The 56,377-nt window shown below is 59.4% G+C and carries 55 protein-coding genes and 3 tRNA genes (1 of these 58 cut by a window edge); 37 read left to right on the top strand and 21 right to left on the bottom strand.

The features are described from left to right. The 3 genes from mscM to rsgA form a co-directional block, all read right to left on the bottom strand. On the bottom strand, positions 1-3,028 hold the 5' portion of the coding sequence (mscM, locus tag N6G83_RS44080; RefSeq protein ID WP_049205242.1) for a miniconductance mechanosensitive channel MscM. 320 nt of this gene lie to the left of the window's left edge; only the first 3,028 of its 3,348 coding nucleotides appear in the window; the start codon lies at positions 3,026-3,028; its stop codon lies beyond the left edge, outside the window. A gap of 13 nt (positions 3,029-3,041) precedes the next feature. Beyond that, positions 3,042-3,935 (bottom strand): archaetidylserine decarboxylase, encoded by an 894-nt coding sequence (gene asd / locus N6G83_RS44075; protein ID WP_025305014.1) that lies wholly within the window; start codon positions 3,933-3,935, stop codon positions 3,042-3,044. 76 nt (positions 3,936-4,011) lie between these two features. After that, entirely contained in the window at positions 4,012-5,061 is a 1,050-nt protein-coding gene (rsgA, locus tag N6G83_RS44070; RefSeq protein ID WP_004929686.1) for a small ribosomal subunit biogenesis GTPase RsgA, read from the bottom strand. 245 nt (positions 5,062-5,306) lie between these two features. Between rsgA and orn the strand changes: the two genes are divergently transcribed. The 4 genes from orn (at position 5,307) to N6G83_RS44050 (ending at position 6,392) form a co-directional block, all read left to right on the top strand. Then, entirely contained in the window at positions 5,307-5,852 is a 546-nt protein-coding gene (gene orn / locus N6G83_RS44065; protein WP_033641618.1) for an oligoribonuclease, read from the top strand. A gap of 192 nt (positions 5,853-6,044) precedes the next feature. Further along, a tRNA-Gly gene (locus N6G83_RS44060) sits at positions 6,045-6,120 on the top strand. A 66-nt stretch (positions 6,121-6,186) separates the two neighbouring features. Then, positions 6,187-6,262: transfer RNA gene (locus N6G83_RS44055), tRNA-Gly, on the top strand. 54 nt (positions 6,263-6,316) lie between these two features. Further along, positions 6,317-6,392: transfer RNA gene (locus N6G83_RS44050), tRNA-Gly, on the top strand. A gap of 311 nt (positions 6,393-6,703) precedes the next feature. Here the strand turns inward: N6G83_RS44050 and queG are convergent. Further along, the gene (gene queG / locus N6G83_RS44045; protein WP_025305015.1) at positions 6,704-7,843 is read right to left on the bottom strand and encodes a tRNA epoxyqueuosine(34) reductase QueG; all 1,140 of its coding nucleotides are present in this window, start codon (positions 7,841-7,843) and stop codon (positions 6,704-6,706) included. Between queG and nnr the strand changes: the two genes are divergently transcribed. From nnr to N6G83_RS43965, 16 genes are all read left to right on the top strand, one after another. Further along, positions 7,842-9,356 carry a bifunctional ADP-dependent NAD(P)H-hydrate dehydratase/NAD(P)H-hydrate epimerase gene (nnr, locus tag N6G83_RS44040; protein ID WP_025305016.1) on the top strand — a complete coding sequence of 505 codons (1,515 nt, stop codon included), beginning with the start codon at positions 7,842-7,844 and terminating at the stop codon, positions 9,354-9,356. The two genes, queG and nnr, sit on opposite strands and share 2 nt — an antisense overlap. A 10-nt stretch (positions 9,357-9,366) precedes the next feature. Continuing rightward, positions 9,367-9,837, top strand: a complete 471-nt coding sequence (tsaE, locus tag N6G83_RS44035) for a tRNA (adenosine(37)-N6)-threonylcarbamoyltransferase complex ATPase subunit type 1 TsaE (RefSeq protein WP_025305017.1) — start codon at positions 9,367-9,369, stop codon at positions 9,835-9,837. Positions 9,838-9,844: 7 nt separating this feature from the next. Further along, the gene (gene amiB / locus N6G83_RS44030) at positions 9,845-11,656 is read left to right on the top strand and encodes an N-acetylmuramoyl-L-alanine amidase AmiB (protein ID WP_025305018.1); all 1,812 of its coding nucleotides are present in this window, start codon (positions 9,845-9,847) and stop codon (positions 11,654-11,656) included. A 22-nt stretch (positions 11,657-11,678) separates the two neighbouring features. Then, the gene (gene mutL / locus N6G83_RS44025) at positions 11,679-13,550 is read left to right on the top strand and encodes a DNA mismatch repair endonuclease MutL (protein ID WP_260516187.1); all 1,872 of its coding nucleotides are present in this window, start codon (positions 11,679-11,681) and stop codon (positions 13,548-13,550) included. Then, positions 13,543-14,484 carry a tRNA (adenosine(37)-N6)-dimethylallyltransferase MiaA gene (gene miaA, locus N6G83_RS44020; RefSeq protein WP_025305020.1) on the top strand — a complete coding sequence of 314 codons (942 nt, stop codon included), beginning with the start codon at positions 13,543-13,545 and terminating at the stop codon, positions 14,482-14,484. Before mutL ends, miaA begins: the two co-directional genes overlap by 8 nt. Positions 14,485-14,598: 114 nt before the next feature. Next, the gene (hfq, locus tag N6G83_RS44015; RefSeq protein ID WP_004933678.1) at positions 14,599-14,907 is read left to right on the top strand and encodes an RNA chaperone Hfq; all 309 of its coding nucleotides are present in this window, start codon (positions 14,599-14,601) and stop codon (positions 14,905-14,907) included. A gap of 98 nt (positions 14,908-15,005) precedes the next feature. Then, positions 15,006-16,286 carry a ribosome rescue GTPase HflX gene (gene hflX, locus N6G83_RS44010; RefSeq protein WP_004933675.1) on the top strand — a complete coding sequence of 427 codons (1,281 nt, stop codon included), beginning with the start codon at positions 15,006-15,008 and terminating at the stop codon, positions 16,284-16,286. A gap of 68 nt (positions 16,287-16,354) precedes the next feature. Then, positions 16,355-17,605, top strand: a complete 1,251-nt coding sequence (gene hflK, locus N6G83_RS44005; RefSeq protein WP_025305021.1) for an FtsH protease activity modulator HflK — start codon at positions 16,355-16,357, stop codon at positions 17,603-17,605. 3 nt (positions 17,606-17,608) lie between these two features. After that, positions 17,609-18,613, top strand: a complete 1,005-nt coding sequence (hflC, locus tag N6G83_RS44000) for a protease modulator HflC (protein ID WP_004933669.1) — start codon at positions 17,609-17,611, stop codon at positions 18,611-18,613. A gap of 61 nt (positions 18,614-18,674) precedes the next feature. After that, positions 18,675-18,875, top strand: coding sequence for a DUF2065 domain-containing protein (locus N6G83_RS43995; protein WP_004933666.1), 201 nt, complete (start codon positions 18,675-18,677; stop codon positions 18,873-18,875). A 98-nt stretch (positions 18,876-18,973) separates the two neighbouring features. Further along, positions 18,974-20,272: an adenylosuccinate synthase gene (locus tag N6G83_RS43990; protein WP_025305022.1), complete on the top strand. Its 1,299-nt coding sequence runs from the start codon at positions 18,974-18,976 to the stop codon at positions 20,270-20,272. Positions 20,273-20,505: 233 nt separating this feature from the next. Continuing rightward, a complete protein-coding gene (gene nsrR / locus N6G83_RS43985; protein WP_025305023.1) occupies positions 20,506-20,931 on the top strand; it encodes a nitric oxide-sensing transcriptional repressor NsrR in 426 nt (141 codons plus the stop codon). 59 nt (positions 20,932-20,990) lie between these two features. Then, a complete protein-coding gene (gene rnr / locus N6G83_RS43980; RefSeq protein ID WP_260516186.1) occupies positions 20,991-23,465 on the top strand; it encodes a ribonuclease R in 2,475 nt (824 codons plus the stop codon). A gap of 61 nt (positions 23,466-23,526) precedes the next feature. Further along, positions 23,527-24,258 (top strand): 23S rRNA (guanosine(2251)-2'-O)-methyltransferase RlmB, encoded by a 732-nt coding sequence (gene rlmB / locus N6G83_RS43975; protein ID WP_025305025.1) that lies wholly within the window; start codon positions 23,527-23,529, stop codon positions 24,256-24,258. A 116-nt stretch (positions 24,259-24,374) separates the two neighbouring features. After that, positions 24,375-26,003 carry an isovaleryl-CoA dehydrogenase gene (locus N6G83_RS43970; RefSeq protein WP_260516185.1) on the top strand — a complete coding sequence of 543 codons (1,629 nt, stop codon included), beginning with the start codon at positions 24,375-24,377 and terminating at the stop codon, positions 26,001-26,003. Positions 26,004-26,069: 66 nt separating this feature from the next. Further along, positions 26,070-26,468 carry a DUF350 domain-containing protein gene (locus N6G83_RS43965; protein WP_016929354.1) on the top strand — a complete coding sequence of 133 codons (399 nt, stop codon included), beginning with the start codon at positions 26,070-26,072 and terminating at the stop codon, positions 26,466-26,468. On the opposite strand, the gene N6G83_RS43960 is transcribed toward N6G83_RS43965, so the two are convergent. Continuing rightward, positions 26,465-26,740, bottom strand: a complete 276-nt coding sequence (locus tag N6G83_RS43960) for a DUF1471 domain-containing protein (RefSeq protein WP_260516184.1) — start codon at positions 26,738-26,740, stop codon at positions 26,465-26,467. The two genes, N6G83_RS43965 and N6G83_RS43960, sit on opposite strands and share 4 nt — an antisense overlap. A gap of 123 nt (positions 26,741-26,863) precedes the next feature. Beyond that, positions 26,864-27,172, bottom strand: a complete 309-nt coding sequence (bsmA, locus tag N6G83_RS43955) for a biofilm peroxide resistance protein BsmA (protein WP_025305028.1) — start codon at positions 27,170-27,172, stop codon at positions 26,864-26,866. A 127-nt stretch (positions 27,173-27,299) separates the two neighbouring features. Here bsmA and yjfP point away from each other — a divergent pair, with 127 nt between their 5' ends. Next, positions 27,300-28,052 (top strand): esterase, encoded by a 753-nt coding sequence (yjfP, locus tag N6G83_RS43950; RefSeq protein ID WP_141997085.1) that lies wholly within the window; start codon positions 27,300-27,302, stop codon positions 28,050-28,052. A 123-nt stretch (positions 28,053-28,175) separates the two neighbouring features. Continuing rightward, the gene (locus N6G83_RS43945; RefSeq protein ID WP_025305030.1) at positions 28,176-28,550 is read left to right on the top strand and encodes a hypothetical protein; all 375 of its coding nucleotides are present in this window, start codon (positions 28,176-28,178) and stop codon (positions 28,548-28,550) included. 99 nt (positions 28,551-28,649) lie between these two features. Here the strand turns inward: N6G83_RS43945 and N6G83_RS43940 are convergent, their stop codons facing one another. Beyond that, a complete protein-coding gene (locus N6G83_RS43940; RefSeq protein ID WP_043139300.1) occupies positions 28,650-28,916 on the bottom strand; it encodes a DUF1471 domain-containing protein in 267 nt (88 codons plus the stop codon). A gap of 454 nt (positions 28,917-29,370) precedes the next feature. On the opposite strand from N6G83_RS43940, the gene rpsF reads away from it, so the two are divergent. The 5 genes from rpsF (at position 29,371) to N6G83_RS43915 (ending at position 31,284) form a co-directional block, all read left to right on the top strand. After that, positions 29,371-29,769 (top strand): 30S ribosomal protein S6, encoded by a 399-nt coding sequence (rpsF, locus tag N6G83_RS43935; RefSeq protein WP_004933634.1) that lies wholly within the window; start codon positions 29,371-29,373, stop codon positions 29,767-29,769. Positions 29,770-29,777: 8 nt separating this feature from the next. Beyond that, a complete protein-coding gene (gene priB / locus N6G83_RS43930; protein WP_049233092.1) occupies positions 29,778-30,095 on the top strand; it encodes a primosomal replication protein N in 318 nt (105 codons plus the stop codon). Between the two features lie 4 nt (positions 30,096-30,099). After that, a complete protein-coding gene (gene rpsR / locus N6G83_RS43925) occupies positions 30,100-30,327 on the top strand; it encodes a 30S ribosomal protein S18 (RefSeq protein WP_000135199.1) in 228 nt (75 codons plus the stop codon). A 39-nt stretch (positions 30,328-30,366) separates the two neighbouring features. Then, positions 30,367-30,819 carry a 50S ribosomal protein L9 gene (rplI, locus tag N6G83_RS43920; protein WP_004933629.1) on the top strand — a complete coding sequence of 151 codons (453 nt, stop codon included), beginning with the start codon at positions 30,367-30,369 and terminating at the stop codon, positions 30,817-30,819. Between the two features lie 111 nt (positions 30,820-30,930). Beyond that, entirely contained in the window at positions 30,931-31,284 is a 354-nt protein-coding gene (locus N6G83_RS43915) for a DUF488 domain-containing protein (RefSeq protein WP_025305032.1), read from the top strand. A 3-nt stretch (positions 31,285-31,287) separates the two neighbouring features. On the opposite strand, the gene N6G83_RS43910 is transcribed toward N6G83_RS43915, so the two are convergent. Continuing rightward, a complete protein-coding gene (locus N6G83_RS43910) occupies positions 31,288-31,959 on the bottom strand; it encodes an OapA family protein (RefSeq protein WP_049208601.1) in 672 nt (223 codons plus the stop codon). A gap of 267 nt (positions 31,960-32,226) precedes the next feature. Between N6G83_RS43910 and fklB the strand changes: the two genes are divergently transcribed. After that, positions 32,227-32,847 carry an FKBP-type peptidyl-prolyl cis-trans isomerase gene (gene fklB, locus N6G83_RS43905; protein WP_004933618.1) on the top strand — a complete coding sequence of 207 codons (621 nt, stop codon included), beginning with the start codon at positions 32,227-32,229 and terminating at the stop codon, positions 32,845-32,847. 43 nt (positions 32,848-32,890) lie between these two features. Here the strand turns inward: fklB and ytfE are convergent, their stop codons facing one another. Then, positions 32,891-33,556 (bottom strand): iron-sulfur cluster repair protein YtfE, encoded by a 666-nt coding sequence (gene ytfE, locus N6G83_RS43900; RefSeq protein WP_025305034.1) that lies wholly within the window; start codon positions 33,554-33,556, stop codon positions 32,891-32,893. Between the two features lie 113 nt (positions 33,557-33,669). Then, the gene (locus N6G83_RS43895; protein ID WP_043139292.1) at positions 33,670-35,622 is read right to left on the bottom strand and encodes a bifunctional 2',3'-cyclic-nucleotide 2'-phosphodiesterase/3'-nucleotidase; all 1,953 of its coding nucleotides are present in this window, start codon (positions 35,620-35,622) and stop codon (positions 33,670-33,672) included. 255 nt (positions 35,623-35,877) lie between these two features. Here N6G83_RS43895 and cysQ point away from each other — a divergent pair, with 255 nt between their 5' ends. Beyond that, positions 35,878-36,618, top strand: coding sequence for a 3'(2'),5'-bisphosphate nucleotidase CysQ (gene cysQ / locus N6G83_RS43890; RefSeq protein ID WP_004933611.1), 741 nt, complete (start codon positions 35,878-35,880; stop codon positions 36,616-36,618). A gap of 1 nt (position 36,619) precedes the next feature. Here the strand turns inward: cysQ and N6G83_RS43885 are convergent, their stop codons facing one another. Beyond that, positions 36,620-37,177, bottom strand: coding sequence for a YtfJ family protein (locus N6G83_RS43885; RefSeq protein WP_025305036.1), 558 nt, complete (start codon positions 37,175-37,177; stop codon positions 36,620-36,622). A 330-nt stretch (positions 37,178-37,507) separates the two neighbouring features. Between N6G83_RS43885 and N6G83_RS43880 the strand changes: the two genes are divergently transcribed. Then, positions 37,508-37,714, top strand: coding sequence for a DUF1107 domain-containing protein (locus N6G83_RS43880; RefSeq protein WP_004933604.1), 207 nt, complete (start codon positions 37,508-37,510; stop codon positions 37,712-37,714). Positions 37,715-37,783: 69 nt separating this feature from the next. Here the strand turns inward: N6G83_RS43880 and N6G83_RS43875 are convergent, their stop codons facing one another. Next, complete coding sequence (locus N6G83_RS43875; protein WP_004933603.1) at positions 37,784-39,115, bottom strand: hemolysin family protein; 1,332 nt, start codon at positions 39,113-39,115, stop codon at positions 37,784-37,786. Positions 39,116-39,295: 180 nt separating this feature from the next. Next, a complete protein-coding gene (gene msrA / locus N6G83_RS43870) occupies positions 39,296-39,937 on the bottom strand; it encodes a peptide-methionine (S)-S-oxide reductase MsrA (RefSeq protein WP_043139288.1) in 642 nt (213 codons plus the stop codon). Between the two features lie 304 nt (positions 39,938-40,241). Here msrA and N6G83_RS43865 point away from each other — a divergent pair, with 304 nt between their 5' ends. From N6G83_RS43865 to N6G83_RS43855, 3 genes are read left to right on the top strand one after another with little or no spacing between them, the layout of a single operon-like run. After that, the gene (locus N6G83_RS43865; protein WP_169540592.1) at positions 40,242-41,960 is read left to right on the top strand and encodes an autotransporter assembly complex protein TamA; all 1,719 of its coding nucleotides are present in this window, start codon (positions 40,242-40,244) and stop codon (positions 41,958-41,960) included. After that, a complete protein-coding gene (locus tag N6G83_RS43860; RefSeq protein WP_060433988.1) occupies positions 41,957-45,775 on the top strand; it encodes a translocation/assembly module TamB domain-containing protein in 3,819 nt (1,272 codons plus the stop codon). Before N6G83_RS43865 ends, N6G83_RS43860 begins: the two co-directional genes overlap by 4 nt. 2 nt (positions 45,776-45,777) lie before the next feature. Continuing rightward, the gene (locus tag N6G83_RS43855; RefSeq protein ID WP_025159589.1) at positions 45,778-46,125 is read left to right on the top strand and encodes a gamma-glutamylcyclotransferase; all 348 of its coding nucleotides are present in this window, start codon (positions 45,778-45,780) and stop codon (positions 46,123-46,125) included. A 53-nt stretch (positions 46,126-46,178) separates the two neighbouring features. Here N6G83_RS43855 and ppa read toward each other — a convergent pair whose 3' ends face one another. Next, positions 46,179-46,709: an inorganic diphosphatase gene (ppa, locus tag N6G83_RS43850; RefSeq protein ID WP_004933594.1), complete on the bottom strand. Its 531-nt coding sequence runs from the start codon at positions 46,707-46,709 to the stop codon at positions 46,179-46,181. A gap of 261 nt (positions 46,710-46,970) precedes the next feature. On the opposite strand from ppa, the gene N6G83_RS43845 reads away from it, so the two are divergent. Then, positions 46,971-48,524 carry a methyl-accepting chemotaxis protein gene (locus N6G83_RS43845; RefSeq protein WP_025305040.1) on the top strand — a complete coding sequence of 518 codons (1,554 nt, stop codon included), beginning with the start codon at positions 46,971-46,973 and terminating at the stop codon, positions 48,522-48,524. A 45-nt stretch (positions 48,525-48,569) separates the two neighbouring features. Here the strand turns inward: N6G83_RS43845 and fbp are convergent, their stop codons facing one another. Beyond that, positions 48,570-49,574, bottom strand: coding sequence for a class 1 fructose-bisphosphatase (gene fbp / locus N6G83_RS43840; RefSeq protein WP_004933587.1), 1,005 nt, complete (start codon positions 49,572-49,574; stop codon positions 48,570-48,572). Between the two features lie 169 nt (positions 49,575-49,743). Here fbp and mpl point away from each other — a divergent pair, with 169 nt between their 5' ends. Then, positions 49,744-51,123 carry a UDP-N-acetylmuramate:L-alanyl-gamma-D-glutamyl-meso-diaminopimelate ligase gene (gene mpl / locus N6G83_RS43835; protein WP_033651482.1) on the top strand — a complete coding sequence of 460 codons (1,380 nt, stop codon included), beginning with the start codon at positions 49,744-49,746 and terminating at the stop codon, positions 51,121-51,123. A gap of 197 nt (positions 51,124-51,320) precedes the next feature. Here the strand turns inward: mpl and yhcN (N6G83_RS43830) are convergent, their stop codons facing one another. From yhcN (N6G83_RS43830) to argR, 3 genes are all read right to left on the bottom strand, one after another. Continuing rightward, the gene (gene yhcN / locus N6G83_RS43830; RefSeq protein WP_260516183.1) at positions 51,321-51,584 is read right to left on the bottom strand and encodes a peroxide/acid stress response protein YhcN; all 264 of its coding nucleotides are present in this window, start codon (positions 51,582-51,584) and stop codon (positions 51,321-51,323) included. Positions 51,585-51,704: 120 nt separating this feature from the next. Next, positions 51,705-51,968 (bottom strand): peroxide/acid stress response protein YhcN, encoded by a 264-nt coding sequence (gene yhcN / locus N6G83_RS43825; RefSeq protein ID WP_025305043.1) that lies wholly within the window; start codon positions 51,966-51,968, stop codon positions 51,705-51,707. 403 nt (positions 51,969-52,371) lie between these two features. Next, the gene (gene argR / locus N6G83_RS43820; protein ID WP_016929335.1) at positions 52,372-52,842 is read right to left on the bottom strand and encodes a transcriptional regulator ArgR; all 471 of its coding nucleotides are present in this window, start codon (positions 52,840-52,842) and stop codon (positions 52,372-52,374) included. A 464-nt stretch (positions 52,843-53,306) separates the two neighbouring features. Here argR and mdh point away from each other — a divergent pair, with 464 nt between their 5' ends. Further along, a complete protein-coding gene (mdh, locus tag N6G83_RS43815) occupies positions 53,307-54,245 on the top strand; it encodes a malate dehydrogenase (protein ID WP_004933569.1) in 939 nt (312 codons plus the stop codon). Positions 54,246-54,312: 67 nt separating this feature from the next. On the opposite strand, the gene N6G83_RS43810 is transcribed toward mdh, so the two are convergent. Further along, a complete protein-coding gene (locus N6G83_RS43810) occupies positions 54,313-54,573 on the bottom strand; it encodes a helix-turn-helix domain-containing protein (protein ID WP_004933567.1) in 261 nt (86 codons plus the stop codon). A gap of 180 nt (positions 54,574-54,753) precedes the next feature. On the opposite strand from N6G83_RS43810, the gene N6G83_RS43805 reads away from it, so the two are divergent. After that, positions 54,754-55,110: a DNA-binding protein gene (locus N6G83_RS43805; RefSeq protein ID WP_025305044.1), complete on the top strand. Its 357-nt coding sequence runs from the start codon at positions 54,754-54,756 to the stop codon at positions 55,108-55,110. A gap of 50 nt (positions 55,111-55,160) precedes the next feature. Here the strand turns inward: N6G83_RS43805 and ispB are convergent, their stop codons facing one another. Together ispB and N6G83_RS43795 are read right to left on the bottom strand one after the other, a co-directional pair. After that, complete coding sequence (ispB, locus tag N6G83_RS43800; RefSeq protein ID WP_025305045.1) at positions 55,161-56,132, bottom strand: octaprenyl diphosphate synthase; 972 nt, start codon at positions 56,130-56,132, stop codon at positions 55,161-55,163. 47 nt (positions 56,133-56,179) lie between these two features. After that, positions 56,180-56,377 (bottom strand): hypothetical protein (locus N6G83_RS43795; RefSeq protein ID WP_260524176.1); only part of this gene is annotated, 198 nt, incomplete at its 5' end.

The raw sequence follows: 56,377 nt of genomic DNA, 5'->3' as shown, positions 1-56,377 counted from the left end.
CTTCTTCGCTGTTGGCTTCGCCCGGCGCCGGTACGGTCAGCACCACACGGGTCAGGGTGTCGGACAGCGACCAGTTGACGAACTGTTCGGTGATGAAGGCTTTGTTCGGCACGATGATCTCTTTGCGGTCCCAGTCCGAGATGGTGGTGGCGCGGGTGTTGATCTTGGTGACGGTACCGGTCAGGTTGCGGATCGTCACGGTGTCGCCGATGCGGATCGGTTTCTCGAACAGGATGATCAGGCCGGAGATGAAGTTGGAGAAGATCTCCTGCATGCCGAAGCCCAACCCCAGACTGAGCGCGGTAACCACCCACTGCAGTTTCGACCATTCGATGCCGATCCAGGCGAAGCTGAGCACCGCGCCGAACACCAGCAACAGGTACTTGGTGATGGTGGTAATGGCGTAGCCGGTGCCCGGCGTCAGATCCAGGTGCTGCAGCACTGCCAACTCCAGCAGCGCCGGCAGGTTGCGCACCAGCTGCATGGTGATGATCAACACCAGAATGGCGATCAGAACCGCGCCGAGAGTGATTGGATGGGCGGTTTCCACGCCGTTCACCGTCGAGGTCACGTCCCACAGCGAGATGTTTTCCAGGAAGGCGAACGCGGAGTGGATCTCCGACCACAGCACGATCACCGACACCAGCGCGATCAGCGTCAGGATCGAGCGCACCAGCCGCAGCGACTGGGCGCTGATGGTGTCCAGATCGAAGTCCGAATCGTCCGGATCGATGGCGCCTTCAGTGCTGTTCGGGGTGTGCGAGGTTTCGTCTTCGCCGCGGGCGCGCTGGGCCAGGATGTCGGCGCGGCGCTGTTTGGCGCGATCGAAGGCGATGCGCCGCCGTTGGATCAGCATCCAGCGGCGGATGATGTGGTAGATGACCAGCAGCAGGAACCAGATCGCTACCGAGGTTTCCAGGCGCGCCAACAGCGCCTGCGCGGTGGTGAGGTAACCGACGGTCGAGGCCAGTGCCGCCAATAGCGGCGCCGACAGCAGCAGCCCCCAGAAGGCGCTGTTGAGCATGTTGTCGCCGGAGCCGTTTTTATCCAGATACAGCGGGATACCGGCGCGCTTCAGGCTGTGGGTGACCAGCGCCAGCGCCAGACACAGCAGGATGAAGCACAGCCGTCCCAGCGTGTTGGCGAACTCGCGTTCTTTCAGGCTATCGAAAGTGATCAGCGCCATGATCAGCGGCACGATCAGCCAGATCGACATCTTGTAGTAGCGCATGGCGCGCGAAACCTGCTTCGCCGGCCAGCGGAAGTGCACGATGAACAGCCCCTGAGGGTGGGCGAAGGCGGCGCAGATCATGCAGATCCACAGGATCGGCAGCGTGGCGGTCACCCCTTTGCCGATCGCTTCCGCCACCGGGTAGTTCCAGGCGCTCTGCAGACCGTAACCGAGCGCGGCCCATAGCACTGGCAGCGGCATCGCCACCAGAATCGACCAGAATACGGTGCGCACCGTCAGGAAGAATTCGTCCTGCGTCACCTTGCCGACGCGGCTGCTGGCGCGCTCGAGGAAGGCGTGATAGTGCTTGCGCGAACTGATGCTGAAAATCACCAACAGCAGGGCGCCGAAGATCGGGATCAGCGTTTCGCGGCTGGTCACCATCATCATGAAGGCGCCGCCGAGCTGCGACAGCGTGTCCAGCGACAGGACGCGGGTCAGATCGTGCGCCACGTTGAGCGGGTAGGAAAAGTTGATCGGATTAACGTCCGGCACCCAGAACAGATAGCGGTGGGTGGCGTCGCGGATCTCGTTCAACGCTTCGATCAGCTGGGTGTTGGCCACCTTCAGCTTGGTCAGCTCGAGGATTTGGGTGTCGCAACCGGACAGCAACGAGTTGAGCAGTTCGCGCTGGGTGCGCAGCTGAGCATCGACGATGCGCTGCTCCTGGTTGGTCAGCGCGCTGCCGTCGTCGCGTTTGAATTCGCGCTGCGACAGTTTTTCCAGTTGATTTTCAAACTGCAGGCGCTGCACGCGCAGCTGGGCCATGTCGCCGTCCAGCTGTTGTGGCTTGGGCATTTCCGGCAGCGTCGCCACCTGAGCGCGCAGGGTTTCCCCTAACGCCGACGACGAGCCGAGCCACTGGGCCTGTTCGATAATGGTGCTCAGCGCCTGGCGCACCTGCAGCGTCTGCGCCGCCGCCTGCCGCTGCTGCGATGAAATCAGATCCATGCGCTGCGCCTGGCTGTTCAGCGCGGCGGACAGTTCGCGGTTGATCTGCAGCTGTTGGCTGAGGCTTTTTGGCAAATCGCCGTTCTGCTCGGCCAGCTGCTCGGTTTTTTCCAGCGCCAGTTCCGCTTCGCGTTGGCGCTGGGCGTTGAGGTTGTTGCGCAGCGCCTGCAGCTGAACGTCTATTTTCTCGTGGCGCTTTTTATAGACCTCGGCGCGCATGCGCGCCAGCTCCTGACGGTTGTTGGCCGACAGCTGCGCCAGCTCCAGCTCGTCCACTTTGGCTTTGCGCGCCGCGGCTTCGGTCTGCAGCAGGGCCAGGGCGGCCTGCGCGTACGGGGTGGTCGGGTTGGCGGGCTGCGCCTGCAGACGGCGCTGCACTTCGGTCAGCGCGCGGCGGGCGTCGGTCTGCTGCTGCGGCAGTTGGCCGAGCGAATCGCTGATTTCCCGCGTGCGATCCTGCTCTTGCTGCAGCAGGCGCGCCTGTTCCAGCAGCAGGCTGCTGGTTTGCAGAATCTGCTGTTCCAGCTCGGCGGCCGGCAGATCGTCGCCGTTCGGCAGGATCTTGTTGCTTTCCAGCACCAACTGACGGCGCAGCTCCTGCGTCATCTTCGGGAAATCGTCGATCACCCTCTGATACTGCTCGGAGCGAGTCTGCGACTCTTTACGCTCCGTCAGCCAGTTGAGGGCGCTTTGCAGCGCCTCGGTGGTTTCCGCCTGATTCGGCGCGTTTTTGCTGCTTTCCGCCTGCTTCAGCTCCTGTTTGAGCTGGTTCTCGGTCGGTACGGGGGCGGCCAGCGCCGGTTGCCACAGCAGGCAACCGAGCAAAAGCGTGATGATCAGGCGCACGGCGTCGATTCCTTTAGAGCGGGGTCTGTGGTGTTTCAGCGGCGGCCGGGATTTCGGCGAAGGCCTCACCCATGCGGGTGACGGTGCCGTTATGCAGCTGCGGCGCAAACTGCACGCTGCCTGCGGTAAACAGGTTGATCACCGTGGAGCCGAGTTTGAAACGGCCCATCTCGGCGCCTTTTTCCAGCGCGATGGCGCCTTCTTCGCCGGCGGCCGGGTAGGTCCAGCGTTTGATGATGCCTTCGCGCGGCGGCGTGACGGTGCCGGCCCAGATGGTTTCGATGCTGCCGACGATGGTGGCGCCGACCAGGATTTGCACCATCGGCCCGATGTCAGTGTCGAATACGCAGATCACGCGCTCGTTGCGAGCGAACAGGTTAGGCACGTTGGCGGCGGTGAGCGGGTTGACCGAGAACAGATCGCCCGGCACATAGATCATTTCGCGCAGTACGCCGGCGCACGGCATGTGTACGCGGTGATAGTCGCGCGGTGCCAGGTAGGTAGTGGCGAACAGGCCGTTGCGGAACGGCTCGGCCAACAGGTAGTTGCCGGCCAGCAGTGCTTCCAGGCTGTAGTGGTGGCCTTTGGCCTGGAAGATTTGATCCTCGCGGATCGGGCCGAGCTGGCTGATGGCGCCATCGGCAGGCAGCGCCAGCCAGTTGGCGTCGGCGATGATCGGGCGCGCGCCATCGCGCAGCGGGCGCACGAAGAAGTCGTTGAAGGTAGCGTAAGACGTCAGGTCCGGGTTTTGCGCTTCCTGCATGTCCACGCGGTAGTAGCGGGCGAAGGTTTTGACCACCAGTTGGGTCAGCCAGCCTGCCTGTTTGTCGGCGCCCCAGCCCGCCAGGCGGGTCAGCGCCAGCTTCGGTAGCCAATATTGCAGTTTAATCTTGATGCTATCCAGCACGTTAACCTCGTGAATCAGGGTAAAGGGCGCGCATTGTAACGAGGGCCTCGCCGTCGTCAATGCTCGCCCGTCAGTGTCAGTCTGCGGCGTCCGTGAAGTTCTTGCGAACCTTCACCTGAGCCATGCTTTCCAGAATGCGGTGATAGTTGTCGAAACGCTCTTCCGCGATATCGCCTTTCTCCATCGCCGCGCGGATGGCGCAGCCGGGATCGGTATCGTGGCGGCAGTCGCGGAATTTGCAACCGCCTAAATAATCACGGAATTCGACAAAGCCGCGGGTGATTTGTTCCGGCTCCAGGTGCCACAGGCCAAACTCGCGCACCCCCGGGGAGTCGATCACGTCGCCACCGTGCTGGAAATGGTACAGCCGCGCGGCGGTGGTGGTATGTTGCCCGAGGCCCGAGACGTCGGAAACCTGATTTACCAGAATTTGCTCTTCAGACGGCGGCAGCAGCGCGTTCAGCAGGCTGGACTTGCCGACTCCCGACTGGCCGGCGAAGATGCTGATGCGCCCGGCGAGCGCCTGTTCGAATTCCGCCATGCCTTCCCGCGTCTGGCTGGAGACTTCCAGCACCCGGTAGCCAATCTTGCGATAGATATCCATCATGCCGTCGACCAGCTTGCGCGCTTCGGCGTCCAGCAGGTCAATTTTGTTGAGCACGATCAGCGGCTCGACTTCGAGCGTTTCGCAGGCCACCAGATAGCGGTCGATGATGTTCAGCGACAGCTCGGGCAGGATCGCCGACACGATGACGATCTGATTGATATTGGCGGCGATCGGTTTCACGCCGTCGTAGAAGTCCGGGCGCGTCAGCACCGAGGTGCGCTCGTGCACCGCTTCCACAATGCCTTTTACCCCTTCATGGGTGCCCAGGCCGGGGCGCCACACCACGCGATCGCCGGTGACCAGCGAACGCAGCGTGCGGCGGATATTGCAGCGGTGCTGAGTGCCATCCGGCGCCTCAACGTCGGCGTGCATGCCGAAACGGCTGATGACGACGCCTTCCTGCGGCTCGCCCAGTTGGGAATCATCCGGTTCCGGTTTGTTATCAGCGCGTTTCAGACGGCGCTGATGGTTCGCCTGCACGCGGCGTTGCTGACCTTTGGACAGTTTGTTCTTACTCACTGCGCCTCACTTGAATCGGTTTTATACCTTTACGTATACGCACAGCCGCGGCGGGGGACTTGCCCCGGGCGCAGCCTTGAACCCGTCAGGGTATATGTCGCCGATGGCGACCAAAAAGACTATGATACACGCTATTTTATATTAAATAACCGTTGTTAGCCGCCGGCTGCGGCGTGTCGCCATCGGCGGCGGCCGTCGTCTCGTCCGCACAGCGTTTTTCTCTCGGCTTTTAGGCAGGAAACATCATGACAGCAAACGAAAATAACCTGATTTGGATCGATCTGGAGATGACCGGGCTGGATCCCGAGCGTGACCGCATTATCGAGATCGCCACGCTGGTCACCGACGCCAACCTGAACATCCTGGCGGAAGGGCCGGTGATCGCCGTGCACCAATCCGACGAGCAGCTGGCCTTGATGGACGAGTGGAACGTGCGCACCCATACCGGCAGCGGGCTGGTGGAGCGGGTGAAAGCCAGCCGCCAGGACGATCGCGCCGCTGAGCTGGAAACGATAGCCTTCCTGCAGCAGTGGGTACCGGCCGGCAAATCGCCGATCTGCGGCAACAGCGTGGGCCAGGATCGCCGTTTCTTGTTCCGTTATATGCCGGAGCTGGAGGCCTACTTCCATTACCGCTATCTGGACGTCAGCACGCTGAAGGAGCTGGCGCGCCGTTGGAAGCCTGAAATTCTCGGCGGCTTTAAGAAGCAGGGCACCCATCAGGCGCTGGATGACATCCGTGAATCGGTGGCCGAACTGGCTTATTACCGCGAACATTTCATTCAGCTTTAAGGCGATGACGGCCCCTGCGGGGAAAAAACGCCGTTTTTAGCCGCTTAATTCGCCAATCTGGCGCTTTAATCGGCAATCAAACAAAAATCGCGTTTTTTTGCTTTCAGGGGCTTGCGACAAAAAGGATTTCTCGTATAATGCGCACCCCGTACCGATGAAGAATTTCGTAACGTTCCACCATCGATACGCCGGGCGGGAATAGCTCAGTTGGTAGAGCACGACCTTGCCAAGGTCGGGGTCGCGAGTTCGAGTCTCGTTTCCCGCTCCAAATTCAACAATGTCGCGATGCGGCATGATGAATAAATAAAGCAGTATCAAGCAGTACCTATGCGACGCGGGAATAGCTCAGTTGGTAGAGCGCAACCTTGCCAAGGTTGAGGTCGCGAGTTCGAGCCTCGTTTCCCGCTCCAAAAATTCAAAGGTCACGCCAGTGTTTGGTGGCCGGATGCCAAAAGCATCTCAATGCGGGAATAGCTCAGTTGGTAGAGCACGACCTTGCCAAGGTCGGGGTCGCGAGTTCGAGTCTCGTTTCCCGCTCCAATTTTCTCTTCGTTTCAAACTCAAATCCAACGCCTTATCCGGCGCGGGTTTTTGTCCCGTTTTACACGCCTGGTAAAAATGTTGTAAACAGAGTTATCCACAGCCTCTGTACATAAACTCGCCTGCCTGAAAAATCAACGTCATACAAATTAAATATTTATCTATTTGATTTATATGCTTATTTATTTATCCCAAAACGTTATGCCGATCACTTGCTCTTTTTGTTGCAGTTGAAAGACAACGTGTTTTTATTTTTATGCACAAATCCACAGAGTGAGTCTTCCGGCGATACGCCTGAATGGCGTACGCCGTCAGGCATCCCTTGGCAAACCTTTTTCCACAGCCCGTATCAGCCGCTTTTTCTGCGCCGTCTGCACCTCGATACCCTGCGCTTCGCGGCGAGCGAGCTGTTGCGCCAGCGCCCAGTGGATATGTTCATCCAGCATGGCGTCTTGGCCCAAACGCGTGCGCAGTGCGAGCACGATGCTGTCTTCGTAGGGCGCATTGCCCAGCGCCACGGCGATATTGCGCAGCCAGCGCAGGTGGCCGATGCGGCGTATCGCCGAGCCTTCGGTGATGCGCAGGAATTTTTCTTCCGTCCAGTTGAACAGATCGAGCAGCTGCGGCGCATGCAGCGCGGCGCGGGGGCTGAAATCGTCTTCGTCGGTGAGCTGAGAAAAGCGGTTCCACGGGCAAATCAGCTGGCAGTCGTCGCAGCCGTAGATGCGGTTGCCGAGCAGCGGACGGAATTCTTCCGGGATCGCGCCTTCCAGCTCGATGGTCAGGTAGGAGATGCAGCGCCGGGCATCGACGGTGTAGGGCGCGACGATGGCGCCGGTCGGGCAGGTGGTGATGCAGGCAACGCAGCGGCCGCACTGCTCTTCCTGCGGCTGATCCACCGGCAATGGCAGGTCGATCAGCAGTTCGCCGAGGAAAAACCACGACCCGGCTTCACGGTTGAGAATTAGTGAGTGTTTACCAACCCAGCCAATGCCCGCTTTGGCGGCCAGCGCGCGCTCCATCACCGGCGCAGAATCGACAAAGGGGCGAAAATTCAACTCGCCGCAGTATTCCTGGATCTGATCGCCCAGCTTTTTCAGACGCTGGCGCAACAGCTTGTGATAATCGCGCCCCAGCGCATAGCGGCTGACGTAGCCCAATTGCGGGTTCTGCAGGGTGCTGGCGAACGCCGCCTTGGCCGGCAGGTAGTTCATGCGCACGCTGATCACCCGCAGCGTGCCCGGCAACAGCTCGTGAGGGCGTGCGCGCAGCATGCCGTGGCGCGCCATCCACTCCATCTCGCCGTGGTACTGTTTGTCGAGCCAGGCCTGCAGCTTCGGCTCTTCCAGGCTGAGATCGGTATCGCAGATGCCAACCTGCTGGAATCCTAGCGATTGCCCCCATTGCTTGATATGTTGGGCGAGTTGATGGAGATCGAGGGGGTGCGTCATGACGGGCCACAGTGAAAAAGCATACGCTGACAGTTTACCACACTCTGTCTGGCCTGCGGATTGGATCCGTCGTTCGGAACCTGCGGCGGCGGCCTCGCTCGGTCTTTCTCTTTACGATTTAATGCTGCGCGCCGGTCAGGCGGCCTACGTACTGGCGCGCGACACTTATCCCTCCTGCAACCACTGGCTGGTGCTCTGTGGCCACGGCAACAACGGCGGCGACGGCTATGTGGTGGCGCGTTTGGCGAAGGCGGCGGGCGTGCAGGTGACGGTGATCGCCTGCGAAGGCGCACGCCCTTTGCCGCCGGAGGCCGCAGCGGCCCGCGAGGCCTGGCTGGCTGCCGGCGGCGACATTCTGCCGGCGAACAGCCGCTGGCCGGCGTCTGTTTCGCTCATCATTGATGGCCTGCTAGGCACCGGCCTGGGCAGCGCGCCGCGTGCGCCCTACGACGCGCTGATCGAGGCCGTCAACCGCCATTCGGCGCCGGTGGTGGCGCTCGATATTCCGTCCGGCCTGCTGGCGGAAAGTGGCGCGACGCCGGGTCCGGTCGTGCGTGCCGCGCACACCATCACGTTCATTGGCCTCAAGCCGGGTTTGCTGACCGGGCAAGCGCGCGACTGGGTCGGGCAACTTCATCAGAATACGCTAGGCTTATCGGATTGGCTGGCGAAGCAACCGGAGCAGATTCAGCGGCTTACCGCCGAGGTGTTACCGCGCTGGCTGCATCCGCGTCGTCCCTGTGCCCATAAAGGCGAGCATGGCCGTCTGCTGTTGGTGGGCGGCGATCGCGGGTTCGGTGGCGCCATTCGCATGGCGGCGGAAGCGGCGCTGCGCAGCGGGGCTGGGTTGGTGCGAGTGCTTACTCACATTGAGCACGTCGCGCCGCTGCTGGCGGCCCGGCCGGAGCTGATGGCGCAGGCGCTGGACGAGGCGACGCTTCGGCAGGCGATGCAATGGGCGGATGTGCTGGTGATCGGTCCGGGGCTTGGCCAGGCTGAGTGGGGCAAAAATGCCTTGAACGTGCTGCAAACCAGCGATAAACCGGCCTTGTGGGACGCCGATGCGCTGAACTTGCTGGCATTAAATCCCGAGAAACGGCAGAATCGCGTGATGACTCCGCATCCTGGAGAGGCTGCGCGGCTGTTGAGCTGCAGCACTGTCGACATCGAGAGTGATCGCTTACTTGCCGTGCGCAAGCTGACGGCACGCTACGGCGGCGTGGCGGTGCTAAAAGGCGCCGGTACGCTGATCGCCGATGAGCAGGGGCAGATGGCGATCGCCGACGTCGGCAACGCCGGCATGGCCTCCGGCGGCATGGGCGATGTGCTGTCGGGCATCATCGGCGGTTTGCTGGCGCAAAAGCTCTCGCTGTATGATGCCGCCTGTGCGGGCTGCGTCGTACACGGCGCGGCCGGCGATCGCGTAGCGGAAAGACAAGGAACAAGAGGCATGTTGGCGACCGATTTACTGCCGGACATCCTTCATTTCGTTAACCCTGAGTGGGCAAAATAGACTTTATCGAATGAAAGAACTCGTTTTACCTCTGCCGGACGAGGCAGCGACTGTCGCTTTGGGCACCACTTTGGCCAAGGCCTGCGATCGCGCCAGCGTCATCTATCTCTACGGCGACCTGGGCGCCGGTAAAACCACCTTCAGCCGTGGTTTCCTGCAGGCGTTGGGGCATCAGGGCAACGTCAAAAGCCCAACCTACACGCTGGTGGAACCCTATGCCTTGCAGCCGCTGGCGGTGTATCACTTCGATCTGTATCGCCTGGCCGATCCGGAAGAGCTTGAATTTATGGGCATTCGCGATTACTTCGCGCAAGACGCCATCTGCCTGGTCGAATGGCCGCAGCAGGGCACTGGCGTGCTGCCGGAGCCGGATCTGGCGCTGCACCTCAGCTATCAGGGCGAGGGGCGAGAGGCGAAGATCGAGGCGATTTCCGCATACGGCAGCCAGCTGTTAGACCGCATTCATGGATCACAGGGATGATGCTGCAATGACGCATGTGTTGAAAAAATTTGCGGTCATCATGCTGATCGCCGTGCTGGGGCCGCTCGGCGCGTTGAACGCGCTGGCGGCGTCCTCGCTGTCCGATATCAAAGTGTCCAACGCCCAACGCGAAGCGACGGTGTCGGTGAGCTTCAATGGTCCGCCGGACTACGCGTTTTTCCCGCTGCACGGCCCGGAGCGCGTGGTGCTTGACGTCAACCAGAAAGGCAAGGTCGGCGGCCTGCCGCTCAATTTCAGCGGCCAAAACCTGGTGAAGAGCATTCGCTCCAGCGCGCCGAAAGACGCTCAGAGCGTGCGTTTGGTGTTTGATCTGACGCAGCGCGCCAAAACCCGCGTCGCCACCCGCCAGAACGGCGGCGTGCACACCGTAGTGTTCACTATCACGGCCGAAGGCAGTGCCAATACCGTAGTGCGTAAAGCGCCGGTTGCGGTCAATCCACCGCCGCGTCAGGCGCCCGTCACGGTCAGCCAGCCACCGCGCCAGGCGCCGGTGGCGGTGCGTGAAGCGCCGGAGCCGCCGCTGCGCAAAGCGCCGACGGGATCGAATCCGTTTACCAATAAACAGACCGTGGTTGCAGGCACCGCCACCGAGGTGACGCCGCGCAGTAGCCGCGTTTCCGCCGGTTCCGGCGATCGGGTGGTGGTAGCGATCGACGCCGGCCACGGCGGCCAGGATCCGGGCGCCATTGGCCCGAGCGGACTGAAAGAAAAGAACGTCACCATCGCCATCGCGCGCCGCCTGCAGGCGATGCTGGACGCCGATCCGCAGTTCAAACCGGTGCTGACGCGTAACGGCGACTATTTCATCTCGGTCATGGGGCGTTCCGACGTTGCGCGTAAACAGGGTGCCAACGTGCTGGTCTCCATCCACGCCGACGCCGCGCCGAACCGCAGCGCCAGCGGGGCTTCCGTCTGGGTGCTGTCCAATCGCCGCGCCAACAGCGAAATGGCCGGCTGGCTCGAACAGCATGAGAAGCAGTCTGAGTTGCTCGGCGGCGCCGGCGATTTGCTGGCCAACAGCCAGGCCGATCCTTATCTGAGCCAGGCGGTGTTGGACCTGCAGTTCGGCCACTCGCAGCGCGTCGGGTACGATGTGGCGGTGAAGGTGCTGCAGCAGCTGCAGAGCGTCGGATCGTTGCATAAACGCCGGCCGGAACACGCCAGCCTGGGTGTATTGCGTTCGCCGGATATTCCCTCGCTGCTGGTGGAAACCGGATTTATCAGTAATAGCACGGAGGAGCGGCTGCTGGGCAGTAGCGCGTATCAGGAGAAGATTGCCAAGGCCATTCATAACGGCCTGCGCAGCTACTTCCTGGCGCATCCGCTGCAAGCCGACCCAAAGGTGGAAAACCGACCGCTGGACGTCGCAGCGGCGGTTAACACCTCAACACCAGACGTGCGCCAGCCGGAGCCTATCGTGAGCTCGGCCGGCGCGAGCCGCAGCGTAAGCGGCAAGACTCAGATCCATGTGGTGAAACGGGCGGAGACGCTGTCCGGCATCGCCGACAGCTACGGCACGACCATGGCGGCGCTGCGGGATCTGAACAAACTGAAAAAAGACGGCGTGTGGGTCGGGCAACGTCTGAAGGTGCCGGCGGGGAAAACCGCCGCCGTCACCGCCGTCGCCAAGGCGAAAACGCCGGCGAAGAAGCCGTCTAAACATAAAGTGGCCCGCGGGGACACGCTGTCCTCTATCGCTTCTCGTTATGGGGTCAGCGTCGGCGATCTGAAACGGGTCAATAATCTGAAGTCGGACGTCGCGCCGCTGGACCGGACGCTGACCATTCCGCAGGCCTAGCGCCACCGCTACAGGAGTCAGCATGCCTATCCAGGTGTTACCGCCACAGCTCGCCAACCAGATCGCCGCCGGAGAGGTGGTTGAACGCCCCGCGTCGGTCGTCAAAGAGCTGGTGGAAAACAGTCTGGACGCCGGTGCGACGCGCATCGATATCGATATCGAACGCGGCGGTGCCAAGCTGATCCGCATTCGCGATAACGGCTGCGGCATCGGCAAGGGCGATTTGGCGCTGGCGCTGGCGCGGCACGCTACCAGTAAAATCAGCACGCTCGATGACCTGGAAGCGATCGTCAGCCTCGGTTTTCGCGGCGAAGCGCTGGCCAGTATCAGCTCGGTTTCCCGTTTGACCCTGACGTCGCGCACCGCCGAACAAAGCGAGGCGTGGCAAGCCTATGCCGAAGGGCGCGAGCAGGCGGTGACGGTCAAACCCGCCGCGCACCCGGTCGGCAGTACGCTGGAAGTGCTGGATTTGTTTTACAACACGCCGGCGCGCCGCAAGTTCATGCGTACCGAGAAAACCGAATTCGGCCATATCGATGAAGTGGTGCGGCGCATCGCGCTGGCGCGTTTCGATGTGGCGATCAACCTCAGCCACAACGGCAAACTGATCCGCCAATACCGGGCGGCGAAAGAAGAGAGCCAGCACGAACGCCGTTTGGGCAGCATCTGCGGCCCGGCGTTTTTACAGCATGCGCTGAACATCGACTGGCAACACGGCGATCTGAGTATCCGCGGCTGGGTGGCGGATACGGCGGGGGCGCGCCAGCTGGGTGAGATGCAATACTGCTACGTCAATTGCCGCATGATGCGCGATCGCTTGATCAATCACGCGATTCGTCAGGCCTATCAGGATCAGTTAAAAGACGATCAGCAGCCCGCTTACGTGCTGTATCTGGAAGTCGACCCGCACCAGGTGGACGTCAACGTTCATCCCGCCAAGCACGAGGTGCGTTTCCATCAGGCGCGGCTGGTACACGATTTTATCTACCAGGCGGTGACCACCGTGCTGCAACAGGCCAGTCAGACACCGTCGCTGCCGCTGGCGGAAACGCCCGCGCCGGTCTGGCAGCAGGAAAACCGCGTCGCCGCCGGCGGCAACCATTTTTCTCAGCCTGCGCCGCGTCGCGAAACGCCGTCATCGGCCGGCGCCGTCCGCGAGCGCGCGCCGCAGCCCGGTTGGCAAACGGCGGGCGGTTACCAGAAACGCGAAGGCGAGCTGTACGGCAAACTGATGCAGCCCGCCACCGAGCCACCGGCCGATGCGACGCCGGAAGTGTCGAGCAAGCCGCCGCTGTTCCCGCCGGCGAAAGCCGCCGTGGAAACGCCGTTGGCGAGCGGACAACACAGCTTTGGCCGGGTGCTGATGATCCATCCGCCGTGCTACGCGCTGATTGAACAGCGCCAGCAGCCGGCGTTGCTCAATCTGACGGTGGCCGAACGCTGGTTGCGCCAGGCGCAGCTCAATCCGCCGACGGAAGGGCTGCGGCCGCAACCGCTGCTGATACCGATCAAGCTGACGTTGGATAAGAACGAAGCGGCGGCCATTGCACGGCATCAGGCGCTGCTGACGATGATGGGGCTGGATCTGCAGACGGATCACGGCCGTGTGACGCTGCGCGCAGTGCCTTTACCATTACGCCAACAAAATTTACAAAAACTGATACCCGAACTGTTAGGCTATCTGGCCGAACATCAGGAGATGTCGCCCGCGGTGCTGGCCACCTGGCTCGCTCGCCGTCTTGGCAGCGAACATGAACAGTGGAACACCTCGCAAGCGATACAATTGCTGACCGACGTTGAACGACTTTGCCCGCAGCTGGTCAAATCGCCACCGAGCGGACTTTTACAACCCGTTGATTTACAGGCCGCACTGGCGGCCCTCAAGCATGACTAACACTGAAATGACACCACGTCCCCCGGCTATTTTCATCATGGGGCCGACCGCCTCAGGCAAGACCGCGCTGGCGATCGCGCTGCGCGAACGCCTGCCGGTGGAACTGATCAGCGTCGATTCCGCGCTGATTTACCGCGGCATGGATATCGGCACCGCCAAGCCGAGCGCCGAAGAATTGGCGCAGGCGCCGCATCGGCTGATCGATATTCGCGATCCCGCCGAAGCTTACTCGGCCGCGGAGTTCCGCGCCGACGCGCTGAAGGAGATGGCCGATATCACCGCCGCCGGGCGCATTCCGCTGCTGGTCGGCGGCACCATGTTGTATTTCAAGGCGTTGCTGGAAGGATTGTCGCCGCTGCCCTCCGCCGATCCCGCGGTGCGCGAGCGCATCGAACGCCAAGCGGCGGAGCAGGGCTGGGAGGCGCTGCACCGTCAGTTACAGGCGATCGATCCCGTCGCGGCAGTGAGAATTCATCCGAATGATCCGCAGAGACTGTCCAGAGCACTGGAAGTTTTTTTTATTTCGGGTAAAACTTTAACGGAACTGACTCAAATTTCGGGTGAATCGTTACCGTATCAAGTTCACCAATTTGCGATAGCGCCGACCAGCCGTGAGTTGATCCATCAACGCATCGAGCTGCGGTACCATCAAATGTTGGCGGCGGGTTTTGAGACGGAAGCGCGTGCACTTTTCGCACGGGGTGATTTGCATACGGACTTGCCCTCCATTCGCTGTGTCGGTTACCGCCAGATGTGGTCATACTTGTCTGGTGAAATTAGTTACGATGAGATGGTTTATCGTGGTATTTGCGCAACACGTCAGTTGGCTAAACGTCAGATGACCTGGTTACGGGGTTGGGAGTCGGTCCATTGGTTGGACAGTGAAAAGCCGGGAGAGGCTTTGGACTCGGTGACACAGGTTGTTAGTGCATAGGTTGGGTGATTGTGTACAATTGCTGAGTATTCAGCGCGCAAATTTTTTACGTCGTTTATTTTAGAGCCGACAGGTTCTTAGTTACAAACAACAAGCAAATAAGGAAAAGATAGAATGGCTAAGGGGCAATCTTTGCAAGATCCGTTCCTGAACGCATTGCGTCGTGAACGTGTTCCGGTTTCTATTTATTTGGTGAATGGTATTAAGCTGCAAGGCCAGATTGAGTCTTTTGACCAGTTTGTCATCCTGTTGAAGAACACGGTTAGCCAGATGGTGTACAAGCACGCTATCTCTACCGTCGTCCCGTCACGCCCGGTTTCGCATCACAGCAACAACCCGAGCGGCGGTTCAAGCAACTATCACCATGGCAACAATCCGTCTGCGCAGCAACAGCCGCAGCAGGAAAGCGATGACGCTGAATAAAGCGCGTTGCAAGTCAACCATGACGGGGAGCATAAGCAGCCGCGGGCTGTTTATGTCCCCCAAACTCACGGTGAGTGTCCGTTTGAGAGGTTGCACGCTTGTTTGACCGTTATGAAGCCGGTGAGCAGGCCGTACTGGTTCATATCTATTTCTCGCAAGACAAAGATACGGAAGACCTCAACGAGTTCGAATCGTTGGTTTCCTCAGCCGGTGTCGAAGCTTTGCAAGTGGTGACTGGTAGCCGCAAAGCCCCGCATCCGAAGTACTTTGTCGGCGAAGGAAAGGCCGAAGAAATTGCAGATGCGGTGAAAGCCAGCGGCGCGTCTGTTGTCCTGTTTGATCATTCCCTTTCCCCGGCGCAGGAAAGAAACCTCGAGCGCCTGTGCGAATGCCGGGTGATCGATCGCACCGGGCTGATTTTAGACATCTTCGCCCAGCGTGCCCGCACCCATGAAGGTAAGTTGCAGGTGGAGCTGGCGCAGTTGCGTCACATCGCCACGCGTCTGGTACGCGGTTGGACGCACCTGGAGCGGCAAAAAGGGGGGATTGGCCTGCGCGGGCCGGGGGAAACCCAGCTTGAGACCGACCGTCGCCTGTTGCGCGATCGCATCAGCTTGATTCTGCGCCGTCTGGAGCGGGTAGAAAAGCAGCGTGAACAAGGCCGACGCGCGCGGACCCGTGCCGATGTGCCGACCGTATCGCTGGTGGGCTACACCAACGCCGGCAAATCCACCCTGTTTAACCGAATAACGTCTGCCGAGGTGTATGCGGCGGACCAGCTATTTGCCACCCTGGATCCTACGTTGCGGCGCATTGACGTGCCGGACGTGGGGGATACCGTGTTGGCGGATACCGTAGGCTTTATCCGGCACCTGCCGCACGATCTGGTGGCCGCCTTCAAGGCGACGCTGCAGGAAACGCGCCAGGCGTCTTTGCTACTGCACGTCATCGATGCCGCAGATCCGCGCGTCGATGAGAACATCGAAGCGGTGAACACCGTGCTGGCGGAGATAGACTCGGATGAAATTCCTACACTGTTAGTGATGAACAAAATAGATATGCTGGACGATTTTGTGCCGCGTATCGACCGCAACGACGAAAACCTGCCGATCCGGGTGTGGCTGTCCGCCGCCAGCGGAGAGGGTATTCCGTTGCTGTATCAGGCGTTGACGGAGCGCTTATCGGGGGAGATCGCGCATTACGAATTGCGCTTACCGCCACGGGCAGGCCGTCTTCGCAGCCGTTTTTACCAGCTTCAGGCGATTGAAAAAGAGTGGAACGAAGAGGACGGCAGCATTGGCGTGGTGGTGCGAATGCCGATCGTCGAATGGCGTCGTCTCTGCAAGCAAGAACAGGACCTGATTGACTTTATCGTATGATCATATCCTGTTACATTTATGCTTCGCGAAAGCCTGAAGTACCCAATCACAGAATATGGAGCTAAAACATGGCGTGGAATCAGCCCGGTAATAACGGACAGGACCGCGACCCGTGGGGGAGCAGCAATAATAATGGCGGCAACTCTGGCGGTAACAACAAAGGCGGTCGTGATCAAGGGCCACCTGATTTGGACGATATCTTCCGCAAACTGAGCAAGAAATTGAGCGGTTTCGGCGGGGGCAAAGGCTCCAACAGCAATAGCGGCGGTACCGGCACCTCTGGTCCGGGCTTCAGCGGCCGCATTATCGGTATCGCGGCGGTTGCCGTGGTGGTGATCTGGGCCGCCAGCGGTTTCTACACCATCAAGGAAGCCGAACGCGGCGTTGTGACGCGTTTCGGTAAGTTCAGCCACCTGGTGCAGCCGGGCCTGAACTGGAAGCCGACCTTCATCGATGACGTGCGTCCGGTGAACGTGGAGTCCGTGCGCGAGCTGGCGGCGTCCGGCGTGATGCTGACCTCCGATGAAAACGTGGTGCGCGTGGAAATGAACGTGCAGTACCGCGTGACCAACCCGGAAGCGTACCTGTTCAGCGTCGTCAATGCCGACGACAGCCTGAGCCAAGCGACCGACAGCGCCCTGCGCGGCGTGATCGGCAAATACTCGATGGACCGCATCCTGACCGAAGGCCGTACCGTGGTGCGTAACGATACGCAGCGCATGTTGGAAGAGACTATTCGTCCTTACAACATGGGTATCACGTTGCTGGACGTCAACTTCCAGGCGGCGCGTCCACCGGAAGAGGTGAAGGCGTCGTTCGACGATGCGATCGCTGCGCGTGAGAACGAGCAGCAATACATCCGTGAAGCGGAAGCTTACGCCAACGAAGTTCAGCCGCGTGCGAACGGCCAGGCGCAGCGTCTGCTGGAAGACTCCAAGGCTTATAAAGACCGTACCGTCCTGGAAGCTCAGGGTGAGGTGGCGCGCTTTGCCAAGCTGTTGCCGGAATACAAGTCCGCACCGCAGATTACTCGCGAGCGTCTGTATATCGAAACCATGGAAAAAGTGCTGGGCCATACCCGTAAGGTGTTGGTGAGCGACAAAGGCAACAACCTGATGGTGCTGCCGCTGGATCAGATGCTGCGCGGTCAAGGCGCGGCAACGGAGAGCGGCAACAAGGATACCAGCCTGATTCGCCTCAATCCGAATCCTGCGCCGGCTGCCAACAGCAGCGCTCCGCGTACCAGCGGCGGTTCGATTATGGATCAGCGCCGGGCGAATGCGCAGCGTGACGACACCACTCGCGTAGGGAGAGAGTAATCAATGCGTAAGTCTTTTGTAGTTATTGTCCTCGCGGTGCTGGTGGTGCTGTACGCTTCGCTGTTCGTGGTGCAGGAAGGCCAGCGCGGCATCGTGCTGCGCTTCGGCAAGGTTCTGCGCGACGGCGAAAACAAGCCGCTGGTGTATGCGCCGGGTCTGCACCTCAAGATCCCGTTCATTGAGACCGTGAAGAACCTGGATGCGCGTATTCAGACCATGGACAACCAGGCCGATCGCTTCGTGACCAGCGAGAAGAAAGACCTGATCGTCGATTCCTATCTGAAGTGGCGCATCAGCGACTTCAGCCGCTACTATCTGGCGACCGGCGGCGGCGACGTCTCCCAGGCCGAAGTGCTGCTGAAACGCAAGTTCAGCGACCGTCTGCGTTCCGAAATCGGCCGTCTGGACGTGAAAGACATCGTGACCGACTCGCGCGGCAAGCTGATGTCTGACGTGCGTGACGCGCTGAACACCGGCACCGTGGGTGACGGCGAAGAAGTGGCGACCACCGAAGCCGATGACGCTATCGCCTCTGCGGCGGCGCGCGTTGAACGGGAAACCACCGGCAAACAGCCGCAGGTTAACCCGAACAGCATGGCGGCGTTGGGCATCGAGGTGATCGACGTACGTATCAAGCAGATCAACCTGCCGGCCGAAGTGTCCGACGCCATCTACCAGCGTATGCGCGCCGAGCGTGAAGCGGTAGCCCGTCGTCTGCGCTCGCAGGGCCAGGAAGAAGCCGAGAAGCTGCGCGCCAGCGCGGACTACGAAGTGACTCGTACCCTGGCGGAAGCCGAGCGTCAGGCGCGTATCACCCGCGGTGAAGGCGATGCCGAAGCGGCTAAACTGTTCGCCAACGCGTTCAGCCAGGATCCGGACTTCTATGCCTTTATCCGCAGCCTGCGTGCCTATGAAGCCAGCTTCAAGGACAACCAGGACGTGCTGGTACTGAGCCCGGACAGCGATTTCTTCCGCTACATGAAGTCGCCTGATACCCTGCGCAAATAAGCGGCAGGCAATCTGACCGAGGGCCCGTTTACGCGGGCCCTTTCTCGTTTTTGGGGGATGCATGAACTCAACGATTTGGCTGGCGCTCGGGCTGGTTCTGGTACTAGAAGGATTAGGGCCGATGCTGTTTCCGCAGGCCTGGCGCAAAATGATTGTGGCGATGTCGCAGCTGCCGGACGCGACGCTGCGGCGATTTGGCGGTGGAATAGTGGTTGCGGGCTGCGTGATCTACTACATGTTGAGCGGCCGCACGGGTCTTTAAAGTCTAGCCCAAAATTTATGCAATCGTATGCTAAAAGTGCTGAAAATCGAAAATTACGGTGGTAGAATCCATTTTTAAGCAATCGGTGATTTTGAAAAATGGGTAAGAACGTCGTCGTACTGGGCACCCAATGGGGTGACGAAGGTAAAGGCAAGGTTGTAGACCTGCTGACTGAACGGGCTCAATATGTTGTGCGCTACCAAGGTGGCCATAACGCTGGCCACACTCTGGTAATCAACGGTGAAAAAACCGTCCTTCATTTAATTCCTTCAGGTATTCTGCGTGAAAACGTCACCAGCATCATCGGCAACGGTGTTGTTCTGGCGCCGGACGCGTTGATGAAAGAAATGGGTGAACTCGAAGCGCGTGGCATCCCGGTACGCGAACGTCTGTTACTCTCTGAAGCTTGCCCACTGATCCTGCCTTACCACGTTGCGTTGGACAACGCGCGTGAGAAAGCACGCGGCGCGAAAGCGATCGGCACCACCGGTCGCGGCATTGGCCCGGCTTACGAAGATAAAGTGGCTCGTCGCGGCCTGCGCGTCAGCGACCTGTTCAATAAAGAAACCTTCGCCGTTAAGCTGAAAGAGATCGTCGATTACCACAACTTCCAGCTGGTCAACTACTACAAAGTTGAAGCCGTCGATTATCAGGCGACGCTGGACTACGTACTGTCTATCGCCGACATCCTGACCGCCATGGTGGTTGACGTTTCCGAACTGCTGGACGGCGCGCGCAAGCGTGGCGACCTGATCATGTTCGAAGGCGCTCAGGGCACCCTGCTGGATATCGACCACGGTACTTATCCGTACGTGACCTCTTCCAACACCACCGCCGGCGGCGTGGCTACCGGTTCCGGCATTGGCCCGCGTTATGTGGACTACGTGCTGGGCATCGTGAAAGCCTACTCCACTCGCGTGGGTGCAGGCCCGTTCCCAACCGAACTGTTCGATGAAACCGGTGAGTACCTGTGCAAGCAGGGTAACGAGTTCGGCGCCACCACCGGCCGTCGTCGTCGTACCGGCTGGTTGGACGCGGTAGCGGTGCGTCGCGCGGTGCAGATTAACTCCCTGTCCGGCTTCTGCCTGACCAAACTGGACGTCCTGGACGGCCTGAAAGAAGTGAAGATCTGCGTGGGCTACCGCATGCCGGACGGCCGCGAAGTGGACACCACTCCGCTGGCGGCTGAAGGTTGGGAAGGCATCGAGCCTATCTACGAAATCATGCCGGGCTGGAGCGAAACGACCTTTGGCGTGAAAGAGCACAGCAAGCTGCCTCAGGCTGCGCTGAACTATATCAAGCGCATCGAAGAAGTGACCGGCGTACCGGTAGACATCATCTCTACTGGCCCGGACCGCAGCGAAACCATGATCCTGCGCGACCCGTTCGACGCATAATCAGGCTTTGCGGCATTAAACAAACCGGGCGCGTCCCGGTTTGTTTTTATCCTGACTCCCTCCGATTGCGGTTTCACGTCAAAAAATCCTTTCATAAACTCGCCTTAGGGCGCGGGATCCGCTAAATAATTAGCGACGAACTCTCCGGCTGGTTTATTATCCAATGAGTAATCTTTTGAATAGCGCCGAAAAGCGGCGTATCAGACGGGTAAAGTGATACCCAGAGGTAAGATGTGCAGTTAACAAGTTTTACTGATTATGGCCTGCGGGCGTTGATCTACATGGCCTCGTTGCCGCAGGACAAGATGACCAACATCTCGGAAGTGACTGAGGTTTATGGCGTGTCCCGCAACCATATGGTGAAGATCATCAATCAGTTGAGCCGGGTCGGTTTTGTCACGGCGGTGCGCGGCAAGCATGGCGGCATTCGTTTGGGTAAACCGGCCGAGAGCATTCGCCTCGGTGACGTCGTGCGGGCGCTGGAGCCGCTTGCGCTGGTTAACTGCAGCAGTGATTTTTGCCACATCACCCCTGCCTGCCGATTGAAGCAGGTGCTCCAACAGGGCGTACAGAATTTCCTTGAAGAGCTGGATAAGCATACGTTGGCCGACATGGTCGAAGACAATCCGCCGCTCTACAAGCTATTGCTTGTCGAATAAAACGACGTTGAGAAGACAAGGCTCAACGTCATCCTGCTGATGACAACGGAGGAACCGCAATGTCACAAGATCCATTCCTGGAACGAGAAGCAGAAAAATACGAATCCCCTATCCCCAGCCGTGAATTTATCCTGGCCCATTTGGCGAAACGAGAAACGCCGGCCAGTCGCGAAGAACTGGGCAACGAATTGGGCCTCAGCGGTGAAGAGCAGCTGGAAGCGCTGCGTCGCCGCCTGCGCGCCATGGAGCGCGATGGCCAGTTAGTGTTTACCCGCCGCCAGTGCTATGCGCTGCCGGAGCGTTTGGATCTGCTGCGCGGCACGGTGATCGGCCACCGCGACGGCTACGGCTTCCTGCGCGTTGAAGGCAGCAAAGACGATCTGTACCTGTCTGCCGAACAGATGAAAATGGCGATCCACGGTGATGTGGTGCTGGCGCAGGCGCTGGGTGCGGACCGTAAAGGGCGCCGCGAAGCGCGCATCGTGCGCGTGCTGGTGCCGAAAACCAGCCAGATTGTCGGCCGCTTCTTCATGGACGCCGGTACCGGCTTCGTGGTGCCGGACGACAGCCGTCTGAGCTTCGATATTCTGATCCCAGCCGACAGCGTCAGCGGCGCGCGCATGGGCTTTATGGTGGTGGTGGAGCTGACTCAGCGCCCGACCCGCCGTACCAAGGCGGTCGGCAAGATCGTCGAGATCCTCGGCGACAAAATGGGCACCAGCATGGCGGTGGACATCGCGCTGCGCACCCATGAGATCCCGCATACCTGGCCGCCGCAGGTGGAAAAGCAGGTGGCCGATCTCAGCGAGCAGGTGCCGGAAGCGGCCAAGAAGGGCCGCGTCGATCTGCGCAAACTGCCGTTGGTCACCATCGACGGTGAAGATGCGCGCGACTTCGACGACGCCGTGTACTGCGAGAAAAAACGCGGCGGCGGCTGGCGTCTGTGGGTCGCGATCGCCGACGTCAGCTACTATGTGCGTCCACGCACTGCGCTGGATGACGAAGCGCGCAGCCGTGGCAACTCGGTCTACTTCCCGTCGCAGGTGATCCCGATGCTGCCGGAAGTGCTGTCCAACGGACTGTGCTCCCTGAACCCACAGGTCGATCGCCTGTGCATGGTATGCGAGATGACCATCTCTGCCCAGGGGCGCCTGTCCACGGCCAAATTCTACGAGGCGGTGATGAGCTCGCACGCCCGCCTGACCTACAACAAGGTGTGGCACATTCTGCAGGGCGATCAGGAGCTGCGCGAGCATTACCACCCGCTGGTCAAGCACCTGGAAGAGCTGCACGCGATGTATAAGGTGCTGGATAAGGCGCGCGCCGAGCGCGGCGGCATCGCGTTTGAAACCGAAGAAGCCAAATTCATCTTCAACGCCGAACGCCGCATCGAGCGCGTGGAGCCGACGGTGCGCAACGACGCCCACAAGCTGATCGAAGAGTGCATGATCATGGCCAACGTGGCGGCCGCGCGCTTTGTCGAGAAACGCAACGAGCCGGCGCTGTACCGCGTGCACGATCGTCCGAGCGACGACCACATCTCCGCGCTGCGCAGCGTGCTGAGCGAGCTGGGGCTGACGTTGGGCGGCGGCAACAAGCCGCAGCCGAAGGACTATGCGGTGCTGATGGATGAAGTGTCCGAGCGCCCTGACCACGAAATGCTGCAAACCATGTTGCTGCGCTCGATGAAGCAGGCGATTTACGATCCGGAAAACCGCGGCCACTTCGGCCTGGCGTTGGCGTCTTACGGCCACTTCACCTCGCCTATCCGTCGTTATCCGGATCTGGCGCTGCACCGCGCGATCAAATATCAGCTGGCCAAAGAACACGGCGAGCCGAAAGAGCGCTGGACGCCGACCGGCGGCTGGCACAGCGAATTCGAAGAGATGCTGCAGCTGGGCGAGCACTGTTCGATGACCGAGCGCCGCGCGGACGAAGCGACGCGCAACGTCGCCGACTGGCTGAAGTGCGACTTCATGCAGGATCACGTCGGTGAAGTGTTCAGCGGCATCATCTCCAGCGTGACCGGCTTCGGCTTCTTCGTGCGCCTGAACGATCTGTTTATCGACGGGCTGGTGCACGTATCAACGCTGGATAATGATTACTATCGCTACGATAATATCGGCCAGCGCCTGATCGGCGAGTCTTCCGGCACGGTCTATCGCCTGGGGGATACGGTGGAGATCCGCGTGGATGCGGTGCATATGGACGAGCGCAAGATCGACTTCGCGCTGGTATCCAGCACCCGCAAAGCGCGCGGTGAAGGCAAAACCGAGCGCGATCGCGCCAAGAAGGGCGGCCAGCGCACGCTGCGCGACAGCGGCAACGCGGGGCGCGGCAAGCGCCGCGGCGGCAAACCGCCGGCCAACTTCGAACCGGACAGCGCCTTCCGCAAGCAGGATGACACCAAGCCTGCGGACAACGTGAAGAAGGCGAAAAAGAAAGCCAAGAAAGCGTCCGACAAAACGCGGAAAATCGCGGCGGCGACCAAAGCCAAACGCGCAGCCAAGAAGAAAGGTGCCGAGCAGGCTTAACCTGCCGCACATCGTTATCATCGGCCGGTTATCGCCGGCCGCACGAATTTAAAAGAGCATCATGAGCGAAATTATTTACGGCATCCACGCCGTCAAAGCCCTGTTAGAGCGCGATCCGCAACGCTTCCTGGAAGTGTTTATCCTGAAAGGCCGCGAAGATCGCCGTCTGCAACCGCTGATCGCCGAGCTGGAAGCGACCGGCATCGTGATCCAGGTGGCGAACCGCCAATGGCTGGATGACAAGGTTGAAGGCGCGGTGCACCAGGGGATCATCGCCCGGGTGCGCGAAGGGCGTCAGTATCAGGAGAACGATCTGCCGGGCCTGCTGGAAAGCGTGGCGACCCCGTTCCTGCTGGTGCTGGACGGCGTGACCGACCCGCATAACCTCGGTGCCTGCCTGCGCAGCGCCGACGCAGCCGGCGTGCACGCGGTGATCGTGCCGCGCGACCGTTCCGCCCAGCTGAACGCCACCGCCAAGAAAGTGGCCTGTGGTGCCGCCGAAAACGTGCCGTTGATCCGCGTGACCAACCTGGCACGTACGCTGCGTCTGCTGCAAGAGATGAATGTCTGGGTGGTGGGCACCGCCGGCGAAGCCGACCATACGCTGTATCAGAGCAAAATGACCGGCCCGATGGCGCTGGTGATGGGCGCGGAAGGCGAAGGCATGCGTCGCCTGACTCGCGAACACTGCGACGAGCTGATCAGCATCCCGATGGCCGGCACCGTCTCTTCGCTGAACGTGTCGGTCGCCACCGGCATCTGCCTGTTCGAAGCGGTGCGTCAGCGCGGCTGATTCTTCTGACGGGGGCCCCGTGCCCCCGTTAATTCCCCCTCTTGTGATCCCGCCTGCGGCAGAAATCTCTGCGCCGACCATACTTATTCCTGACGCTTTTTTCAGGGAGCACTCTCATGGTCTGGACTACGCACACCGTTTTTAACCAACCCAAGCCGCTGGGCAACAGCAACCTGTTTCTCTCCGATACGCCGCTGCACGAAGCGTTGCAGCGTGAACAAGGCGGTTGGGACGCCGAGGTATTGGCCTCGCTGGGCCAGCAGCTCGGTACCCAGGAGTCGCTGGAGCTGGGGCGGCTGGCTAACGCCAACCCGCCGGAACTGTTGCGCTACGACGCCACTGGCCAGCGGCTGGACGACGTTCGCTTTCACCCCGCCTGGCATATTCTGATGCAGGGCCTGATCGCCAATCGGGTGCACAACCTGCCCTGGCAGGAGGATGCGCGCATCGGTTCCTTCGTGGCGCGCGCCGCGCGCTTTATGCTGCATGCGCAGGTCGAGGCCGGCACGCTGTGCCCGGTGACCATGACCTTCGGCGCCACGCCGCTGTTGCTGCAGGCTTTACCGGCCGAGTTTCGCTCCTGGCTGACGCCGCTGCTGTCGGACCGTTATGACGCTCACCTGCTGCCGGGCGGGCAAAAGCGCGGCCTGCTGATCGGCATGGGCATGACGGAGAAACAGGGCGGCTCCGATGTCTTGAGCAATACCACCACCGCCACGCCGCTCGGCGCGCGCGGGCCGGGCGAAGCTTACCGGCTGGTGGGGCACAAGTGGTTCTTCTCGGTGCCGCAGAGCGATGCGCACCTGGTGCTGGCGCAGGCCGAAGGCGGGCTGTCCTGCTTCTTCCTGCCGCGCATTTTGCCGGACGGCAGCCGCAACGCCATTCGCCTTGAGCGGTTGAAAGACAAGCTGGGCAACCGCTCCAACGCCAGCAGCGAGGTGGAGTTTCAGGATGCCACGGCCTGGCTGCTGGGCGATGAGGGCGACGGCGTGCGGCATATCCTGAAGATGGGCGGCCTGACCCGTTTCGACTGTTCGTTGGGCAGCCACGGCCTGATGCGCCGCGGGCTGTCGGTGGCGCTGTATCATGCGCTGCAGCGGCAGGCGTTCGGCAAGCTGTTGATAGAACAACCGCTGATGCGCCAGGTCTTGGCGCGCATGGCGCTGCGGCTGGAAGGGCATACCGCGTTGCTGTTCCGGCTGGCTCGCGCCTGGGAAAGCCGCAGCAATGAAGGCGAACTGATCTACAGCCGTCTGCTGACGCCGGTGGCCAAATACAGCATTTGCCGCCAGGGCATGCCGTTCATCGCCGAGGCGATGGAGGTGCTGGGCGGCATCGGTTACTGCGAGGAGAGTGAACTGCCGCGCCTGTACCGTGAAATGCCGGTGAACAGCATCTGGGAGGGCTCTGGCAACATCATGTGTCTGGACGTGTTGCGCAGCCTGCACAAACTGCCGGGCGCGCTCGAGATGTTGCAGTTCGAGCTGCAGCCGGTGCGCGGCCAGAATCGGTTGTTCGATCGCGCCTGGCGGCAGTGGCAGCAGCGTGCCCGGCAACCGCGTGAAGAGATGGGGCGGCTGCTGACCCAGCAGCTGTTCGACCTGTGCTGCGCCGCGCAGCTGCTGCAGCACGCCAGCCCGCAGATCGCCGACGCCTGGTGTCATATGACGCTGGATCACCGTGGCGAGAGCCTGCTGTCGGCCGAAGTGTGCGAACTGCTGCTGAGTCGCGCCATCGGCGGTTAGGGAAAAGGGTGGCGCCCGGCGGCGAAAACCTTTTTAATTCAGCCTCACTCTGACAGGAAAATGCACATGGATATTCTCAGCGCGTTGGCGGCGTTTGCCTCTTACTTCTTCAGCGGCTTCGCCATGATTTTGGTGTTTCTGTTCGTCTATACCCGTATCACCCCGCACGATGAATGGGCGCTGATCAAGGCTGATAATCAATCCGCCGCCTTTGCTTTCATCGGCGCCTGCCTGGGGTATGTGATCCCGCTGGCCAGCGCGGCGATCAACTCGATTAGCCTGCTGGATTACCTGCTGTGGGGCGTGGTGGCGCTGGTGGTGCAACTGCTGCTGTTCGCCGCCGTGAAGATCTACATGCCGCGCATCAGCGAAAAGATCGAAGCGAATCACCTGGCCGCCGGGATTTTCCTGGGGGGCGTCTCCGTTAGCGGCGGCGTGTTGAATGCGGCTTGCATGAGCTATTAAAGGTATAAGATGGCGGAGGCGCGCCAGCCAAGCGGGTGCGCCTGTTCTTCCATCCGCAGGATGCGGTAATAGCTGGCGCCGTGTTGGTCGGCGGTGCGGGCAATGGCCAGTTCCGCTTCCTGCGGCGAACCGGGCAGATCGTTGAAAGTGATCTCGGCGATTTCACTGAGCGGCGTCACGCGATCGGCGGGCGCCAGCTCGGCGGACTGTGCGCCGGTGCTGAGCAATGCCATGGAAAGCAAGAGGGAGGTGAGTGCGGTGGAGCGTTTCATGGCGTTCCCCTTCGTCAGATCCTGAATCGACACCCGCAACATGCGGCATGCTGTCCCTCAGTGTGCAACACCCTTCTTCAGCCAGTGCAAAGCCAGTGTAAATCTGCTTAAAAAATCCCCGCCTTAACGATACAGGATCGCCTGGGAATACCATTGGCCCGGCACGACGGTTTCGCTGTTCATGATGATCACGTAATAACGGGCGCCGGCGGCGGTGGCCTTGCGTTGGATCTCCGCTTCCACGTCCATCGGACTGCCGCGCACCACGGCGGTGATGGTGCCCATTTTCGCCAGTGCGGCGGTCTGCGCGCGGACGATCTCCTGCGCCTGTGCGGTGGGGGGCGGTGGCGGTTTCGGCGTGGTGGTCATGATGCCGCAGGCGGAAAGCTGTGCGGCCAGCGTCAGGGCGATGAGTGTGCGGACTAGCGTCATGGTGACCTCGAAAGAGCCGGTGCGATGGCTTCAGTGTAACGCAATATAAGCTGTAACAGATTGAGCTAACGCTGCTTCGCGCAAGTTTGTCATGATTAAGGCCAACAGGTGGAGTGAGGATGAACGGATGATCGAAATTCATGACGAGCGAGTGGGCGATATCGCGGTGATCCATGCGGTGCCGGCGGGGCAGTATCATCGGCCGCTGCCGACGGTGTTCTTCTGTCATGGTTATACCTCGTCGAAAGAGGTGTACGCCTACTTCGCCTATGCGCTGGCGCGTGCCGGTTTTCGGGCGGTGTTGCCGGATGCCGATCGGCACGGCGAGCGATTCGACGGCGATGAGGCGCAGCGCCTGGCGTCATTCTGGGAGATCCTGCGCAGCAATATCGACGAACTGCCGCAGATCAAGGCGCATTTCGAGCGGCTTGGCCTGATCGTCGACGGCCGCATTGGCGTCGCCGGCGCCTCAATGGGCGGCATGACCGCGCTGGGCGCCTTCGCGCGCTTTCCGTGGATCCGGGTGGCCGCCAGCCTGATGGGCTCAGGCTATTACCGTGCGCTGGCGCAAACGCTGTATCCGCCGTTGGGCGAAGAGGGCGAGGCACTCTCGCCGGCGGCGTTTGCGGCGCGCACCGCCGTGTTGGCGGAGTATGAGCTGGAAGGGCGTTTGGAGACGATCGCCGGGCGGCCGCTGCTGCTGTGGCACGGCGAGACGGACGACGTGGTGCCGGCGGCGGACAGCCTGCGTTTGGCGGCTGAACTGCGGCAGCAAGGCGCAGATGGCCGCTTGACGTCGCTCGTCGAGCCGGGCGTGAAGCACCGCATCACGCCGCTGGCGCTGTCCGCTACCACCGATTTCTTCCTCCGCGAGCTGTAATACGCATCCGGGCGCGATGCGTGGAATTGCGCCGCTCTCTGCGGGCTGTTTCGGTCATTGTTTGACGCATGGCGGAGGAGAATGTCAGCGTGAATTCTTTCAGGGCAGCAAGGAGCGGAGAGCATGATAAAGGGTATCAGCAATACGGCCGAGACAGCGCGCGGGCTGGTGGGAACGATGAAAGTGCGCGCCGATCTTAACTCAGCGGCCTTCAGCGAGATGTTGGGGGCAGCCGACGGCAAGGTGCGGCAAAACAAGGCGGATCCGCTGTCGCGCATCACCGCGCAGACGGTGCAAAACCTGACGGCGCTGTTTGCCTTCGCGCCGAAAGCGGCGGCCACTCACACCGCGGCGGCCGGTACGCTCTCCTTCGAGCAGCGGGTGACGCTGACGCAAAGCGCCGAGCTGCTGCAAACGCGGACAAACTATCTGCGGATGGCGCTGCAATTGCACAATCCGGGCAAAGCGTTCAGCGCGCCGGCGTTGCTCAAGCTGTGACAGGTGAGAAAGTGGAGCGCCCGACAAGCGGCGCTCCGGCGAGGATTGAGCGGGCTTTCTGATGAAGCCCTGGGGATTTCCCTGGCGTGGCGCGTCTTTTTAGCGGTACAGCTCGGCGCTGACGTGCATCGTGCTGTTGTCGCCCGGTTCGTGCAGGGCGATGATGCGATAAGAGGTCGCGCCGCGTTGATCGGCGATTTTACTGACCTGGCTGCTGGCGTCATCCGGCGAAACCACGTTCTGGTTCAGGGTGACGAAGCCAACGCTCTGGCGTTGATCGGCCTGGTGCGAGCTAATCTCCGTCGCGGCCATCACGTTGGCGGAGAACAGGGCGGCCAGCGCCGTCGCGAGAATAATGCGTTTCATAGTGCCTCTCTTAACCCTTTGCCGTTACGGCCTGACAGCGAGTGTCGCTGCGGCAAAAAGTCATTTATCTGCATTGAATAACCTGAAATCTTTTTCGTCGCGCTGTCTGCGGCGGATATGGTTAATTTTAGTCCGTTACTGCGGATTAAAAAGTGGGGTGTTTTGATGACCTCTTTCAAAAAAAATGAAATAGATTTGTGACTCAGCGCTGATTTCATTGAAAGATTTTTGAAACCCATGGATCGGCGTACATAGGTTCACCCACGAGCAAATCGTGCTATTTCCCATAGCGCCTCGCATTAACGCGAATAAAACCCACGCAGTCCTTGAGTTTCCCGCCCTGCGTCAGTATGATTACGCGTCATTTTTCAGCCGCACACTAAACACGTTCCTTGCTTCCATGGGCCGCGGTTGACCCTGACAGGAGGCTGAATAATCCGTAAGGAGCAATTCGATGCGTCATTACGAAATCGTTTTTATGGTCCATCCTGACCAAAGCGAACAGGTTCCGGGCATGATCGAGCGTTACAGTGCTACCATCACTAACGCGCAAGGTCAGATTCACCGTCTGGAAGACTGGGGCCGCCGTCAACTGGCTTACCCGATCAATAAACTGCACAAAGCCCACTACGTTCTGCTGAACGTTGAAGCTCCGCAGGAAGCGATCGATGAGCTGGAAACTAACTTCCGCTTCAACGACGCCGTTATCCGTAGCATGGTTATGCGCGTTAAGCACGCGGTAACTGAAGCATCTCCGATGGTTAAAGCGAAAGACGAACGTCGTGGCGATCGCCGCGAAGACTTCGCTAACGAAACCGCAGATGATGCAGATGCTGGGGATTCTGAAGAGTAATTGCCGTCGTGACGGCTAATCGTCTGGTCTTGTCGGGCACTGTGTGCAAGGCGCCGGTTCGAAAAGTGAGTCCTTCCGGGATACCGCACTGCCAATTTGTGCTAGAGCACCGTTCGCAGCAGATGGAAGCCGGATTCAGCAGACAAGCATGGTGCCGAATGCCCGTGGTTGTCAGCGGACAACAGTCACAAGCACTAACTCAAAGATTAACGGTCGGCAGTCAGATTACCGTGCAAGGCTTTGTAAGCTGCCATCAAGGGCGCAACGGGCTGAGCAAATTGGTTCTGCATGCCGAGCAGATTGAATTGATAGATTCTGGAGACTAGCCAAATGGCACGTTATTTCCGTCGTCGCAAGTTCTGCCGTTTCACCGCGGAAGGCGTTCAAGAGATTGACTATAAAGACATCGCTACGCTGAAAAACTACATCACTGAAAGTGGTAAAATTGTCCCGAGCCGTATCACCGGTACTCGTGCAAAATATCAGCGCCAGCTGGCCCGTGCTATCAAGCGCGCGCGCTACCTGTCTTTGTTGCCGTACACTGATCGTCATCAGTAATCGGCCACTGTCCATTAACGACTTTGAGAGGATAAGGTAATGCAAGTTATTCTGCTTGATAAAGTAGCAAACCTGGGCAGCCTGGGTGATCAAGTTAACGTTAAAGCGGGCTACGCTCGTAACTTCCTGGTACCACAGGGCAAAGCTGTTCCTGCTACCAAGAAAAACGTTGAGTTCTTCGAAGCACGCCGTGCTGAACTGGAAGCCAAACTGGCTGACGTTCTGGCTGCTGCTGAAGCTCGCGCAACCAAGATCAACGAACTGGGTTCAGTGACCATCGCTTCCAAATCTGGCGACGAAGGTAAACTGTTCGGCTCTATCGGCACCCGCGACATCGCTGACGCAGTGACTGCGGCAGGCGTTGAAGTTGCCAAGAGCGAAGTTCGTCTGCCGAACGGCGTTCTGCGTACCACTGGTGAGCACGAAGTGCACTTCCAGGTACACAGTGACGTGTTCGCACAGCTGAATGTAGTTGTGGTTGCAGAAGCGTAATTTACGCTGCTGTTAACCCGGTTAAAACGCCAGCCTCGCGCTGGCGTTTTGCTTTTCTGCGCCCGGCAAAACGCGCTACGCTTGAAGACGGGATGAAAAGGAGAGCGAGCGATGGCAAAGATTATGCTGCAGCGGGTTTATGACTTCAGCGCGCCGGCGCCGGAACACTGTTATCTGATAGACCGGCTATGGCCGCGCGGTATCAGCAAGGAGCGGCTGACGGGCGTGCAGTGGCTGAAACAGGTGGCGCCGGATGACGAACTGCGCAAGTGGTTCCATCAGCATACCGACCAGTGGACAGTCTTCGAAGAGCGTTACCGCCAACAGCTGGCTACCAACGACGCCTGGCAGCCGCTGGTGGCGCTCTTACGGCAGGGGAAAACGCTGACGCTGCTGTATGGCAGCAAGGACACCGAGCACAACCAGGGCGTGGTGCTGCGCGAGTTTTTGCTGGCGCAGCTGTAGGGATTAGCGTTCCCGGCGGTAGCTGCCGTCGGCCTGGCGGCGGAACAGCGCCTGGCTGTTGTCCACGGTGGTGACTGACAGCGCGTTAATCACGCCGTTAGCGTCGCGTTCGATGCGCACTTCCTGGCCGGCTTTCATGTTGCTCAGCGGCTTGTCGCCGCCTTCCACCTGCGCCATGGCAAACACTTCATTTACCGGCAGATTGTTATCGCGAAACAGCTGGGCCAGGGTCTGGCCTGGCTGGATTTGGTAACGCTGCCAGTTGCCCGCCGGCGTCGGTTCGTTGGCTGAAGTGGTACCGCCGTCGTTTTGCAGATCGGCCTGCAGTGGCACGCTGGTTTCTTGGTGGGAGACCGGGAACGGCTGTCTTTCGGGCGAATAGGGCCACAGCAACGCCAACAGCAGAATGATGCCAAAGATCAGCACCCAGCGGCGGTGAAAGTAGGGCAGCGGCTCCATCCAATGGAAACGGTCCGGCAGATGCCAGACTTTGGCCAGCAGCGCTTTGAGCTGCTGCATTTTATCGTTGGCCGACGGTGGCTCCGATGGCGGTTCCGCGCCTTCAGACGTGGGTGCGGCGCCCGGTTTCAGGCGCTGGCTGACGTTCAGCCAGGTGCGCAGCAGCGGCTGGTAGATGCGGGTGGTTTTCCTTCTCCTGGGCGCGATTCTGCCCATGGTGACCTCTCTTCGACGGCGTAATAATGAGCGCGGCGCGGCAAGCGCGTTGCCTGCCCGATATCCTGCTTTCAGTATAGTCCGCTAACTGATTGAAGTGAAAGGCGGCTGAGCGGCAGGGCCGGGGTTTGCGGCTGCGGGCGTTAACAGAAGGTTATTGTTTCTTTTTCTACGACAAAAGTCATCATTCTCCACACAAGATTTTACCCGGCATTGACGCGCTGTTATGCTGCGCTTTCGACTTTTTACAGACTTAAGGAAAACCCCATGACAACCCCTTCTTTTGACAGCGTTGAAGCGCAAGCAAGTTACGGGATTGGTTTACAGGTCGGCCAGCAGCTGCAAGAGTCCGGGCTGGAAGGTTTGCAACCGGAAGCTTTGCTGGCGGGTCTGCGCGACGCGCTGGAAGGGAATGCCCCGGCGGTTCCGGTAGACGTGGTGCACCGTGCGCTGCGTGAAATCCACGAGCGTGCGGATGCGGTGCGCCGCGAGCGCCAGCAGGCGATGGCCGTTGAAGGCCAGAAATTCCTGGACGACAACGCCAAGCGCGACGACGTGACGCTGACCGAGTCCGGCCTGCAGTTCTCCGTACTGGAGCAGGGCAACGGCCCGATCCCGTCCCGTCAGGATCGCGTGCGTGTGCACTACACCGGTCGTCTGATCAACGGCGACGTGTTCGACAGCTCGGTCGAGCGCGGCCAGCCGGCAGAATTCCCGGTCAGCGGCGTGATCCCAGGCTGGATTGAAGCGCTGACCCTGATGCCGGTCGGTTCCAAATGGCAGCTGTATATCCCGCACAACCTGGCCTACGGCGAACGTGGCGCAGGCGCGTCCATCCCGCCGTTCAGCGCGCTGGTGTTCGACGTCGAGCTGCTGGAAATCCTGTAATCCTACCGAAGATTGCTCTGGGCGCCTTTATGGCGCCCTTGTTTTATGCGCCGCTCAGCGCGCGCGGGAACAGCAGATTGTTTTCCAGGCTGATGTGCTCCATCAGATCGCCGATGAACTCGTCGAGGCCGTTGTACAGCGCCCGCCAGGTGGTGCAGGCGCCCTCCGGTGGCGTCACGTTATCGGTGAGGAACTTCACCACCTCCAGTTGTTCACCCGCCTCGTCATGCTCATGTTCCATCACTGAGATCGGTCCGGCGGCCTGCGGCCCCATGCCTTGTTTGATCAGCGGGAACAGGATCTGTTCCTCTTTCATCATGTGATTCTCCAGATCCAGGCGGATCAGGTTCAGCTGCTTCGCCAGTCCGCGCGGGCAGGTGGGTTTGTCACCGTGCACACGTTCGACTTTTTCCGCCATCAGCACCAGTTCGGCCAGCTGCTCGCGGTGCCGCTGATGAAAGCGCGGCAGAATGTAATCAATTACTTCACCGAGCGGCGCCGTGCGCCAGTCCCGACTCTGCTCCGGTGTGGCGGCCAGGGCGGCCAGTTCGTTTTCCAGTGTGTCGATATCCAGCCCTTTGCGCTCGGCGGCGCGTGCCAGCGATTGCCGGCCTCCGCAACAGAAATCCAGCTGATGCTGGCGAAACAGGCGGGATGCCCGGGGAATGGCGATAGCGAGCGCGCCAAGGGATTGATTGCGGTAATCCATGGTAGTGCCTCTTTAAACGAAGGGATTTTATAACATGTATTTTAAATGCAATTTAAAGGGCGCGCCAGCGGGAAAATAGAGGTGATGGCCGGGGGAGTGCCCCGGCCTGGTGATTATTTCGCGCTTAAATCGATGCGATAGACCGCGAAACCGATACGGTCATTGCCTTCGGCGGTCATCGGGTATTGGGCGTGCTCTTTGATAAACGCCGTCGCTTTGTCCGAAGGCGAGGTCTCGAAGCGAATATCCAGCGGCTGCTTGCTGCTGAAGTTAGCCAAACGCCAATTGTTGTCCGCCTGCGGGCGCACCGCGCCATGCCGCTGGGTTTCGGCGCTGATGTAGGTCGCCAGCACCGAGCGGTTTTCATCCGGCGAAGCGAAGGCGATATGTTTGTCGCCGGTGCCGGCAAACTTGCCGCCGTAGGCGCGATAGTTGTTGGTGGCAACCAGGAAGGTGGCGTTCGGATCGATAGGCTTGCCGTTAAAGGTCAGCTGTTTGATACGCTCCGCCTTCTCGTTGATCAGCTGGCATTCGCCGTCGTAACGCGCCGGCTGGCTGACGTCGATCTGGTAGTTGACGCCGTCGATCACGTCGAAGTTATAGGTGCGGAAGCCGTCCCAGTTGATCAAGCCCTGCGGCTTGGCGCTGTTGACGTCGATCTGGTTGAACTGGCCGGCGGAGCACTCCAGCCACTCTTTCACCTCTTTGCCGCTGGCCTTCACCACCACCAGCGTATTGGGGTAGAGATAGAGATCGGCGGCGTTGCGGAAGGTGAGCTGGCCTTTTTCCACTTCGACGAAGCTGGCGGGATCGTTCTTGCGGCCGCCGACCTTGAACGGCGCCGCCGCCGACAGCACCGGCAGATCGGCGAGGTCCGGATCGCCCTGGATGTAATGTTCGACGTAGGCCTTCTGCGCATTGTTGACGATCTGCACCGTCGGATCGTCCTGCACCAGCGCCAGGTAGCTGTACATGTTGCCGTCGGATTTACCGATCGGCTGGCTGACGAACTCGCGCGTGCCTTTGTGATCGTCCGCCAACACCTTCACCAGCGCGGCATCTTCCGCCGCCAGCGATGTCTTGTTCTCTTTATCGTAGATCGGCCGTGCTTCCGCTTTGGCGGCGGTCACTTTCCAACTGCCGTTATCGTTGTTGAGCTGCAGATCGACCACGCCGAGATGATCGCCCCATTGGCCCGGCATCACCGCCGGTACGCCGTTCAGCAGGCCTTTGTCGATATCCGCGCCTTTGATGTTGGCGAAGTCTTTGCTCGGGAACACCGCATGGGCGTGACCGAACATGATGGCGTCGATGCCCGGCACCTGGCTGAGGTAGTAGACTGAGTTCTCCGCCATTGCCTTGTAAGGCTCGCTGGACAGCCCGGAATGCGGGATCGCCACCACCAGATCGGCGCCCTGTTTACGCATTTGCGGCACGTAGCGCTTGGCGGTGGCGGTGATGTCGTCCACCGTCACTTTGCCCTGCAGGTTGGCTTTGTCCCACACCAGGATCTGCGGCGGCACGAAGCCGATATAGCCGATGCGCAGCGTATGCGCCTTGCCGTCGCGGTCTTTCACCGGCGTATCGACGATGATGTACGGCGTGAACAGCGGTTTTTGCGTTTTGGCGTCGATGACGTTGGCGTTGATGTACGGGAATTTGGCGCCGGCGATGGCGTTCTTCAGATAGTCCAGCCCGTAGTTGAACTCATGGTTGCCGATGTTGCCGACCACATAGTCCAGCGTGTTCATCGCCTTATAGACCGGGTGCACGTCACCCGGTTTCAGCCCCTTGGCCGCCATGTAGTCGCCGAGCGGGCTGCCCTGAATGATGTCGCCGTTGTCCACCAACACCGCGTTGGCGGCCTGCTGGCGCGCCTGTTGGATCAGGCTGGCGGTGCGCACCAGGCCGAATTTGTCGGTCGGCGTGTCCTTGTAGTAATCGAAGTCCATCATGTTGCTGTGCAGATCGGTGGTTTCCAGCACGCGCAGATCGACGGTCGCCGCCTGCGCCGAGGCGCACACCAGCAGCGCAAGCGCGGACAGCGTCAGTGGATGCTTCATCATTTGGGGTTCTCTCCATTCCATTATTCGAGTGTTATCGCAGAGGGAAATGTAATTAACACTGCTTGCTACAGTAAACTGTGAAGTGTGGCAGAAAACGGGAGCAGGTAACGCGGGGAAGTTCACAGTTGTGCCCAACAAGATCTGAGGATTTCCCGTGGCTTAGCCGGTTGAGATGGATATTCGGCGTAAAAAAAACTAGTCTGCTAGCAGAGACAGAGGGAAATTTCCCACGGAGATGCAGAGTTGAGGTGCATGATGTTAGAGCGAATTTGCCAACTGTCCCGCGAGGCGGGGGCGGCGATCATGGCGGTGTACGACGGTGAACAACCGCTTGATGTCGCACAGAAAAAAGATGACTCACCGGTGACGGCGGCCGATCTGGCGGCGCATCACATCATCAAGCGCGGCCTGGCGGCCCTGACGCCGGAGGTGCCGCTGCTGTCGGAAGAGGATCCGCCGGCGTGGGAAGAGCGCCGCAGCTGGACGCGCTACTGGTTGGTCGATCCGTTGGACGGCACCAAAGAGTTTTTGCACCGCAACGGCGAGTTCACGGTCAATATCGCCCTGATTGAAGACGGGCAGGCGGTGATGGGCGTGGTGTATGCCCCGGCGATCGACGTGTTGTATCTGGCGGAGCGCGGCAAGGCCTGGAAAGAAGAGAAGGGCGTGCGGCAGGCGATCGGCGTCAGCAACGCGCATCCGCCGCTGGTGGTGGTGAGCCGCTCGCATATCGACGACGAGCTGAAAGATTACCTTCAGCAACTGGGCGAGCACCAGACCGTGTCCGTCGGTTCCTCGCTGAAGTTTTGCCTGGTGGCGGAAGGCAAGGCGCAGCTTTATCCGCGCTTTGGGCCGACCAACATTTGGGATACCGCCGCAGGGCATGCGGTGGCGGTGGCTGCCGGGGCGCAAATTCACGATTGGCAGGGCAAGCCGTTGCTCTATACCCCGCGTGAATCTTTCCTCAACCCCGGCTTCCGGGTGTCGCTGTTCTGAGTTAGTTCGCCAACAGCTGGTGCAGTTTGGATATCACCTGCTGCACCTCTTCCGGCGTCAGCGCGCCGTCTTTAGCAAACTGAATGCGCCCTTGCTTATCCAGCACCACGATGGCTGAGCCTTTCGGCTGCAAATCCCAGGCCTTGCGCACGTTACCGTCGCTGTCGACGATAAACTGCGACCACGGGAACTCCTTCTTGCTGTCTTCAATGCTGCTGCGCACGAACATCGCGGTGCCCATCAGGGCATCGTCGGTGTTGACGATTGTCGTCGTTTGGTAACGATCGTGTGGTAGCTTCGCTTTCTTGATCGCTTCAATCAGTGGGTCGTTCATGTCTTTGGCGGAGCTGCGGCCGGCAATATGTTGTATCACTCGCACTTTTCCACTGAGCTGCGCGCTGTTCCAGTTTTGGTAGCTAAAATTACCGTCAGCGTAGTTGAGCTCTCCTTTGTCGCTGACGCCAACCGGCGCTACGCGCTGCTGGAGCTGGAAGTTGTGCGCGGAAGCGAAAAGCGGGGCGAGCAGCAGGGATACCATCAGCATGCGACTTGTTTTCATGCTTTCTCCTTGTAATGGGGGGAATTTGTGCGACAGCACTTCGACAGCCTAAAGCATAGGATGTGATAAGAGGTCTGTCCTGTTAACCGGATCGCAGATTTTCCCTTGGTTCGCTAATCATCAGATTTTGAAGGGATATCCTGAAAACGTTATAAATTATCATATACAATTCTGTCAAAAAGTGTAAATCCAGCGTAGATAACCAGGCAGAAGTGAACGTTCTGGTCTTTACTGGGTCTACTACATGCAATCAAGTTGCGTTCTGAATTTCGAGGCTGCCACCTTTGGCGGCTCGCTGAGCGCATGGATCAACGGGAGGAGCGTAAAAGAATGAGAATCTTCCAGCGTTATAACCCTTTGAAAGTGGCAAAGTACGTTAAGACCCTGTTTCGTGGAAGGCTGTATATCAAGGACGTAGGCGCATTTGAATTCGACGAAGGGAAAATCCTGCCGCCGAAGATTCGCGACAAGCGCCATTTCAGCGTGATGTCTGAAGTGAACCGTCAGGTGCTGCTGTTGCAGACCGAGATGGGGTGAACACCTCGCTGACAGCGGTAAAAAAATGCGGCCCCGATGGGGCCGCTGATGTTTCTGTCCTTCGCGCCGTCAGGCCGCCGGGGTGTCGTCTGGCGCTTTCGGCAGCACCGCCGCCGGTTTGTCGCTCAGCCGGGTGACCAGCAGCTGGTCTATCTTGTAGCTGTCGATATCCACCACCTCGAACTTGTAGCCGGCGTATTTGACGAAGTCGGTGCGTTTCGGGATCTTGCGCAGCATATACATCATAAAGCCGCCGATGGTCTCGTAGTTGCCCGCCTGCGGGAATTCGTCGATGTCCAGCACGCGCATCACGTCGTCGATCGGCGTGCCGCCTTCAATCAACCATGAGCTTTCGTCGCGCGCCACGATCTGTTCTTCCTGGCCCTGGCCGACCAGATCGCCCATCAGCGTGGTCATCACGTCGTTAAGGGTGATGATGCCCACCACCAACGCATATTCATTGAGGATCACCGCGAAGTCTTCGCCGGCGGTTTTGAAGCTTTCCAGCGCTTCGGACAGCGTCAGCGTATCCGGCACGATCAGCGCCGAGCGGATCTGCACGCCGCTGCTCAGCACCAGGCTCTGGTTGCCCAGCACGCGGTTCAGCAGGTCTTTGGAATCGACGTAACCCACCACCTGATCGATATGGCCGTCGCACACCAGGAACTTGGAGTGCGGATGGGTCGAGACCTTCTCCTTGATGCTCTCTTCGCTTTCGCGCAGATCGAAGTACACCACGCTTTCGCGTGAGGTCATCGAAGACGGCACGGTGCGCGATTCCAGCTCGAACACGTTTTCAATCAGCTCGTGCTCCTGCTTGCGCAGCACGCCCGCCAGGGCGCCGGCTTCCACCACCGCGTAGATGTCATCGGAGGTGATATCGTCCTTACGCACCATCGGCAGCTTGAACATGCGGAAGATCAGGTTGGCCATGCCGTTGAAGAACCACACCAGCGGGCGGAAGATCATGATGGAGAAACGCATCGGGTTGATGATCCGGACGGCGACCGTCTCTGGTGCAATCATACCGATGCGCTTCGGGGTCAAATCGGCGAACAGGATAAACAGGCTGGTCACCAGCACGAAGGAGCAGATGAAGCTGACCTGTTCTGCCAGTTCAGGCGACAGGAAGCGATCGAACAACACCTTGAAGGTGGGAGAGAAAGCCGCGTCGCCGACGATACCGCCGAGGATGGCCACGGCGTTCAGGCCGATCTGCACCACGGTGAAGAAGATGCCTGGGGTTTCTTGCAGCTTGAGCACTCTGGCGGCGTTGACGTTACCTTCGTCGGCCATCAGCTTCAGTTTGATCTTGCGCGAGGCGGCCAGAGAGATTTCCGACAGTGAGAAGAACGCACTCACCGCGATCAGAAAAAGAATCAGTAAAATACTGTTTAACATAATCTATCCATACGTGCCGACGGGATGACGGCGCTCTTGAGGAAGGGTAGTACATAGTAAAAAAAGCAGCGATAACAACCAGAAGGGAAGCTATCGGGCCGCAGAAGCGGCCCGCATAGTATAGCAGTTGCCCCACAGGGGCCGCCAGCGGTTAAAAAAGTGCCGCCGGCCGGCATCAAATCAGCCCTGCGGCGGCAGGCAAACGCCGATGCCGCCCAGCCCGCAGTAACCTTCCGGGTTTTTGAACAGGTACTGCTGATGATCGTCTTCCGCATAATAGAACGGCAGCGCCGGCGCGATCTCGGTGGTGATGACGCGCTTGTCGCCCGCCGCGTCCATCGCCTGCTGGAAGCGTTGCAGGCTGCTTTCCGCCTCGGCCTGCTGCTCTGGGCTCAGCGTATAAATCGCCGAGCGGTACTGAGTGCCGACGTCGCCGCCCTGGCGCATGCCCTGCGCCGGATCGTGATTTTCCCAGAATACCTGCAGCAGCTGTTTGTAGCTGACGACCTGCGGATCGAACACCACGCGCACCACTTCGGCGTGGCCGGTCTGGCCGCTGCACACTTCGCGGTAGGTCGGGTTCGGCGTATAGCCGCCGCTGTAGCCGGCGGCGGTGCTGTAGACGCCCGGCTGCTGCCAGAACAGACGCTCGACGCCCCAGAAACAGCCCATGGCGAAGATCGCCACTTCCATGCCTGCCGGCACCTGGGTCATCGAGTGTTCGGTGACCACGTTGAGCGTTGCGACAGGCATTGGCGTGGTGCGGCCAGGCAGCGCGCTTGCCTTATCGACGGTTTGTGATTTATCAAAAAATGGCACCACGGTTGACTCCTGTTGTCACAGTAAGAATTGACCCTACATGGCGGCGGTTCGGTTGTATCTCACCGCGTCTTTGCCCACAATAAGTGGCAAGTTGGATTTTGTATAAGCTTAACGCAGTATTTTGAGCGCCAAAAGTGAAGAATTCGCCTGTTGCGCGGCGGTGGCAAAGCGCGGCGGGTGGCGTCCGGAATAAGGTTGAAGAGGGCTGCCGTCATGATAGCGCGGAGTCTGCCCTGGCCCCGGAGCAAACACCATAACAGGAAAGTAAAATCAATAAGGAGAACACGTGCCAAAGTACCCGGTCATGTGCTTGATATCTGTGTTGCTTGCGGCACCTGCGGCCTATGCGGCGAACGTACGGCTGCAGGTGGAGGGGTTAAGCGGAGAGTTGGAAAAAAACGTCCGAGTGCGGCTGTCGTCGATCACGCCTGAAGAGGTCGGCACCGACGGCCGCTTCCGCGCGCGGGTGGATGAGGCGGTGCGCCAGGGGCTGCGCGCGCTCGGCTATTACCAGCCGACCATCGAGTTTACGCTGGACGACCGACCGGGAATGTCGCGCCCGGTGCTGCATGCCAAGGTCAATCCGGGCGAGCCGGTGCGTATCGCCGGCGCCAATATCGTGCTGGAGGGCGGCGCGAAGACCGATGAAGACTACCTGACGCTGGTAAAGAAGGGGCGGCCGACCATCGGCGAGATCCTCAACCACGGCAAGTATGACAGTTTCAAAGGCTCGCTCACCGGCCTGGCGCTGCGCAAAGGCTATTTCGACGCCGACATGACCAAAAGCCAGCTCGGCGTGGCCGAAGATCTGCACAAGGCGTTTTGGGACATCGATTTCAACAGCGGCGAACGTTACCGCTTCGGCAAGGTGAAATTCACCGGTTCGCAAATCCGCGAAGACTATCTGCAAAATCTGGTGCCCTTTCATCAGGGGGATTACTACAGTTCGGAGGATTTGGCCGAGCTGAACCGCCGTTTGTCCGCTACCAACTGGTTCAACTCGGTGGTGGTGTCCCCTGATTTCAACGATGCCAAAGAGAACAAGATTTTGCCGTTGGACGCGCTGGTAACGCCGCGTACGCGCAATACCATCGAAACCGGTATCGGTTACTCCACCGACGTCGGCCCGCGGGTGAAAGGCACCTGGAAAAAGCCCTGGCTCAACGATCGCGGCCACAGCCTGGAAACCAGCGCTAGCGTGTCGGCGCCGGAGCAGCAACTGGATCTGACCTATAAGATCCCGCTGCTGAAGAATCCGCTGGAGCAGTATTACCTGCTGCAGGGCGGGCTCAAGAACGTCGATCTTAACGACACCAAATCCGTGACCTCCAAAGTGGTGGCCTCGCGCAACTGGGATCTCTCCAGCGGCTGGCAGCGGGCGATCAACCTGACCTGGCGCTGGGATAACTTTACCCAGGGCAACGTCAGCAACACTACCATGCTGTTGTACCCTGGCGTCAGCTTCAACCGCACCCGCTCACGCGGTGGCCTGATGCCGACCTGGGGCGACAGCCAACGCTACTCCATCGACGTGTCCGACACCACCTGGGGCTCCGGCGTGGACTTCGCGCTGATGCAGGCGCAAAACGTCTGGATCCGCACGCTTGCCGACAAGCATCGTTTCGTGGCGCGCGGGCAGGTGGGATGGATAGAAACCAACGACTTCGACAAGGTGCCGCCGGATTTGCGCTTCTTCGCCGGCGGTGACCGCAGCATTCGCGGCTACAAGTACAAAGACATTTCGCCGCGCGGCGACGATGGCAAGCTGACCGGCGCCTCCAAGATGCTGACCGGCTCGCTGGAGTATCAATACAACGTGACCGGCAAATGGTGGGGGGCAATGTTCGTCGATTCCGGTGAAGCGGTGAACGATATCAAGAAAAGCAACTTCAAGACCGGCGCCGGTGTCGGCGTGCGCTGGCAGTCGCCGGTGGGGCCGGTGAAGTTGGATATCGCCGCGCCCGTGGGAGACAAGGACACTCACGGGATGCAGTTCTACATCGGTTTGGGGCCTGAACTATGAGCCTGGTTAAAAAGATTTGTCTCGGATTTCTGGTCGTCCTGCTGTTGCTGATCGGCGGGCTGGCCTTTCTGGTGGGCACTACCACCGGTTTGCATATGGTCATCAACGGCGCGGCGCGCTGGGTGCCGGGGCTGGAGATCGCCGGCGTCAGCGGCGGCTGGCGCGATCTGACGCTGAAGGGCGTGAAGTATCAGATGCCGGGCGTGACGGTCAACGCTGGGCAATTCCATCTGTCCCTCGATCTCTCCTGCTTTAAACGCAGCTCGCTGTGCGTCAACGCCTTGACCGCTCAGGACGTGGACGTGGCGGTGAACACCAAAGAGATGGCGCCCTCCACGCCGGTGGAGGAGAGCAGTGAGCCGACCACCAATCTCAGCACCCCTTATCCGATCACCCTGCGCCTGTTGGCGCTGAACAACATCAAGGTCACCGTCGACGACACCGCCATTTCTCTGGCCGAGTTCCGCACCGGCGCACAGTGGCAAGAGCGCGCGCTGACGCTGATGCCAACCAAGATCGGCTCGTTGCTGATCGCCTTGCCGAAAACGCCGCAAAATCCGTTGCCGGAAGCGGTGCAACCGGCGGTTGAGGTAGCGAAAAAGGTCGGTGAGCAGGTTACCGACGCGGCGAAACCGGCGCCGCAGCCGGAAGAGAAGCCGCTCGGCGAAACGCTGAAGGAACTGTTCGCCAAACCGCTGTTGCCGGATCTGCCGGACATCCGCCTGCCGCTGGATATCACCGTCAAAGAGATCAGCGGCGAACAGCTGCGCTTGACCGGCGATACCGACGTGCTGATCACGAGTCTGTTGCTGCAGGCCAGCACGCAGGATCAGCATATCCAACTGGACAACTTCGACGTGAAGTCGCCGCAGGGCACGCTGTCGGTGCAGGGGCAGGCGACCCTGACCGGCGACTGGCCGGTGGCCCTGACCGCCAACAGCGCGCTGAACATCGAACCGCTGAAGGGCGAGAAGGTGAAGCTGAACATCGGTGGCGGGCTGCGTGATGAGCTGAAGGTCGCGCTGAACCTGTCCGGCCCGGTCGGCGCCCAGCTCGATGTGCAAACCCGGCTGGCCGAAGCCGGCCTGCCGCTGGCGCTGACGTTGCAGAGCAAACAGCTGAAATGGCCGCTGAGCGGCGAGGCGCAGTACCAGGTCAACGATTTTCGCCTGCGCTTTAACGGCAAGGCGACCGACTATGCGCTGTCGACACGCGCCAATCTGAAAGGCCAGGATCTGCCGCCGGCGGTGCTGACGCTGGACGGCAAAGGCAACGTTGAGCAGTTCAAGCTGGAGCGCCTGCGGCTGGCGGCGCTGCAGGGCAATACCGATCTCACTGCGCTGGTGGACTGGAGCAAGGCCATCAGCTGGAACTCGCAATTGACGCTGAGCGGCATCAATACCGCCAAGCAGTGGCCGGAATGGCCGGCGAAGCTGGATGGCAAGATCACTACGCGCGGCAGCCTGCACGGCGGCAGCTGGCAGCTGCAGGTGCCGGTGCTGCAGCTGGACGGCAACGTGAAGCAGAACAAGGTCACGGCGCGCGGTACGCTGAGCGGCAACGCCGCCGGGCAGTGGAAAATCCCCGGCATCGATCTGACGCTGGGGCGCAACCAGCTGAACGTCAAAGGGCAGCTGGATGAGAAAAGCTGGAACCTGGACGCCAACATCGACGCGCCGCGTCTGGACGGCGCGCTGCCGGGCCTGGGCGGCACCGCCAAAGGGCTGTTGAAACTGCGCGGCAATCTGCAGGCGCCGCAACTGCTGGCGGATTTGACCGCCTCCGGCTTGCAGTGGCAGGCGCTGCGCATCAACCGCGTGAAAATAGACGGCGACGTGCGCTCCACGGATCAGATCCAGGGGCAGTTGGCGGTACGCGTCGAGCAGCTGAAGCAGGATGCGCTGGAAGTCAGCCTGCTGACCCTCGACGCCAAAGGCAGCGAGAAGCAGCATCAGCTGCAGTTGAAGATCGACGGCAAACCGGTCTCCGGCCAGCTGGCGCTGCAGGGCAGCTTCGATCGTCAGCAGCAGCGCTGGCGCGGCAATCTGAACAATACCCGCTTCGATACGCCGGTAGGGGAGTGGCGCCTGACGCGCGCCATCGCGCTGGATTACCTGAACACCGCGCAGAAAATCAGCATCGGGCCGCACTGTTGGCAGAACCCGAACGCCGAGCTGTGCGTGCCGAAGACCATTGAAGCCGGCCAGAGCGGCCAGGCTAGCGTGGTGCTCAATCGGTTCGACCTGGCGATGATCAAGCCGTTTCTCGGCCCGGAAACCGCCCTGAGCGGCGTGTTCACCGGCCGGGCCGACGTCAGCTGGAAACCAGGCGGCGCGCTGCCGGAGGCGAAAGTCACGCTGGCCGGCAACGGCGTCAAGGTGGTACAGCAGGTGCAGGGCAACGCGCTGCCTATCGCTTTCGATACGCTGACCCTCAACGCCGGCCTGAACAACGGTCGCGCGCAGGCCGACTGGCGGATCAAACTGACCAACAACGGCCAGTTTGACGGCAATATCCAGGTGGTGGATCCGCAGGTGCGGCGCACCATCAGCGGCAACGTCAATATCACCAACATCTCGCTGGCGCTGATCAACCCGGCGCTGATGAAGGGCGAAAGTGCAGCGGGCATGCTGAACGCCAACCTGCGTCTGGGCGGCAGCGCGCAGAAGCCGCTGGTGTTCGGGCGTCTGGCGTTGGATCGGGCGAAGGTGCAGGGGCACTGGATGCCGTTCGATATGACCGACGCGCGGCTGGCGGTGAATTTCAACGGCATGACCTCGACGCTGGAGGGGCTGCTCAGCACCACCCGCGGCCAGCTGAATCTGGCGGGCGATGCAGACTGGCGTGACATCAACGCCTGGCGTGCGCGCATTGCCGCCAAGGGCGACAAGCTGCGGGTGACGGTGCCGCCGATGATCCGCATCGACGTGTCGCCGGATCTGGTGTTCGAAGCCACGCCGCAGCTGTTCTCGCTCAACGGCAAGGTCGACATTCCCTGGGCGCGCATTACGGTGCAGGAGCTGCCGGAAAGCGCGGTGGGCGTCTCTTCCGACGAGGTGATGCTGGACGATCAGCTGAAGCCGATTCAACCGAAGACCGCTTCGATCCCGATCAACAGCAACCTGATGATCCACGTCGGCAATGACGTGCGGCTGGACGCCTTCGGCCTGAAAGCCCGCTTGAAGGGCGATTTGAAAGTGGTACAGGACAAGAAAGGGCTGGGCCTCAACGGCCAGATTGACATCCCTTCCGGTCGCTTCCATGCTTATGGTCAGGATTTGATCGTGCGTAAAGGGCAGCTGATGTTCTCCGGCCCGCCGGATCAGCCGCTGCTCAATATCGAAGCGATCCGCAACCCGGAATCCACCGAGGACGACGTGACTGCCGGCGTGCGCGTGACCGGCCTGGCGGATGCACCGAAGCTGGAAGTGTTCTCCGATCCGGCCAAATCGCAACAGGAAGCCTTGTCTTATCTGCTGCGCGGCCAGGGTTTGAGCAGCTCCGGCGCCGACGGCAACGCCATGACGTCGATGTTAATCGGCATGGGGGTTGCACAAAGTGGTCAACTTGTGGGTAAAATCGGCGAGGCATTCGGCGTGAGTAATTTGGCTCTGGACACTCAAGGGGTTGGCGACAATTCCCAGGTTGTCGTGAGCGGCTATGTCCTCCCAGGCTTACAAGTAAAATATGGGGTGGGCATTTTCGACTCGCTGGCCACGCTGACGTTGCGTTATCGCCTGATGCCTAAGTTGTATCTTGAAGCGGTGTCTGGTCTCGACCAGGCATTAGATTTGCTCTATCAGTTTGAGTTTTAGCGATGCGAATAATTGTCTACGGCAGTTTACGGCGCAAACAGGGAAACAGCCATTGGATGACCAACGCCCAATGGCTCGGCGAGCACGAGCTCGAAGGCTATCAGATTTATAATCTGGGCCATTACCCGGCGGCGATCCCTGGAGAGGGCACGATACATTGCGAGGTGTATCGTATTAACTCATCGATTCTGGCAGAGCTGGACGAACTGAAAAGCAACACCAAGGACTATAAGCGCGAGCTGATTCAGACGCCTTATGGGAGTGCGTGGATCTACCTGTACAAACACAGCGTGGACGGTTACCCGCGAATTACCAGCGGCGACTGGCTGAAGCGTCTCGAAGAACAGTAAGAAAAAAAACACCGCTCAATGAGCGGTGTTTTTTCATCGGACGGCGGCTGGAATTACTTCTTGGCAGCGCGTTCGAAGGAGGCGATGATTTCCGCTTTAGCCGCGGCAGCGTCTGCCCAGCCTTCCACTTTCACCCATTTGCCTTTTTCCAGATCTTTGTAGTGCTCGAAGAAGTGAGCGATCTGGGCTTTCAGCAGTTCCGGCAGGTCGTTCACGTCTTTCACGTGATCGTACTCTTTGGTCAGCTTGCTGTGTGGTACCGCAACCAGCTTGGCGTCTTCACCGGCTTCGTCGGTCATCTTCAGTACGCCAACCGGACGGCAGCGGATCACGGAGCCCGGCTGCAGCGGGTATGGGGTTGGGACCAGCACGTCAACCGGGTCACCGTCCAGAGACAGGGTGTGGTTGATGTAGCCGTAGTTGCACGGGTAGAACATCGCGGTGGACATGAAACGGTCAACGAACAGCGCGCCGGTTTCTTTGTCGATTTCGTATTTGATTGGATCGGCGTTGGCCGGGATTTCGATTACTACGTAGATGTCTTCCGGCAGGTCTTTGCCAGCAGGGACCAGATTCAAGCTCATGTCGGTTTCCTTTAATCATCAAACCAGAAATGGAGTGGCGGCTATTATAGCGGACTCTTTTGCGATTTCCTGCCCTTTTCATCGTCGAAAACCCAGTGTGCCGGCGCAGGGATAATTTCCAGATTAATCCCGCCGCGGCATGAAGTTTTGCCTTCGCCTGCCGATAACTTCAACAAACAATAATGAGCCAGCAAAGCTGGCTCCGCGTTTTGCCACCCCTACTACGTCTGATCTCACAATTTCTGAAGCCGGGAAGAACTCATGCTAAAAAAGATTACGGTGAAGGCTGGGCTGATCGCCCTGCTGAGCCTGATGACCATGTTGCTGATCATGGTCAGCGTTATTGGCGTCAACGCGATTAACGAAGGATCGCGATCGATCCATACCTTGAACCAGATCCTCGGTGAAGAGCTGGGCTCGCTGGCCAACAGCTCCAACCTGACGCTGCGCGCACGAACCGCCGCTTCGTTGGCGGTGCGCCAACGGGAGATCGGCCAAATCGATGTGTCCGACGCCACCGTGGGCCGCATCTACGGTTACCTCGATCAGTCAAACAAGGAAATGGCGCGCTTTGTCGGCGTCGGCACCGTGACCGATCGCGGCCGCGAACTCTCCAATCGTCTGCAAAACAGCTATCGCGCCTACCTCGAGCAGGGCGTGAAGCCGATGGCTGCCGCCATCAAGGCCGGCAAAATCGATGAGTATTACCATATTCAGGAGACCCGCATCTCTGCGCTGAGCATCGCGTTTGAAAAGGATCTCAGCGATTTCCGCAGCTTTGCCATGAAGCTCGGCGAAAAGCAGGTGTATGACGCGGAAAACAACGCCAGCACCAAGATCTCGTTGATCGTGGTGGCGGGCCTGCTCAGCGTGCTGCTGGCGGTGCTGGCCTGGTTCGCGCTGCGCGTGATCATTTTGCGCCCGTTGGACGAGTCCATCGCGCAGTTGGAACACATCGCCGGCGGCGATCTGACCCATGAGATCCGCGGTGAGGGTGATACCGAGATGGGCCGCCTGGTGCGGGCGATGCAGCGTATGCAGCAGGCGTTGGCCAGTTCGGTCAGCAAAGTGCGCGATGCCAGCAGCCAGATCGACACCGGTTCACGCGAACTGGCGGCCGGTAACCTGCATCTGGCGCAGCGTACCGAAGAGTCGGCCGCTTCGCTGGAAGAGACCGCCGCCAGCATGGAACAGCTGACTTCGACGGTGAAAATGAACGCCGAGAACTGCGAGCAGGCCAACCAACTGGCGCTGAGCGTGTCCGATATCGCCAACCAGGGCAGCGACGTGGTCAGCCAGGTGATGAGCAAGATGCAGGCGATCACCGACAGTTCGCGCCGCATCGCCGACATCATCAGCGTGATGGACGGCATCGCCTTCCAGACCAATATCCTGGCGCTGAATGCGGCGGTGGAAGCGGCGCGCGCCGGTGAGCAAGGCCGCGGTTTCGCGGTGGTGGCCGGTGAAGTGCGCAGTCTGGCGCAGCGTAGCGCCCAGTCGGCGAAAGAGATTAAAGGGCTGATTGAAGCGTCGCAGAACCGGGTGCAGGAAGGCGAACAGATGGTGGAGTCGGCCGCGCAGACCATGAGCGGCATCACCGGTGAAGTGGGCCGGGTGACGGCGTTGATGCGTGAGATCTCGGCGGCGACGCGCGAACAAAGCAGCGGTATCGAACAGGTAAACCTGGCGGTGGCGCAGATGGATCAGGTGGCGCAGCAGAATGCGGCGCTGGTGGAAGAGTCGGCGGCGGCAACGCGCTCGCTGGAAGATCAGGCTCAGCTGCTGGCGCAGAGCATGGCGGCGTTCAAGCTGTAAGGCGATAAGGGTTCGGCGCGGTGCCGAACCCTTGCCAGAAACGCGTTACTCGTCCGGGTTTTCGGCGATGAAGCGTTCTGCGTCTTCTACCATCGACTTGGTGCCGACGAAGAATGGCGCGCGCTGGTGCAGTTTCACCGGCGTGATGTCCAGAATGCGGTTTTTGCCGTCGCTGGCTTTACCGCCGGCCTGTTCGGCCAGGAACGCCATCGGGTTGCATTCGTACAGCAGGCGCAGCTTGCCTTGCGGATGGCTGGCGGTGCTTGGGTAGATGTAGATGCCGCCTTTCAGCAGGTTGCGGTGGAAGTCCGCCACCAGAGAACCGATGTAGCGCGAGGTGTAAGGGCGCTGCGTCGCTTCATCCTGCTCTTGGCAGTACTTGATGTATTTCTTCACGCCGAGAGGGAACTTGATGTAGTTGCCTTCGTTGATGGAATACATGTTGCCGCTCGCCGGGAAGCGTACTTTCTCGTGGGAGAGGCAGAACACGCCCAGAGACGGGTCGTAAGTAAAGGCGTGGACACCGTAACCAGTGGTGTACACCAGCATGGTGGACGAACCGTAAACCACGTAACCCGCTGCGACCTGGGCGCTGCCCGGCTGCAGGAAGTCTTCTTCGGTCACCGGTGTGCCGACCGGCGTGATGCGACGGTAGATAGAGAAAATCGTACCGACCGAGACGTTGACATCGATGTTGGACGAACCGTCCAACGGATCCATCAATACGACATACTTGGCATTTTCAGCTCGCTCGCCGTCGAATATCACGATTTCATCTTCTTCTTCGGAAGCGATACCCGCAACTTCACCACGCGCTTTCAACGCCGCTTTCAGTTTTTCGTTCGCGTACAGGTCCAGTTTCATCTGAACTTCGCCCTGTACGTTGGACACCCCGCTGGTCCCCAGAATATCAACCAGGCCAGCCTTGTTGATGTCGCGGTGGATGATTTTGGCGCCCAGTTTAATGGCAGAAAGTAACGCGGTCAGCTCGCCGGTGGCGTGCGAGAAGTCGTGCTGTTTCTCGACGATAAATTCGCCTAACGTTTTCATGACACAATCCCTGAATCTACGGATGGATAGCGGCCTGTTAACAAACCGCCAACGTTTTCGCGAGCAGTGTAGCCCAAAGATGCGCGCCATTCATAGGCAAATCCATTTCTTCTGGACGATTCTGAGCGTTAGAATATGCCGACATTCGATGCACTCACATGAGAAACCTATGCGCATTCACATTCTTGGGATCTGTGGCACCTTTATGGGCGGGCTGGCGATGCTGGCGCGTTCACTGGGGCATGACGTCACCGGTTCGGACGCCAACGTCTATCCGCCGATGAGCACGCTGCTGGAGAACCAGGGGATCGATCTTATTCAGGGTTATGATCCAGCCCAGTTGGATCCGGCGCCGGATCTGGTGATCATCGGCAACGCCATGACGCGCGGCAACCCGTGCGTGGAGGCGGTGCTGGAGCGTGGTATCCCTTACGTTTCCGGCCCGCAGTGGCTGCACGACGCCGTGTTGCGCGATCGCTGGGTACTGGCGGTCGCCGGCACCCACGGCAAAACCACCACCGCCGGCATGGCGACCTGGATCCTCGAAGCCTGCGGCTACCAGCCGGGCTTCGTCATCGGCGGCGTGCCGGGCAACTTCGACGTCTCGGCTCGCCTCGGCGGCAGCCCGTTCTTCGTGATCGAGGCCGACGAGTATGACTGCGCGTTCTTCGACAAGCGCTCCAAGTTCGTGCACTACAGCCCGCGCACGCTGATCATGAACAACCTGGAGTTCGACCACGCCGATATCTTCGACGATCTGAAAGCCATTCAGAAACAATTCCACCACCTGGTGCGCCTGGTGCCGGGCAAAGGCAAGATCATCCTGCCGGACAACGACAGCCACCTGAAGCAGGTGATGGCGATGGGCTGCTGGAGCGAACAGGAGCTGGTGGGCGAAGAGGGCACCTGGCGCGCGCAGAAGCTGACGCCGGACGCCAGTCATTACGCGGTGTTCCTCGACGGCGAGCAGGTCGGCGAAGTGAACTGGGCGCTGGTGGGCGAGCACAACATGCATAACGGCCTGATGGCCATCGCGGCGACCCGTCACGTCGGCGTGCAGCCGGCGGACGCCTGCCGCGCCTTGGGCGACTTCATCAACGCCCGTCGCCGCCTGGAGCTGCGGGGCGAAGCCAACGGCGTCACGGTCTACGACGATTTCGCGCACCACCCGACGGCGATCCTGGCCACTCTGGCCGCGCTGCGCGGCAAGGTAGGCGGCACGGCGCGCATTCTGGCGGTGCTGGAGCCGCGATCCAACACCATGAAAATGGGCATCAGCAAAAACGATCTGGCGCCTTCGCTCGGCCGTGCCGATGAAGTGTTCCTGTTCCAGCCGCATCACATTCCGTGGCAGGTTGCGGAAGTGGCGGATGCCTGCGTGCAGCCGGCGCACTGGAGCGCGGATCTCGACACGCTGGTGGAGATGGTGGTGAAAACCGCACAGCCGGGCGACCACATTCTGGTGATGAGCAACGGCGGTTTCGGCGGCATTCACGATCGCCTGTTGGACGCGTTGGCGAAAAAGCAGGAACCGAAGGTGACCTACTGATTGTTCAGCCGCATAAGCCAACCTAAGGGCCGCATTCGCGGCCTTTTTTACGCTCATAAAAAAGCCCTCGCGAGCGAGGGCAACGGGGTTCGTCGGATAGGACGACGAGAGGGTCTCTGGGAAATCGGCGTTTGCGTCAGAACTCGGCAGTGGCAGTGACGAGGGTAATCAGCTCTGCAAAGCCGTTCCCAGAGTTGTTATTTGTAAATCTCGGCGGTGGCGTGGTAGTTGCCTTCGTTACGCGCTTCGATCACGCGGTAGGCGGTCGCGCCTTTAGCGTCGGCTTTCTCCGACAGCGCCTGGCGAATGTCGGTCGGTGCGCCGTCGATACCGCTGACGGTAATGGTGCCGATAGATTGCAGATTGGCGGTCTGATCGTTAGTCACCAACTGGGCGGCAGATGCGCCGAAGGAGTTGACGGACAGCAGACCGAGTGCAGCAAGAGTAGTTTTCATGTTCATGATAGCGATCCTTGGTCATAACAGCCTGGAAGGGCTTGGCAGCGATTTTTATTCTTGAAGGCCGTTATGACAGCGTTTTATTCCAGAGAGGTATTGCCCGTTGCCGGGTAATGTCGTTACTTATTTGTAGATTTCAGCGGTCGCGTGGAAGTTGCCGTCGTTGCGCGCTTCGATCACGCGGTAAGCGGTCGCCCCTTTGGCGTCAGCTTTGTCAGACAGTGCCTGGCGGATGTCGGAAGGTGCAGCGGCGACGCCACTCACGGTGATCACACCGGCGGGTTGCAGTTGTGCGGCCTGGGTTGCATCAACAGATTGTGCTGCGAATGCACCAAATGAAAGCATGGACAGAACGCTCAGGGTTGCAACGGTAGCTTTAATTTTCATTATCTCACCTCATCGTATTCTTTTATCAGTTCCAACGAACTGTGATTCAGTTCACGAAAATGAGTATACAGCTAGTAACGCGAAAAATTAATAGTTCGCTAACAGTTGCTAGTGAAACTTTAACCTTATGATCCTTATTTTTTATAACTGTAAGGAATAAAAAACGCTCATAAAACGATCTTTTGATGTTAAATTTATGTAATTTCAATAAGGTAAGTGCTTTTAACCAAAAGTGCGGAAGATCACAGTGGGTACTGCTGGTTACATGGCGATGTCATGGAAATGTGTTGTTGCGGGATAAAAAAGCAGTGTTAAACGCGGTTAAAGGCCGGGGAGGTAATGCGAGGGTTAAAGAAGTGCTAACAAAATGCGGAAGGTAGCCGCACTTTGTTAGCGCCAGGTTTCACAGCTCTTGCTCAAACACGCCCAGGATCGCTTCATGCAGCTTCTGAGCGGTAAAGCCGCTGGACGGGGTGACGAAAATGGTATCGTCGCCGGCAATCGTGCCGAGGATGCCCTGGGATTTACCCAGTGAGTCGAGCAGGCGGGCGATCAGCTGCGCGGCGCCCGGGCTGGTATGGATCACCACGACGGCGTCGTTATGGTCGACGTCCAGCACCAGATTCTTCAACGGGCTGGTGGTGGTCGGCACGCCGAGTTCGGCAGGAAGGCAATACACCATTTCCATTTTGGCATTGCGCGTACGTACCGCGCCGAACTTGGTCAGCATGCGCGATACTTTGGATTGGTTAATGTTTTCGAAGCCTTCTTCTTGCAGCGCCAAAACGATCTCGCCTTGAGAACTGAATTTTTCTTCTTTCAATAACGCTTTGAACGTCTTGATCAGATCTTCCTGTTTTGCGGGATTACGCATTTTGCACCGTGGAATGTTGATAGTGGAAGTCATGATTATGCATATAGATGAATTTTTATGCAACAAAGGCCGCCCCAAAGAAAATAAAAAAGACCGGGCGGCGAGGAAAGGGCGGCATTTTAACAAAATCCGGCCGCGATGAATATGCCCTTTTGACGACGGAAAATCGGCCTACGGTGGTAAATAAAATGTTATTAAAATGATGTTGTTCTGATGTTGCGTAAGGGTGTAATGTAACGGCCGGTTAACTTGCTCGTGAATAACCTCGCACTATTTTTGATTAGTGTGCGCTATGCCCTTCATGCGCAAGCGATTTAATCTAAAATGGGCGCGACAGCGGCCGTTTTATTACACCTGCAGGCAAGAATTGGCTAATTTATTGTTTTAAAAGGTGTAATGACTCAAGGTCCGTAACCAACACATTCACGGCGCTTTATATATTTAAGATAATAAAGGAGTATAGGATGAAAGTTGCAGTTCTCGGTGCTGCTGGCGGTATCGGCCAGGCCCTCGCCCTTCTACTCAAAACCCAGCTTCCTTCAGGTTCTGAACTCTCTCTCTACGACATTGCCCCCGTTACCCCAGGCGTTGCCGTCGACTTAAGCCACATCCCAACCGCAGTTAAAATTAAAGGCTTCAGCGGCGAAGACGCGACCCCGGCTCTGCACGGTGCGGACGTGGTGCTGATTTCCGCCGGCGTGGCCCGTAAGCCAGGCATGGATCGCTCTGATCTGTTCAACGTTAACGCCGGCATCGTGCGTAACCTGATTGAGCAAGTGGCGAAAACCTGCCCGAAAGCCTGCATCGGCATCATCACCAACCCGGTTAACACCACGGTCGCCATCGCGGCGGAAGTGCTGAAAAAAGCCGGCGTTTACGACAAGAACAAACTGTTCGGCGTGACTTCGCTGGATATCATCCGTTCCAACACCTTCGTGGCCGAGCTGAAAGGCAAGCAGCCGGAAGAGCTGAACGTGCCGGTTATCGGCGGCCACTCTGGCGTGACCATTCTGCCTCTGCTGTCGCAGATCCCTGGTGTGAGCTTCACCGATCAGGAAGTGGCGGATCTGACCAAACGCATTCAGAACGCCGGTACCGAAGTGGTAGAAGCCAAAGCCGGCGGCGGGTCTGCAACGCTGTCCATGGGCCAGGCGGCCGCACGTTTCGGTCTGTCTCTGGTGCGTGCGCTGCAGGGCGAAAAAGGCGTTGTGGAATGCGCTTACGTTGAAGGCGACGGCAAATACGCTCGCTTCTTCGCGCAGCCGCTGGTGCTGGGCAAGAACGGCGTTGAAGAGCGTAAAGATATCGGCACCCTGAGCGCCTTCGAGCAGAAAGCGCTGAACGAGATGCTGGACGTGCTGCACAAAGATATCGAACTGGGCGAGAAGTTCATCAATAACTGATCGATACCGAGAGTCAGCCGATAAACGCCGCCGGACGCTGTTCCGGCGGTTTTTTTTTGTTCCGCGTTCACGACTTGATGCGTGCTTTGCGATCCAGCAGGCAATCGCTGTGCGGATCGTAATAACGGCTTGGCCAGATCTCCGATGGGTGAATGCCTATCGCTTCGGCGATCAGCCATTCCCCCTTCGGCCACGGGCGCGACAGCGCATTGGCCAGCGTCGATGAGCTCAATCCGGCCTTGCGCGATACCGCCGCCAGCGTGGTGCCCTGCTTGCGTAGCGCCGCGATGATATCTGCCGGGTGCCAATCTGGGTTCCTTGAATTCATGTTTACATTCCTTTTCTGATTAGCCAAAGTTGCGTTAGTGGTATAACTAACGAGTCAAAGTTAAGCGTTTGAACAACGTGAAACGTTTATTCGGAAACCAGAATACCATTAAATTTCCTAAAAAATACCCAGGTAATTTCCAAAAATGACGTTGCCCACTATTGCCCAGAGATGATGGCCATGAAAAACGAGTGGTTTGCCGCCAAGGAACTGACAGGCATCGCAGGATTACCCTCCTCACCACAGGGAATCAATTTGATGGCCCGGCGCGAAGGCTGGATCAGCCGCAGGCGTAAAGGCGTGCAGGGAAAAGCGTTGGAATACCATATCGATAGCCTGCCTTCAGGTGTGCGTAACCTGCTGGTGCTGAAGGAAGACGGGGCGGCCTATGACGTAGAACGCCAGGATCCGTTGGCGGTCTGGATCGAGTATTACTACCATTTGACGGAGAGCGAGCGCGAGAAAATGGTGGCTTTCCTGATGCGGGAAGGGATTGGCGGCCTGCTGGCGCGTATCGACGAAGAGAGCAATACCTAAGCAGGCCCGCGTACGCGGGCCTGATGAGTGTATTGCGAAATCACGATTTCTTAAAAATCGCGTTGCACCGCTAAATGGGCCAGGCCTTCCAGCGCCGTGCGGTGCTCCGATGCCGGCAACACCTGCAGCGCGGCGATCGCCTTGTCGGCCTCTTCCTCGGCGCGTTGGCGGGTGTATTCCAGCGAACCGCATTGCTGCATCGCCTGCAGTACCGGCTCCAACAAATGACGGCCGTTGCCTTGCTCAATTGCGCCACGGATCATGTCACGCTGGGCGTCGTCGCCGTTGTGCATCGCGTGCAGCAGCGGCAGGGTCGGCTTCCCTTCGTTCAGATCGTCGCCGGTGTTTTTGCCCAGGGTGCTGCCGTCGGCGCTGTAGTCGAGCAGATCGTCGATCAGCTGGAAAGCGGTGCCGAGGTAGCGGCCATAATCTTGCAGCGCCTTCTCTTGTTCGGCGCTGGCGCCGGACAGGATCGCCGACGATTGCGCCGCCGCCTCAAACAGACGGGCGGTTTTGCTGTAGATCACCCGCATATAGCTTTCTTCGCTGATGTCGGGATCGTGCACATTCATCAACTGCAGCACTTCGCCTTCGGCGATGACGTTGACCGCCTCCGACATCAGCGCCAGCACGCGCAGGGATTCCAGGCTGGTCATCATCTGGAAGGCGCGGGTATAGATAAAGTCGCCGACCAGCACGCTGGCGGCGTTGCCGAACGCCGCGTTGGCGGTGGCTTTGCCGCGGCGCATGTCCGATTCGTCGACGACGTCGTCATGCAGCAGCGTGGCGGTATGAATGAATTCGATCAGGGCGGCGACGGTGACGTGCTTGTTGCCTTCATAGCCCAACGCCCGCGCCGCCAGGACGGCGATCATCGGCCGGATGCGCTTACCGCCACCGCTGATAATGTAATAGCCAAGCTGATTGATGAGCGTGACATCGGAATTCAGCTGTTCGAGAATTGTTGCGTTCACGGCCGCCATATCTTGCGCGGTTAACTCGGTAATTTGCTCTAGGTTCATTGTGTTTTTTTCAGCTGTGTTTCTCTTCACCGCGTTGAGATCGCTGCTCACATCGGTACATGGCGGTAACTGTCCCTATGATTGTACTTGAAAAACGGTTCAGATAAACGCCACGAAAGAAACTGCGCTTTTTTTCTTCTTTTTTCTTGTTCTGGTCTTATTCTGCTCTTGTCATACGCTGCTTTTTTGCGTAGAATTCGCGCCCTATTGTGAATATTTATAGCGCGCTCTGAACTAACACAGTC

This window comes from Serratia sp. PL7 (assembly GCF_945957435.1).
The sequence above is the reverse complement of the archived record's forward strand: the minus strand, read 5'-3'. Positions and strand labels throughout refer to the sequence as shown.

Coding starts and splice junctions, on each gene's coding strand:
- orn (WP_033641618.1), top strand. CDS start 5,307: ATGACAGCAAACGAAAATAACCTGATTTGGATCGATCTGGAGATGACC.
- nnr (WP_025305016.1), top strand. CDS start 7,842: ATGACGGGCCACAGTGAAAAAGCATACGCTGACAGTTTACCACACTCT.
- queG (WP_025305015.1), bottom strand. CDS start 7,843: ATGACGCACCCCCTCGATCTCCATCAACTCGCCCAACATATCAAGCAA.
- tsaE (WP_025305017.1), top strand. CDS start 9,367: ATGAAAGAACTCGTTTTACCTCTGCCGGACGAGGCAGCGACTGTCGCT.
- amiB (WP_025305018.1), top strand. CDS start 9,845: ATGACGCATGTGTTGAAAAAATTTGCGGTCATCATGCTGATCGCCGTG.
- mutL (WP_260516187.1), top strand. CDS start 11,679: ATGCCTATCCAGGTGTTACCGCCACAGCTCGCCAACCAGATCGCCGCC.
- miaA (WP_025305020.1), top strand. CDS start 13,543: ATGACTAACACTGAAATGACACCACGTCCCCCGGCTATTTTCATCATG.
- hfq (WP_004933678.1), top strand. CDS start 14,599: ATGGCTAAGGGGCAATCTTTGCAAGATCCGTTCCTGAACGCATTGCGT.
- hflK (WP_025305021.1), top strand. CDS start 16,355: ATGGCGTGGAATCAGCCCGGTAATAACGGACAGGACCGCGACCCGTGG.
- hflC (WP_004933669.1), top strand. CDS start 17,609: ATGCGTAAGTCTTTTGTAGTTATTGTCCTCGCGGTGCTGGTGGTGCTG.
- N6G83_RS43995 (WP_004933666.1), top strand. CDS start 18,675: ATGAACTCAACGATTTGGCTGGCGCTCGGGCTGGTTCTGGTACTAGAA.
- N6G83_RS43990 (WP_025305022.1), top strand. CDS start 18,974: ATGGGTAAGAACGTCGTCGTACTGGGCACCCAATGGGGTGACGAAGGT.
- rnr (WP_260516186.1), top strand. CDS start 20,991: ATGTCACAAGATCCATTCCTGGAACGAGAAGCAGAAAAATACGAATCC.
- rlmB (WP_025305025.1), top strand. CDS start 23,527: ATGAGCGAAATTATTTACGGCATCCACGCCGTCAAAGCCCTGTTAGAG.
- N6G83_RS43970 (WP_260516185.1), top strand. CDS start 24,375: ATGGTCTGGACTACGCACACCGTTTTTAACCAACCCAAGCCGCTGGGC.
- N6G83_RS43965 (WP_016929354.1), top strand. CDS start 26,070: ATGGATATTCTCAGCGCGTTGGCGGCGTTTGCCTCTTACTTCTTCAGC.
- N6G83_RS43960 (WP_260516184.1), bottom strand. CDS start 26,740: ATGAAACGCTCCACCGCACTCACCTCCCTCTTGCTTTCCATGGCATTG.
- bsmA (WP_025305028.1), bottom strand. CDS start 27,172: ATGACGCTAGTCCGCACACTCATCGCCCTGACGCTGGCCGCACAGCTT.
- yjfP (WP_141997085.1), top strand. CDS start 27,300: ATGATCGAAATTCATGACGAGCGAGTGGGCGATATCGCGGTGATCCAT.
- N6G83_RS43945 (WP_025305030.1), top strand. CDS start 28,176: ATGATAAAGGGTATCAGCAATACGGCCGAGACAGCGCGCGGGCTGGTG.
- N6G83_RS43940 (WP_043139300.1), bottom strand. CDS start 28,916: ATGAAACGCATTATTCTCGCGACGGCGCTGGCCGCCCTGTTCTCCGCC.
- rpsF (WP_004933634.1), top strand. CDS start 29,371: ATGCGTCATTACGAAATCGTTTTTATGGTCCATCCTGACCAAAGCGAA.
- rpsR (WP_000135199.1), top strand. CDS start 30,100: ATGGCACGTTATTTCCGTCGTCGCAAGTTCTGCCGTTTCACCGCGGAA.
- rplI (WP_004933629.1), top strand. CDS start 30,367: ATGCAAGTTATTCTGCTTGATAAAGTAGCAAACCTGGGCAGCCTGGGT.
- N6G83_RS43915 (WP_025305032.1), top strand. CDS start 30,931: ATGGCAAAGATTATGCTGCAGCGGGTTTATGACTTCAGCGCGCCGGCG.
- N6G83_RS43910 (WP_049208601.1), bottom strand. CDS start 31,959: ATGGGCAGAATCGCGCCCAGGAGAAGGAAAACCACCCGCATCTACCAG.
- fklB (WP_004933618.1), top strand. CDS start 32,227: ATGACAACCCCTTCTTTTGACAGCGTTGAAGCGCAAGCAAGTTACGGG.
- ytfE (WP_025305034.1), bottom strand. CDS start 33,556: ATGGATTACCGCAATCAATCCCTTGGCGCGCTCGCTATCGCCATTCCC.
- N6G83_RS43895 (WP_043139292.1), bottom strand. CDS start 35,622: ATGATGAAGCATCCACTGACGCTGTCCGCGCTTGCGCTGCTGGTGTGC.
- cysQ (WP_004933611.1), top strand. CDS start 35,878: ATGTTAGAGCGAATTTGCCAACTGTCCCGCGAGGCGGGGGCGGCGATC.
- N6G83_RS43885 (WP_025305036.1), bottom strand. CDS start 37,177: ATGAAAACAAGTCGCATGCTGATGGTATCCCTGCTGCTCGCCCCGCTT.
- N6G83_RS43880 (WP_004933604.1), top strand. CDS start 37,508: ATGAGAATCTTCCAGCGTTATAACCCTTTGAAAGTGGCAAAGTACGTT.
- N6G83_RS43875 (WP_004933603.1), bottom strand. CDS start 39,115: ATGTTAAACAGTATTTTACTGATTCTTTTTCTGATCGCGGTGAGTGCG.
- N6G83_RS43865 (WP_169540592.1), top strand. CDS start 40,242: ATGTGCTTGATATCTGTGTTGCTTGCGGCACCTGCGGCCTATGCGGCG.
- N6G83_RS43860 (WP_060433988.1), top strand. CDS start 41,957: ATGAGCCTGGTTAAAAAGATTTGTCTCGGATTTCTGGTCGTCCTGCTG.
- N6G83_RS43855 (WP_025159589.1), top strand. CDS start 45,778: ATGCGAATAATTGTCTACGGCAGTTTACGGCGCAAACAGGGAAACAGC.
- ppa (WP_004933594.1), bottom strand. CDS start 46,709: ATGAGCTTGAATCTGGTCCCTGCTGGCAAAGACCTGCCGGAAGACATC.
- N6G83_RS43845 (WP_025305040.1), top strand. CDS start 46,971: ATGCTAAAAAAGATTACGGTGAAGGCTGGGCTGATCGCCCTGCTGAGC.
- fbp (WP_004933587.1), bottom strand. CDS start 49,574: ATGAAAACGTTAGGCGAATTTATCGTCGAGAAACAGCACGACTTCTCG.
- mpl (WP_033651482.1), top strand. CDS start 49,744: ATGCGCATTCACATTCTTGGGATCTGTGGCACCTTTATGGGCGGGCTG.
- yhcN (WP_260516183.1), bottom strand. CDS start 51,584: ATGAACATGAAAACTACTCTTGCTGCACTCGGTCTGCTGTCCGTCAAC.
- yhcN (WP_025305043.1), bottom strand. CDS start 51,968: ATGAAAATTAAAGCTACCGTTGCAACCCTGAGCGTTCTGTCCATGCTT.
- argR (WP_016929335.1), bottom strand. CDS start 52,842: ATGCGTAATCCCGCAAAACAGGAAGATCTGATCAAGACGTTCAAAGCG.
- mdh (WP_004933569.1), top strand. CDS start 53,307: ATGAAAGTTGCAGTTCTCGGTGCTGCTGGCGGTATCGGCCAGGCCCTC.
- N6G83_RS43810 (WP_004933567.1), bottom strand. CDS start 54,573: ATGAATTCAAGGAACCCAGATTGGCACCCGGCAGATATCATCGCGGCG.
- N6G83_RS43805 (WP_025305044.1), top strand. CDS start 54,754: ATGAAAAACGAGTGGTTTGCCGCCAAGGAACTGACAGGCATCGCAGGA.
- ispB (WP_025305045.1), bottom strand. CDS start 56,132: ATGAACCTAGAGCAAATTACCGAGTTAACCGCGCAAGATATGGCGGCC.